Origin of the sequence: Streptomyces sp. NPDC056161 (assembly GCF_042268025.1) — a bacterium.
In the GTDB taxonomy this organism is placed as follows: Bacteria; Actinomycetota; Actinomycetes; order Streptomycetales; family Streptomycetaceae; genus Streptomyces.
The window spans coordinates 114814-171435 of record NZ_JBHJUV010000018.1 but is presented as its reverse complement, the minus strand read 5'-3'; the positions used below and the strand labels follow the sequence as shown (position 1 = coordinate 171435).

Annotated in this window: 50 protein-coding genes and 5 pseudogenes (1 of these 55 only partly in view); 24 read left to right on the top strand and 31 right to left on the bottom strand. The window is 69.6% G+C overall.

Annotated features, from left to right (window positions below; translation table 11 throughout):
* The first annotated feature begins 212 nt into the window (after window positions 1-212).
* Window positions 213-529: pseudogene (locus ACFC09_RS19105) on the top strand (transposase family protein).
* Window positions 530-623: 94 nt separating this feature from the next.
* Here the strand turns inward: ACFC09_RS19105 and ACFC09_RS19100 are convergent.
* Window positions 624-1466 carry an SAM-dependent methyltransferase gene (locus ACFC09_RS19100; RefSeq protein ID WP_376529551.1) on the bottom strand — a complete coding sequence of 281 codons (843 nt, stop codon included), beginning with the start codon at window positions 1464-1466 and terminating at the stop codon, window positions 624-626.
* 909 nt (window positions 1467-2375) lie between these two features.
* Window positions 2376-3056: a DUF2848 domain-containing protein gene (locus ACFC09_RS19095; protein WP_376529548.1), complete on the bottom strand. Its 681-nt coding sequence runs from the start codon at window positions 3054-3056 to the stop codon at window positions 2376-2378.
* On the opposite strand from ACFC09_RS19095, the pseudogene ACFC09_RS19090 reads away from it, so the two are divergent.
* Window positions 3040-3531: pseudogene (locus ACFC09_RS19090) on the top strand (nitrilase-related carbon-nitrogen hydrolase); the annotation flags it as partial. The gene ACFC09_RS19095 and the pseudogene ACFC09_RS19090 sit on opposite strands and share 17 nt — an antisense overlap.
* Window positions 3528-3875, top strand: coding sequence for a cupin domain-containing protein (locus tag ACFC09_RS19085; RefSeq protein WP_376529546.1), 348 nt, complete (start codon window positions 3528-3530; stop codon window positions 3873-3875). The pseudogene ACFC09_RS19090 and the gene ACFC09_RS19085, both read left to right, overlap by 4 nt.
* Here ACFC09_RS19085 and ACFC09_RS19080 read toward each other — a convergent pair.
* Window positions 3872-4498: a GntR family transcriptional regulator gene (locus ACFC09_RS19080; RefSeq protein ID WP_376529543.1), complete on the bottom strand. Its 627-nt coding sequence runs from the start codon at window positions 4496-4498 to the stop codon at window positions 3872-3874. The genes ACFC09_RS19085 and ACFC09_RS19080 overlap by 4 nt on opposite strands.
* A gap of 614 nt (window positions 4499-5112) precedes the next feature.
* On the opposite strand from ACFC09_RS19080, the gene ACFC09_RS19075 reads away from it, so the two are divergent.
* The 4 genes from ACFC09_RS19075 to ACFC09_RS19060 all read left to right on the top strand — a co-directional run bounded on the left by ACFC09_RS19075 (window position 5113) and on the right by ACFC09_RS19060 (window position 7349).
* A complete protein-coding gene (locus tag ACFC09_RS19075) occupies window positions 5113-5280 on the top strand; it encodes a hypothetical protein (protein ID WP_376529540.1) in 168 nt (55 codons plus the stop codon).
* Window positions 5281-5636: 356 nt separating this feature from the next.
* On the top strand, window positions 5637-5945 hold the full coding sequence (locus ACFC09_RS19070) for an integrase core domain-containing protein (protein WP_376529537.1): 309 nt from the start codon (window positions 5637-5639) through the stop codon (window positions 5943-5945).
* 417 nt (window positions 5946-6362) lie between these two features.
* Window positions 6363-6860 carry a DUF302 domain-containing protein gene (locus tag ACFC09_RS19065; protein ID WP_376529535.1) on the top strand — a complete coding sequence of 166 codons (498 nt, stop codon included), beginning with the start codon at window positions 6363-6365 and terminating at the stop codon, window positions 6858-6860.
* A gap of 318 nt (window positions 6861-7178) precedes the next feature.
* A complete protein-coding gene (locus ACFC09_RS19060) occupies window positions 7179-7349 on the top strand; it encodes a hypothetical protein (RefSeq protein ID WP_376529532.1) in 171 nt (56 codons plus the stop codon).
* A 99-nt stretch (window positions 7350-7448) separates the two neighbouring features.
* Here ACFC09_RS19060 and ACFC09_RS19055 read toward each other — a convergent pair whose 3' ends face one another.
* The 5 genes from ACFC09_RS19055 to ACFC09_RS19035 all read right to left on the bottom strand — a co-directional run bounded on the left by ACFC09_RS19055 (window position 7449) and on the right by ACFC09_RS19035 (window position 12311).
* Window positions 7449-9014 carry a hypothetical protein gene (locus ACFC09_RS19055; RefSeq protein ID WP_376529530.1) on the bottom strand — a complete coding sequence of 522 codons (1566 nt, stop codon included), beginning with the start codon at window positions 9012-9014 and terminating at the stop codon, window positions 7449-7451.
* Complete coding sequence (locus ACFC09_RS19050; protein WP_376529527.1) at window positions 9014-9631, bottom strand: hypothetical protein; 618 nt, start codon at window positions 9629-9631, stop codon at window positions 9014-9016. Before ACFC09_RS19050 ends, ACFC09_RS19055 begins: the two co-directional genes overlap by 1 nt.
* Window positions 9628-10506, bottom strand: a complete 879-nt coding sequence (locus tag ACFC09_RS19045) for an alpha/beta fold hydrolase (RefSeq protein WP_376529525.1) — start codon at window positions 10504-10506, stop codon at window positions 9628-9630. The genes ACFC09_RS19050 and ACFC09_RS19045 overlap by 4 nt, the downstream gene beginning before the upstream one ends.
* Window positions 10507-11328: 822 nt before the next feature.
* Entirely contained in the window at window positions 11329-12015 is a 687-nt protein-coding gene (locus ACFC09_RS19040; RefSeq protein WP_376529522.1) for an SDR family oxidoreductase, read from the bottom strand.
* 137 nt (window positions 12016-12152) lie between these two features.
* Window positions 12153-12311, bottom strand: a complete 159-nt coding sequence (locus ACFC09_RS19035) for a hypothetical protein (RefSeq protein ID WP_376529519.1) — start codon at window positions 12309-12311, stop codon at window positions 12153-12155.
* Between the two features lie 684 nt (window positions 12312-12995).
* Here ACFC09_RS19035 and ACFC09_RS19030 point away from each other — a divergent pair.
* Window positions 12996-14075, top strand: a complete 1080-nt coding sequence (locus ACFC09_RS19030; RefSeq protein WP_376529516.1) for a protein kinase family protein — start codon at window positions 12996-12998, stop codon at window positions 14073-14075.
* 129 nt (window positions 14076-14204) lie between these two features.
* Here ACFC09_RS19030 and ACFC09_RS19025 read toward each other — a convergent pair whose 3' ends face one another.
* The 7 genes and pseudogenes from ACFC09_RS19025 to ACFC09_RS18995 form a co-directional block, all read right to left on the bottom strand.
* A complete protein-coding gene (locus ACFC09_RS19025) occupies window positions 14205-14498 on the bottom strand; it encodes a hypothetical protein (protein ID WP_376529514.1) in 294 nt (97 codons plus the stop codon).
* A gap of 845 nt (window positions 14499-15343) precedes the next feature.
* Entirely contained in the window at window positions 15344-15790 is a 447-nt protein-coding gene (locus ACFC09_RS19020) for a DUF2690 domain-containing protein (RefSeq protein ID WP_376529512.1), read from the bottom strand.
* A 20-nt stretch (window positions 15791-15810) separates the two neighbouring features.
* On the bottom strand, window positions 15811-16311 hold the full coding sequence (locus ACFC09_RS19015; RefSeq protein ID WP_376529510.1) for a hypothetical protein: 501 nt from the start codon (window positions 16309-16311) through the stop codon (window positions 15811-15813).
* Between the two features lie 970 nt (window positions 16312-17281).
* The gene (locus tag ACFC09_RS19010) at window positions 17282-18262 is read right to left on the bottom strand and encodes a helix-turn-helix domain-containing protein (protein ID WP_376529507.1); all 981 of its coding nucleotides are present in this window, start codon (window positions 18260-18262) and stop codon (window positions 17282-17284) included.
* Window positions 18263-19137: 875 nt separating this feature from the next.
* A pseudogene (locus ACFC09_RS19005) lies at window positions 19138-19554 on the bottom strand (transposase); the annotation flags it as partial.
* A gap of 440 nt (window positions 19555-19994) precedes the next feature.
* Window positions 19995-20708 (bottom strand): MFS transporter, encoded by a 714-nt coding sequence (locus tag ACFC09_RS19000; RefSeq protein WP_376529505.1) that lies wholly within the window; start codon window positions 20706-20708, stop codon window positions 19995-19997.
* Between the two features lie 59 nt (window positions 20709-20767).
* Window positions 20768-21286 carry a FadR/GntR family transcriptional regulator gene (locus ACFC09_RS18995; RefSeq protein WP_376529503.1) on the bottom strand — a complete coding sequence of 173 codons (519 nt, stop codon included), beginning with the start codon at window positions 21284-21286 and terminating at the stop codon, window positions 20768-20770.
* Here ACFC09_RS18995 and ACFC09_RS18990 point away from each other — a divergent pair.
* Complete coding sequence (locus ACFC09_RS18990) at window positions 21268-21615, top strand: thiamine pyrophosphate-binding protein (RefSeq protein ID WP_376529500.1); 348 nt, start codon at window positions 21268-21270, stop codon at window positions 21613-21615. The genes ACFC09_RS18995 and ACFC09_RS18990 overlap by 19 nt on opposite strands.
* A complete protein-coding gene (locus ACFC09_RS18985; RefSeq protein ID WP_376529497.1) occupies window positions 21513-22073 on the top strand; it encodes a thiamine pyrophosphate-dependent enzyme in 561 nt (186 codons plus the stop codon). The genes ACFC09_RS18990 and ACFC09_RS18985 overlap by 103 nt, the downstream gene beginning before the upstream one ends.
* A gap of 216 nt (window positions 22074-22289) precedes the next feature.
* On the opposite strand, the gene ACFC09_RS18980 is transcribed toward ACFC09_RS18985, so the two are convergent.
* Both ACFC09_RS18980 and ACFC09_RS18975 read right to left on the bottom strand, forming a co-directional pair.
* The gene (locus ACFC09_RS18980; protein WP_376529494.1) at window positions 22290-22874 is read right to left on the bottom strand and encodes an amidohydrolase family protein; all 585 of its coding nucleotides are present in this window, start codon (window positions 22872-22874) and stop codon (window positions 22290-22292) included.
* A gap of 643 nt (window positions 22875-23517) precedes the next feature.
* A pseudogene (locus ACFC09_RS18975) lies at window positions 23518-23664 on the bottom strand (SDR family oxidoreductase); the annotation flags it as partial.
* A 132-nt stretch (window positions 23665-23796) separates the two neighbouring features.
* On the opposite strand from ACFC09_RS18975, the gene ACFC09_RS18970 reads away from it, so the two are divergent.
* The 5 genes from ACFC09_RS18970 (at window position 23797) to ACFC09_RS18950 (ending at window position 27805) form a co-directional block, all read left to right on the top strand.
* Window positions 23797-24384 carry a TetR/AcrR family transcriptional regulator gene (locus ACFC09_RS18970; RefSeq protein ID WP_376529491.1) on the top strand — a complete coding sequence of 196 codons (588 nt, stop codon included), beginning with the start codon at window positions 23797-23799 and terminating at the stop codon, window positions 24382-24384.
* Between the two features lie 285 nt (window positions 24385-24669).
* Window positions 24670-25323: an FMN-dependent NADH-azoreductase gene (locus ACFC09_RS18965; protein WP_376529489.1), complete on the top strand. Its 654-nt coding sequence runs from the start codon at window positions 24670-24672 to the stop codon at window positions 25321-25323.
* Between the two features lie 586 nt (window positions 25324-25909).
* Window positions 25910-26338 carry a hypothetical protein gene (locus ACFC09_RS18960; protein ID WP_376529486.1) on the top strand — a complete coding sequence of 143 codons (429 nt, stop codon included), beginning with the start codon at window positions 25910-25912 and terminating at the stop codon, window positions 26336-26338.
* Window positions 26339-26462: 124 nt separating this feature from the next.
* Window positions 26463-27119: a DUF3105 domain-containing protein gene (locus ACFC09_RS18955; protein WP_376529483.1), complete on the top strand. Its 657-nt coding sequence runs from the start codon at window positions 26463-26465 to the stop codon at window positions 27117-27119.
* Window positions 27116-27805: a DUF305 domain-containing protein gene (locus ACFC09_RS18950; protein WP_376529480.1), complete on the top strand. Its 690-nt coding sequence runs from the start codon at window positions 27116-27118 to the stop codon at window positions 27803-27805. The genes ACFC09_RS18955 and ACFC09_RS18950 overlap by 4 nt, the downstream gene beginning before the upstream one ends.
* A 316-nt stretch (window positions 27806-28121) precedes the next feature.
* Here ACFC09_RS18950 and ACFC09_RS18945 read toward each other — a convergent pair whose 3' ends face one another.
* On the bottom strand, window positions 28122-29132 hold the full coding sequence (locus ACFC09_RS18945) for a polyprenyl synthetase family protein (RefSeq protein ID WP_376529477.1): 1011 nt from the start codon (window positions 29130-29132) through the stop codon (window positions 28122-28124).
* A gap of 54 nt (window positions 29133-29186) precedes the next feature.
* Complete coding sequence (locus ACFC09_RS18940) at window positions 29187-29669, bottom strand: hypothetical protein (protein ID WP_376529474.1); 483 nt, start codon at window positions 29667-29669, stop codon at window positions 29187-29189.
* 674 nt (window positions 29670-30343) lie between these two features.
* On the opposite strand from ACFC09_RS18940, the gene ACFC09_RS18935 reads away from it, so the two are divergent.
* Both ACFC09_RS18935 and ACFC09_RS18930 read left to right on the top strand, forming a co-directional pair.
* Entirely contained in the window at window positions 30344-31786 is a 1443-nt protein-coding gene (locus ACFC09_RS18935) for a hypothetical protein (RefSeq protein ID WP_376529472.1), read from the top strand.
* A 196-nt stretch (window positions 31787-31982) separates the two neighbouring features.
* A complete protein-coding gene (locus ACFC09_RS18930; RefSeq protein ID WP_376529469.1) occupies window positions 31983-32573 on the top strand; it encodes an NADPH-dependent FMN reductase in 591 nt (196 codons plus the stop codon).
* 203 nt (window positions 32574-32776) lie between these two features.
* Here ACFC09_RS18930 and ACFC09_RS18925 read toward each other — a convergent pair whose 3' ends face one another.
* Window positions 32777-32977 (bottom strand): hypothetical protein, encoded by a 201-nt coding sequence (locus ACFC09_RS18925; RefSeq protein WP_376529466.1) that lies wholly within the window; start codon window positions 32975-32977, stop codon window positions 32777-32779.
* Between ACFC09_RS18925 and ACFC09_RS18920 the strand changes: the two genes are divergently transcribed.
* Window positions 32960-33262 (top strand): NAD(P)H-dependent oxidoreductase, encoded by a 303-nt coding sequence (locus ACFC09_RS18920; protein WP_376529464.1) that lies wholly within the window; start codon window positions 32960-32962, stop codon window positions 33260-33262. The genes ACFC09_RS18925 and ACFC09_RS18920 overlap by 18 nt on opposite strands.
* A complete protein-coding gene (locus tag ACFC09_RS18915; RefSeq protein ID WP_376529461.1) occupies window positions 33259-33414 on the top strand; it encodes a hypothetical protein in 156 nt (51 codons plus the stop codon). Before ACFC09_RS18920 ends, ACFC09_RS18915 begins: the two co-directional genes overlap by 4 nt.
* A gap of 277 nt (window positions 33415-33691) precedes the next feature.
* Here ACFC09_RS18915 and ACFC09_RS18910 read toward each other — a convergent pair whose 3' ends face one another.
* The gene (locus ACFC09_RS18910) at window positions 33692-33922 is read right to left on the bottom strand and encodes a MarR family winged helix-turn-helix transcriptional regulator (protein ID WP_376529458.1); all 231 of its coding nucleotides are present in this window, start codon (window positions 33920-33922) and stop codon (window positions 33692-33694) included.
* A gap of 217 nt (window positions 33923-34139) precedes the next feature.
* Between ACFC09_RS18910 and ACFC09_RS18905 the strand changes: the two genes are divergently transcribed.
* Both ACFC09_RS18905 and ACFC09_RS18900 read left to right on the top strand, forming a co-directional pair.
* Entirely contained in the window at window positions 34140-34343 is a 204-nt protein-coding gene (locus ACFC09_RS18905; RefSeq protein WP_376529456.1) for a hypothetical protein, read from the top strand.
* A pseudogene (locus ACFC09_RS18900) lies at window positions 34340-34447 on the top strand (nitroreductase); the annotation flags it as partial. The gene ACFC09_RS18905 and the pseudogene ACFC09_RS18900, both read left to right, overlap by 4 nt.
* Before the next feature lie 244 nt (window positions 34448-34691).
* On the opposite strand, the gene ACFC09_RS18895 reads toward ACFC09_RS18900, so the two are convergent.
* From ACFC09_RS18895 to ACFC09_RS18850, 10 genes are all read right to left on the bottom strand, one after another.
* Window positions 34692-35432: a class I SAM-dependent methyltransferase gene (locus ACFC09_RS18895; protein WP_376529453.1), complete on the bottom strand. Its 741-nt coding sequence runs from the start codon at window positions 35430-35432 to the stop codon at window positions 34692-34694.
* A 418-nt stretch (window positions 35433-35850) separates the two neighbouring features.
* Window positions 35851-36162 carry a hypothetical protein gene (locus ACFC09_RS18890; protein WP_376529450.1) on the bottom strand — a complete coding sequence of 104 codons (312 nt, stop codon included), beginning with the start codon at window positions 36160-36162 and terminating at the stop codon, window positions 35851-35853.
* Between the two features lie 406 nt (window positions 36163-36568).
* Window positions 36569-37501: an LLM class flavin-dependent oxidoreductase gene (locus ACFC09_RS18885; RefSeq protein ID WP_376529448.1), complete on the bottom strand. Its 933-nt coding sequence runs from the start codon at window positions 37499-37501 to the stop codon at window positions 36569-36571.
* 80 nt (window positions 37502-37581) lie between these two features.
* Entirely contained in the window at window positions 37582-38889 is a 1308-nt protein-coding gene (locus ACFC09_RS18880; protein ID WP_376529445.1) for an MFS transporter, read from the bottom strand.
* Window positions 38886-41924 (bottom strand): condensation domain-containing protein, encoded by a 3039-nt coding sequence (locus tag ACFC09_RS18875; RefSeq protein WP_376529443.1) that lies wholly within the window; start codon window positions 41922-41924, stop codon window positions 38886-38888. Before ACFC09_RS18875 ends, ACFC09_RS18880 begins: the two co-directional genes overlap by 4 nt.
* A gap of 2 nt (window positions 41925-41926) precedes the next feature.
* On the bottom strand, window positions 41927-43072 hold the full coding sequence (locus tag ACFC09_RS18870; RefSeq protein ID WP_376529441.1) for a MupA/Atu3671 family FMN-dependent luciferase-like monooxygenase: 1146 nt from the start codon (window positions 43070-43072) through the stop codon (window positions 41927-41929).
* Window positions 43069-46047, bottom strand: coding sequence for a type I polyketide synthase (locus ACFC09_RS18865; protein ID WP_376529438.1), 2979 nt, complete (start codon window positions 46045-46047; stop codon window positions 43069-43071). Before ACFC09_RS18865 ends, ACFC09_RS18870 begins: the two co-directional genes overlap by 4 nt.
* Before the next feature lie 25 nt (window positions 46048-46072).
* A complete protein-coding gene (locus ACFC09_RS18860) occupies window positions 46073-49285 on the bottom strand; it encodes an amino acid adenylation domain-containing protein (RefSeq protein WP_376529435.1) in 3213 nt (1070 codons plus the stop codon).
* Window positions 49282-52464 (bottom strand): amino acid adenylation domain-containing protein, encoded by a 3183-nt coding sequence (locus ACFC09_RS18855; protein ID WP_376529432.1) that lies wholly within the window; start codon window positions 52462-52464, stop codon window positions 49282-49284. The genes ACFC09_RS18860 and ACFC09_RS18855 overlap by 4 nt, the downstream gene beginning before the upstream one ends.
* Before the next feature lie 271 nt (window positions 52465-52735).
* On the bottom strand, window positions 52736-53980 hold the full coding sequence (locus tag ACFC09_RS18850; protein WP_376529429.1) for an acetyl-CoA carboxylase biotin carboxylase subunit family protein: 1245 nt from the start codon (window positions 53978-53980) through the stop codon (window positions 52736-52738).
* 353 nt (window positions 53981-54333) lie between these two features.
* Here ACFC09_RS18850 and ACFC09_RS18845 point away from each other — a divergent pair, with 353 nt between their 5' ends.
* The 3 genes in view from ACFC09_RS18845 to ACFC09_RS18835 are tightly spaced (at most 51 nt apart) and all read left to right on the top strand, a layout consistent with a single transcriptional unit that may run on beyond the window.
* Complete coding sequence (locus ACFC09_RS18845) at window positions 54334-54582, top strand: acyl carrier protein (RefSeq protein ID WP_376529426.1); 249 nt, start codon at window positions 54334-54336, stop codon at window positions 54580-54582.
* 51 nt (window positions 54583-54633) lie between these two features.
* The gene (locus tag ACFC09_RS18840; RefSeq protein ID WP_376529423.1) at window positions 54634-55371 is read left to right on the top strand and encodes a thioesterase II family protein; all 738 of its coding nucleotides are present in this window, start codon (window positions 54634-54636) and stop codon (window positions 55369-55371) included.
* A 32-nt stretch (window positions 55372-55403) separates the two neighbouring features.
* Window positions 55404-56622: the 5' portion of an amino acid adenylation domain-containing protein gene (locus ACFC09_RS18835; protein WP_376529421.1), read on the top strand. 452 nt of this gene lie beyond the right edge of the window; the window shows 1219 of its 1671 coding nt (coding positions 1-1219); the start codon lies at window positions 55404-55406; its stop codon lies beyond the right edge, outside the window.

The following is a 56622-nucleotide window of genomic DNA, read 5'->3' as shown; positions in this document are numbered from 1 at the left end:
TGTTGGCCGGATTTGCCACTCGCCGAGGTCCGGTGGCACAGAGCTCTTTCAGAGTGACCACCGATCGGGCGACGGGTCGGCGGGCCGCAACGCACAAGGCTCCCGTGCCGTTGAGGGAGGTGTTCGAGTCTCAACCCACCGGCACAGGAGTCCTGTTGGTCCCCCGTCCTGCCGTACTCGACCTCACACATGGCGTGGTCGAGTAGTTGTCCATGCTCATCGTCACCCGTGGGGGTGACCGTCGCTGCAAGCTTCCGCCGCACCGGCGTGCCCTGGTCGCGCTGGTGTATCTGGCCGACTGCGCCTACATCGGGGCGGGTTCGTGGGGGGACTCCACGCCGGCACCCGCCCAACGGGACCTGGCGCCGACGCAGCGAACCGTCAACCGGCGCTGTCCCGGGCCCGGGCCGCAGTGGCGCGTGGCCCCGCCCTCCTCAAGTGGTGGCGGATCTCCCGCAAGGCGCGATGCAGCCCGAATCGAATGACGTCAATCGTGAAGACCGTACTCACCCTGGAGCGGCAACGCTGAAAGAGTTCACTGCCTGTCGGTCACGAACTCTGGCCCGCCTGCCGGCGGGGGCCCGTGGTGTGACCACCGGCCCCCGGGCGGGCGGGTGCTTCGTTCACAGGCGGCGGGCGACCAGGAAGACGTAGCCGATCTGTGGGAGCGCACCGAACCGGGGAAGGGAGCGCGTGGAGTTGAAGAACTCGTAGTGGGGGTCGTCGGCGGAGGGTGCGACATCGGCGAAGGCATCGGCGAACGCCTGGTAGGTGCGGCGGACGTGCTCTCCGATGTCGTTGAACTCCACCACCTCCAGACCGGCGCGGTCCACGGCGGTGCGGAGCTCCGCAGGTTCGGGAAACCCGGGCGACCCGAATGCCCGGCACGTCTGGCGGACTGTCTCCGCGGCGTCCCCGCTCACCGGCGAGCGGAGCAGAACATCGGTGATGACAAGCGGGCTGCCGGGTCGCAGGGTCCGGGCGATCTCAGTGAGGGCGGTGGTCCGGTCGGGGATGTGCATCATGGACTCGATCGCCCAGGCACCGTCGAAGGACGCGGCCTCGAAGGGCAGTGCGCAGGCGTCCGCGTATCGGAAGTCCACCCGGTCGGCGAGGGCGGCGGCGTCCGCCCGGCTCCGGGCGAGGTCGATGTCCTCGTTGCTGACCGAGATTCCCGACACACGGGCGCCGGTAGCACGAGCAATGCGCAGGGCGGGCCGTCCGGTTCCGCAGCCGACGTCCAGCAGGCGCCGGCCGGGTGTGACGGCCAGCCGTGCCGCCACGTGGTCGGTGAGCAGGTCAGTGGCTTGGTTGAGGGAGCGGTCGTCCGTGGCGCTGTCCCAGTAGCCGACGTGGATGTTCCCGTCGACGGCTGTGCCGTCCGCGGTCTCGGTCTGCTCGTCATGGAGTCGGTCGGCGTCCGGTGACGACGGGACGGCGTGGTATCCGGACGGGTCGTTGGTCATCGATGTCTCCCGAGCATGAGGGTGTGTCAGCTGGTGAGAAGGCCGATCTGCCGCATGACTGCCGAAGCCGAGGACTCGGCGCGCTGTTCTTCGCCGTGGCCCTGTGCGGCATCGCGACACGAGTCGACGGCCGCTTCGTCATCGCCTGCCTGGTGGTGGTCCTCGCGCTGTCGAGCCTGGGCCACGACGGAAATCCCCTGGGAGTGCGGCGTTCGATGTCGGATTCGCCGTCATTCTGCAGAATCTACTTGTGGTTCCACCACCCCGGAAGACGGCCTCACAGCCATCACCGAAACGTTCTGGCGGACCTTCGGCCCCAGTGGCGGTCCCACGGCCCCGGCGAGGGGCAACATCCCGGTGTGTTCTTCGGCACGCGCGATGATCGCTTCCGGTCCCAGCATGCGGTTGGCCAGGACGATCGCGTCGACCAGCGGCTTGCATGGTGTCGTAGCGGTGGAGCGCGGTCACCGGGTCGTGTTGCCGGGCCAGGCACCAGGCCGGCACGCGGGCGTCGACGATGGACTGGTGCCAGGCAGTGGCGGTGGGCCGGCGGTTGCACAAGCGTCTGATTGCCGTTCAGATCAGGCGAGGCGGAGTTCCCCTGGGCGCGAGGCTTGTTGGGTGGCCAGGGTGGACTGGCGCCTGTCTGCTCGCCGTGGCCAGCGGCTCCGGCCACCTCTTGGCCCAGGTCGGCAGCCGCCGGTAGTCCGTCAGGCTCGCCCGGTCCGCATCCTCCCGACTCTCTGGTTCGGTTCCGGCTCGACGGCAGTGGCGGTGCGGGGGGCCTGTGGGGATCGACACCGAGCAAAATCACGGGGACTGTGTTCCTCACCGTCGGACGACAGGGCGGCCACGGCCGACCCGCCGACTTCCGGAACCAACGGGCCGGGACACACCTTTGCCGGCGGTTCAGCCGATGGGCTCCAGCATCGGTTGCACGTCGTAGGCGACGCGGATGGTGCCACCGGTGGCGGGGTCGCCCAGTTCCACGCGCCATGCCTCGGCGAACTGGTCTACATCCGGGGCCATGGGGATCGTCCCGGAGATGAGGACGGTGCCGGGCGTGAGGGCGTTGCGGGAGCGCAGGACGTCGACCCAGTAGGCCGGGGTGAGGAGATCGGCGAGAGTGCCGTGCTGGATCTCGGTCTCCTTGCCGTCGTGGGTGACCCAGGCGCGCAGGGTGAGTGTGTCGATGCGCGACTCGACGTCGGCCAGGAGCCAGGCGCGCCGGGCGAGGACGTCCGGGCCGGCGTTCTTGCTCCAGGCCACGCCCTGCACTTCGAGGTCGCGGTCGGTGTGGTCGCAGGCGGCCGTGAGCAGCAGTTCCCCGCCGTCCGCCACGATCAACGCCCACTCCGCCTCGCCCGAGGTGCGCGCGTGCTGGACCGCTACGTGCTCGGTCTGCTGGGCAAGGTAGGGGGAGACGGGGTAGAGGGCCGGCGTCACGGACCGGGCGGGTACGCCGAGTTCGGCGAGTTCGGCGACGTGCGCGGCGACGTCGTCCTGGCTGCGCCCGGCGTACCCGGCGTTGAGGATCTGTACGACGTCGACCTCATGCGTTGATCCGTCGGGCAGGGCGTCGTACGACAAGATCCACCTCTACGACGCCTTCGGCTACCGCGAGTCCGAAACCGTCGCCGCGGGATCGCGGATCGTCACCGTCGACGTGGACGGCGTACGGCTGGGCCTCGCGACCTGCTATGACGTCCGCTTCCCGGAACTGTTCCGAGCCCACGCCGACGCCGGAGCGGCGGCGACGCTGCTGGCGGCGTCCTGTGGCGCCGGGCCCGGCAAGCTCGACCAGTGGGAGTTGCTGGTGCGCGCCCGGGCCCTGGACGCAACCGTCTGGGTCACTGCCGTCGGCCAGCCCGACTCCGGCGCCCCGGCGGGCCCGGTGCCGACCGGCATCGGGCACAGCCGGATCGTCGGCCCCGACGGGACTGTGCGTCACCGTCTGGGGGCCGGGCCGGATCTGCTGGTCGCCGAACTGGACACCGACGAGGTCGCCGCGGTCCGCGAGAACGTGTCCGTACTGGCCAACCGGCGGTCGGAGCTGTGGCGATGAGCAAGGGCGAGCGGGAGTTCCACATCCCCAGCGCGCTGTGGACTGCACCCCCGGGGGCTGTCCCGGGTGTCGAGGAACGCGTCCTGGCCGAGGATGCCGAAAGCGGATGCCGCACCGCACTCGTCCGTTGGGCGCCGGGCACCGACACCTCGGCGCAGGGGGTCGCACGCCACGGCAGCCGGGAAGAGGTCTACCTCCTTGAGGGCACGCTCCACGACCTGACGCTGGGGAAGACCTTCACCGCAGGCATGTACACCTGCCGCCCACCCGACATGCCGCATGGCCCGTGGACCTCGGACGAAGGTGTCGCCATGCTCCTGTTCACCTACCCCGAGACCGGCTAACCCGCGAGCAGCACCTTGAGCGTCGACTCCAGATGGTTGTCGATCGCGACGCAGGCGGCCTCGACGTCGCCGGAAACGACAGCGTCGAGGATGGCCCGGTGCTCCTCCAGTACCGCCTCCTGCCGTCCCTGGCGGTTGAACAGCGCCGTCACACCGGCCCTGACCTGGCGGCTGCGCAGCCCGTCGTAATGCCGGTCCAGGAGCGCGTTGCCGACGGTCGATACCAGCATCGAGTGGAAGAGGTGATCCACGGCGATGAACTCCCTGGCCTGGCCGGGGCCGGTGAGCTTACTCTGCCGCTCCAGCAGGGACCGCAGCTCCTGTACCGGGGTGCGATCGGCCGCGATCAGCTGTGACGCGGCGTACCGCTCCACGATCCCGCGCAGCTCCATCAATTCACTGATCTGCCGCCCCGTCAGCGGCGCCACCCGGGCACCCCGCTTGGGCACGAGCTCGACCAGGTCCTCGGCGGCGAGCAGCAACAGGGCCTCCCGGATCGGCGTGCGGGAGACGCCGATCCGGTCGGCGATCTCCTGCTCGTTCAGAAACGCCCCTTGCATCTCGGGGTCCGTCAAAACCGTGTCCTTGAGATACGCGTATGCCTTCTCCCGACCGGACACCACCGCAACCCCCTAAGATCGCATACACTTTGTATACAGAAGGTAGCGCGCAGATCCATGGAATTGCCCCTCGCGCTGCTCGGCTTCACTGGCCCGTACCCGGGGAGGGTTCAGGGACCTATCCCCGGACGCCGCCCTGCCCCAGGGTCCGCGGCGGACCGCCACCGCGGGCCTGAGATGATCAGTAAGGGAAGCTTTGCACATCACCGCCCGGCTCGCCGGGGCCGCCATCCGGGTCCGGGGCCACGGCCCCGAACCCCTTCGCCGACCACGTTCATGAGGCCGGTGAGGGGTTCGACTGGCCCGACTTCCGTGATCTGATCACCCGCGCCCGCATTCAACTGGCTCTGAACGCATGGGCCCGCCGGGTCATGCCTCAAGTCATGAAACACAGGTCATAAGATACGCAGCATGAGACACGCGACGGGTCCGGTGCCGTAGTCGACGACGGACCCTCGTCTGCAAGGGGCGCCCCTCGGCCCCGGATAACGCCTCAGGGCCCCGGCGCCGCCCGCCCGGGACGGCGATCACCAGCTTCCCGCAAGCAACTCCCGTAGCGTTCCAAAACTGCTTCACCGCTGCCGACCTCGGGTGATGCACCGGGTCAGCGGTCGGGCATGATCAGTCCCCGTGCTCTACGGATGATCTACCTGCTCGCCACACGGATCTTCGCCTGGCTCGCTCTGCTGTCTCGCTCCTCCTCGGCGAAGAACGCCGAGATTCTCATCCCGCGGCACGAGGTCGTGGTGCTGCGCCGGCAGGTCTCCGCGCCCAAGCCCGGCTGACCGGACCGGGCACTGCTCGCCACGCTCGCCCGACTGCTGCCCCAAGCCCTGCGCGGGCACCGGATCGTCTCCCCGAGCACCCTGCTGTTCTGACACCAGCGCCTGGTGAAGAAGAAGTGGACGCAGCCGTCCTCCCCGGGACGCCCGGCTCTGCCGGAAGAGGCCCTCGACCTGATCGTCCGGCTCGGCGCCGAGAACTCCCGATGGGGCTTCCGGCGCGTGCACGGTGAACTGCGGCGCCTGGGACACAAGGTCAGCCCCGCCACCGTCCGACAGGTGTCACGTGCTGCCGGGCAGCCGACTTCGCCCACCTCGTCCCCGACCGCGACGCAAAGTCCGCCGCCGCCTTCGACACCGTGCTCGCCAGCGAGAGCATCACCGGGGTCAAGATCCCTCCCCGCAGCCCCAACTGCAACCCGCACGCCGAGCGCTTCACACGCTCGGTACGCGAGGAGCGCACCGACCGGCTCCTGATCTTCGGCCGCGGCCACACCGTGAAGGTCCTCCACGACTACACGCGCCACTTCCACAGTCACCGACCCCACCAGGGCCGGAACCAGCCCGCACCCTACGACAACCCGAACGTCGCCCCCTACCCGCAGCCCGGGATTGAACGCCGGCAAACCACTACTGGACTCATCAACGAGTACCACCGAGCCGGCTGACCATCAGCCAAAGGCCCAGCCCACCAGCCGGTGAAGCCTTTTTGAAGCACCACGGGCTATTTGGATCTGGCTCTGGCCGCAGTTCGAACCCGAAGGGCAAGCTCGGCAACCCCCCGATCTGCCTGACCTTGTACCGCGCGCCACGCCAGCTTCGATGAGTCAGGCCCAGTAGCTTTGGTCTCGCGGACGCGGGCGCGCCAGAGACGGTGGGGCGGCGTGTCCGACTCGACGCCCCGTACCCGAAGGGTGCAGGTCGGCCAGACTGTCAGCACTGCAAAATACCGGCTCACAAAGCTGCAGTCAGGTGGCTGATACCGCAGTTCCCCGATACGCATTCACAAAAAACGGACAAGCCGTGACGATGGAAACACGTAATGTCTCACGTGACCGTCGGCGCAGAGAAACAGGTGGATAACCATGTCACCGCAGACGACACGGACTCATTTCGACGGGGTGCTCGTCACAATCCGCTCCGATAAATCGTACTTCGAGGTCACTGAGGCCATCGAGTCGAAGTTGCAGCGCTTCTCGATCACCAGACAGATGGAATACATGACACACAAAAACCGCGAGGGGTTCGAGGCCTACGTCACAAGGATTACGGAGCCAAGCAACTACACCATCTTTTTCGATTTTGAGCAGGGGTCAGCGATGAGACTGGCCGGAATCCCGATCGAGTCCAAGTTCTACCTCGTCGGCAATCCCGTCATTGCCCGAGGCTTGTTCCAGTACACCGGTGCGGCCGGCCTAGGGGCGCCGGTGCGTATCTCCGTTTCCCAGCGCGACGGTGAGCAAACACGTATCGACGTGGACCAGCCCTCCGCCTTCTTCAGTCAATTCCATGAAATGCAGGGATCAGATGTTCCCGGGCGGCTGGACCACGAGCTGGTCGGGATCTTCGAAGCCGTCGCCTAACCTGATCACCTCGAATCGCAGGAAACGGCCCGTGGCGGCCTCGCCCGCCCGACCTGCGGGCGCCCCGCACCCAAAAGGTACGCGTACGCGGAGGCGATCCGCACGGCCGCGCCGGAACGTCGCGAATCGCGCATCATGCGACTACGCCGAAGCCCTGCCCGCTTACCGGGTAGTGCCAGTTCGGCGAGGCACGACGAACCCAGGCCGGCCTCGCGCTTTCACGAGGCTAAACACCCGCGGTTCGAGCTGCACTTCACCCCCACTGGCTCGTCCTGGATCAACCCGGTCGAGCGGCGGTTCGGCTACCTCGCCCACCAGATGATCCGTCGCGGAGCGCACAAGAACATCCAGACCCTGGAAGCCGATATCCACGCATGGGTCAAGAACTGGAACGAAGACTCCAAGCCGTTCATCTGGACCAAGACAGCCCAGGAGATTCTCGACTCCCTCGCCCGCTTCTGCCGACGGATCTCCGGCGCAGGACACTAGCCTCGATGCGGTTATGAATGCACCACTCGCCGGTTCAGCTTCGAGCCCCCTTCGGAATCCGCGACGTCATAGAGGCACCTTACGAAGGCGGGAACTGTTTCACCGGGAGCCGTCGCCGGGGAAAGCGACCTTGATCGTATGGTCGTCGATGTCGAGGTCGAGCTGGATGGAATCGCCACCAGTGACGTGCCAGGCAGCCGAGTCCCGGCCGTCGACGGTGACCGAGACCTCGACGGGGGCGGGGAGCCGGTCAACGGTGAGAGTGGTAGGTGTGCCCCGCCGGGACGGGGCGGCGGCCGTGGTCTCGATGTCGAGGACGCCGTGGACCATGTCGTTGCGGGCTCGCCGGATACCGAGGGCAGGGTAGTCGACACCCCTGAGCCGCGGCTCCGACGCCGAAGCGGACAGGGGTTCGTTGAAGATCCGCCACCACGCCCCCGGAGTGCCGCTCTCGGCCAGCATCAGGATGGCGTTGATCTGCCCGCGCGGCCACGTGGAGTCGTAGCCGAACCAGAATCCGAAACGGTCGTTCTCCTCACCGAAGAACCGGGGCTGGTATTCCCTTTCGACGTAGTCCCGGATGCGGTCCTCGGTGGCGGTGTCCCCCGTCTCGTGTGCCATCCACAGGGCCGTGCTGAGGTGGTTGGGGTCGGCCCGGAGCCTGCTCAGCGGGAGACCGGGGTCAGACCAGCCGAGCCGCCGCATCGCCAACTCGTAGATCCACAAGGAGAACTCGCGGTCCTGCGGATACATGTACAGCAGGCAGGGGAACACCCCGTGGGCCACGGAGGGACCGGGCAGCGAGTGGAGGCGTTGCTCGATCGGGTCGTAGTAGAGGGCGAAGGTGTGCAGCTCTCCGGAGCGGGTCAGGCTCATGTAGTGCTGTCGGAGGTAATCGAACCAACGCGGGACCGGCTCGCTCAGGGTGGTTCCGAGCAGCGCATCGTAGAGTTTGAGCCCGAGTCCGGTGGCGCTGACACAGAACGGCCAGATCTTGGTGTTCTCGCAGTGTGGGCCCTGGGGGCGGCTGCGGAACTGGGCGGAGATGAATTCTGCGATCCGCGCGTGGGTCCAGGTGAACTGGCGGCTCTGGTATCCGGTGATCTCGAACGGCCGGTGCTCGGTGGCCTCCCCGGAGACGTAGCGGCGTATGCCGAGGACCAGGTTCAGCCAGCCCCGGTAGAAGACGTTGCCGTCGGCGCCGCACGGGTCGGGCTGCAGTCCCCACGGTTCGATCCCGTTTCCGGTCCAGCCCGGTATCGGGTAGCGGCCGCGCAGTGGTTCGGGGATGAATGCCTGCCACGCGGGGGGATAGCGATCTGCACCGGGGTCGGGACCAATCAGCGTGCACCAGTCCACTGCGCCCCAGAACGAGGTGTAGCGGCGCACGAGTTCGTCGGCGATGCGGGTGTAGACCTCCCGCCAGGCCGGGGTCGATTCGAGCAGGACCGGGAGGACGTAGGCCATGTTGTGAACGTCGAACCGGGGAAAGGAGCACATGGGCGGCGCCGTGTAGCGGTCCCACCACGGAAGGGGTTCACCCTGGTCGCTCCAGTCATCCGGGGTGGTCGCCTTGTCCCAGATGTAGCGCAGCCAGCCCAGCGCGCGGTCGTTCAGCGCGGGTGTGGGTGTTGCCGCCTCGGGGGTCACGGCGTGGGCGCTCATCACGGCTCCCGCAGGGGTTCCCCGTTGGTCCCCTGTACGACCCACAGCTTGGCCCGTGCCTGCCAGCCGCCGGTCCACTGCGGATCCAGTCGTTGCACGGCCGGCTCGATGATGATCTTCTCGACGCCGTTGGCGGCCGGGTCGTGCGCCACATAGGCGCCCGGGAGGGCCTGCCGGGGAGGATCGGCCCCACCGATGGGCACCACCTTCCGAGCCAGGCCGCGGAACCACATCAAGAGCAGATGATTGCCCTCAACGCGGACGGTTCCGTCGATGCGGTCGCGCATGATGGCGTCGACGGCATCCGGTGAGATCAGGTCATGAAGTGCGTGAGCGCTGCTGCTGAAGCGGACCGCGAAGTCAGGCGCCGCGGCCCGGCCGGCCGAGGTGGCGACGAGACGCCGCTGTCCGTCGAAGTCCCAGTGCCGTGCGGGACCGTCGTCGGCGGAGATCTCCACCGTGAGACTGCGCGTGATCTGGGACCGGAGCGCAGCGCTGCACCGTACCGCCAGCACCAGGCCGTGCCCAAGCCACCAGAGCAGCACACGCAGCCCGGCGACGGCCGGCGCCTCTGATGCTCGCTCCAGTCCGCGCACCCGGCTGGTCGTGCCCATCATGGAGCCTTTTCTTCGCCGGCACCGGACAGGAAACTGTGGATCAGCGCGGCGAACTCCTCGGGCCACTGCCACAGGAAGCCGTGCCCGGAGTCGGGATAGATCCTGACGCGTGCGTGGGGCAGGTGGTCGGCCAGCAGCCAGGTGTTCGGAGTGGGGATCATGATGTCGTTGTCACCGTTGGCGAGCAGCACTGGCTGGATGATGCCGGCCAGCCGGTCCAGCTGGGCCGGGTCGGGGATGCCCCATTCGGTGATGGCGTCCATCTGGGCGTCACGGGCCTGCAGCCCGGCGGGCTTGTCCCGGTCCTCGGTCCGGGAGGCACGCCGCTCCAGGAACTCCCGGCCCTTCTGCTGGCTGGTCGGGGTGACCTCGAAGAACAGGGAGAGCAGATCCTCGGGATGGTTGTCGGCGACGTTGGCGAGGGCCTGGACGTCGTTGATCCAGCCATGCATCAGCACGCCGCTGCGCGGCCCGGTGCCGGCCAGCACGAGCCGACGGACGAGCTGGGGACGGATCAGGGTGAGCTCCTGCGCGACCATCCCGCCGATGGAGAACCCGAACAGGTCGATCCTGGACAGCCCGAGCGCCTCGACGAAGGTGATGGCGTCGCGGGCCATCCCGGTGATGGTGTTCGGCACCGTCCCGGTCGACAGACCGACACCGGCGTTGTCGACCGGGATGACCTCGCGGTGGGCGGCGAGGGAACCGAGCAGCAGCGGATCCCAGTTGTCCAGGTTGCCGCGGAAGTGCTGGAGCATGACCAGCGGCAGCACGTCGTCGGGGGCGGTTCCGAACCGCCGGTAGGCGTACGTGACCCCGTTGGCGCCCTCGGCGAACTGATTCGGGGCGGTCAGCGCGATGTCGCTGTTCGACATGACGATCAACTCTTCGGTTTCGGTCGCTTCTGGGGCTCGGCTCGCGCCGCACGGGCAAGCACGCGGACCAGCCGGGAGGGGCGACCACATACGGGAGCAGGGTGCCTCGCCGCCGCTTCGCCGGCTGACCGGAAGGAGGTGATCGGGTGAGAACCGTCGCGGCCGCGTCGGGCCCGACTGGTGTGCCGAACGGGAGGGGGCTCAGAAGCCTCGCCTCGCACGGGCCGACCACTGCCTCAGGGAGCGGTGATCACCGACATCGCCTCGGACCGGCGCACGGATCTAGCCTACGGCGCCGCACGTCACGTCGCATCTCGTGCCCGAGGGATACCACTCGCATACGCTGACGCGGGACGCGGACCACTGCCAAGCAGGTCACCTGCCTGCCCGACGAGGGCACGCGGGTGGCGAAGGAACCGCCATGGACATCAATTCGTCCACGCACTGATCGGCACGAAGCGGCCAAGATCTACACTGGCGCCCCGGCAACCGTGATCGGCGAGGTTCTCGTCCCTCTGCGCTGGTTCGCGCTGTTCTCCAAGACCGAACGAGTGCGCCCTGAGCAACGTCGAGAGAGCGGGCCGCAGACCGGCCCATTGGAACCACCGAGGGCGGCAGAGCCGGTCCAGGGCCCCGTTGCCGCAGTCCGACCGGCCGGCAGGAGACCCGTGTCCCGTCCACCAGACACCGTGCCCGACCGCGACTCTGCAGCAACTCCCTCGCAATAAGCACGACAGGCAGGACTGGCCCCCAAACCCGCCCAGCCGCCGAGCATCTTCGGTGGCTGTCCCGTCTCCCCATCGAGCGGTCAGGCGGGCGAGCTCAAACCTGGGGGGATTGAGAGAGAGCGGCTTTGAGTTGCCTGGTGGGCTCGTCGGCGAGGACTTCGGTCCGGCCGGCAACGATGGCCTGCATGGTCTGCTCCGCGACCTCGGCCGCGGTGATCTTGGGCTCGTCGACCCAGGCACTGAGGTCGGTGTCGACGAAGCCCGCGTGGACCCCCACCACCAGGGTTCCCTGCTCCCGCAGGCCCTGGCGCAGGGAGTCGGTGAGCGACCACTGGGCTGCCTTGGAGGCCGCGTATCCGGGAAAGTCCGGCCGCCCGGTCCAGGAGGTCATGGAGAGCATGTTGACCAGTGCACCGCCGCCGTGGCGCCGCAGGACCGGGGCGAAGGCCCGGCAGACGGCCCAGGTACCGAAGAAGTTGACTTCCATCGCCTGACGTGCACCGTCGAAGGAACCCTCCAGGAGGCCGGTCTCGCCGCTTGAGGTACCCGCGTTGTTGATCACAATGGTGACATCATCCGCGGCCGCTGCGGCTGCGGCGACGTCCTCGGGATGGGTGATGTCCAGGCGCAACGGCATGAGACCTTCTCCAGCCGCTGCTGCCGGGTCCCGGGCGCCGGCGTAGACCTTGGCCGCTCCGTGCCCGATCAGTGCGTGGACGAATGCGCGCCCGATTCCGCGGTTGGCTCCCGTCACCAGGGCAACCGAACCCTTGATCTCCATGGTGCTCCTTTGCCACCAGCGTGCTCTCTTGGGGCAAACGGACCGACAAGGGGTGGTGCGCGTACGGGCCGACGGACCTGCAGGTCCTCGGCAGTCACGCACGACCGCGCAAGGGTAAACCTCACCGCTTGCGGCTCTCATCGCGAGGGCTGACGCCCGATTGCGGCTGTGCATAACGCCTGGCCGGACAGTCCTCGGGTTTCCTTGCCAGCGTATGCGATCGCCGTGGCGACCGCGTCCTGGTTGCCGCTCGCGGCGAGCGCGGTGGCCACCGCCTCCAGCACGTCGGCGGGCATCTCCCCGCCCCCGCCCGGTACGCGGGACACTCCGGGCCCACCGCGCCGCCCGACGCAGCGTCGCCCCCACCGCCGGGCCCTCGCCGGCACGCACCGCCGCGGTGTCGGCGAGGACCGCGCGTACCAGGGCGGCTCCGACGACGTCGGGGTAGTGTCGGCGTACGGCCTGAGCTGGCCCTGGCAAGATTTCCGTGAAGCTGGGGTGTGCCACCGTGCGCCGGTGACGCTCCGTCACGGGTAGCGGCGTCGGAGCAGGGCCCTGAGGATGACGCGGTGGCGGTGCAGTGGGCCCCCCGCGCGTCCGGCCGTGATCCGCTTCTGGAACTTCAGATCGGTGATGCGGCCTTCGTTGTCGGCGGAGTTGACGGGTGGTGATGCCCTGTACGACTGCGGGCTGGTCCTCGCGGATGGCTTTGGCCAGGCTGGCCAGGGCCGGGAGGCGGGCGGTCGTGAGTTGCTCGAACCGGTCCGGCAGCGGGGCGGTGTCGCGGGCGTCGGGCATGGCGGCGAACTGACGCACCAGATCGTGGGTGCGGTCCAGTTCCGGGCAGTGCTCGAACAGCGGCCTGAGATCGGTCTCAGGGGGTCTCGGAGCGGACGGTGCGGCGGGGGCCGAGGCGGATAGGCTCGACCACGTTCGCGAGATCACCGAAGCCCTGGTTCCGGGCATCCGAGGAGTCGTCGATGCACCATTCGGACCCGCGGTATGCGGCGCGGCTCGCCACGTATGGGACCGTGGCCACGCGGCTGTCCCTGCTGAGCGACCGTCGGCTCGGCGAGGTCGTGGCCGCCGCCGAGCCGCTCGGGTCCGGCCTCGGTGGCAGGTCGGCGGAACTGGACATCGGCGGCACGCGGGTGTTCGTCAAGCGGGTTCCCCTGACGGACACCGAACTGCGGCCGGAGAACACGCGGTCGACGAAAAACCTCTTCGGACTGCCGATGTTCTACCAGTACGGGGCGGGCTCAACCGGGTTCGGGGCCTGGCGAGAGCTGGCCGTGCACGTCATGACCACCAACTGGGTCCTCGGGAACGAGTACGAGGGCTTTCCGCTGATGTACCACTGGCGCATCCTGCCCGACTCCCCTCCCGAAGAGTTCGCCGACCAGTTCGGAGGCATCGACGGGGCGGTCGCGCACTGGGAGGATTCAACGGCCGTGCGTAAGCGTCTGGAGGCCATCGGCCGGTCCTCGTCCAGTCTCGTCCTCTTCCTGGAACACGTCCCGCAGACTCTCGCCGACTGGCTGCGCGACTACCGGTCCGCCACGCCGGAGGGTGGGACGGGCTCACGGTACGTGTGGGTGGAGGAGGCCCTGGCACGCGGCACTGCCTTCATGAGCGCGCACGGACTCGTCCACTTCGACGCCCACTTCGCCAATGTCCTGACCGACGGCCGGCTGCTGTACTTCGCGGACTTCGGACTCGCCCTGAGCTCCAGGTTCGAACTGTCAGCGGTCGAGGCGGAGTTCCTCTCCGGCCATCTCGTGCATGACCACTGCCACACCGTGAGCCATCTGCTCCGCCATCACCTGCCTGATGGCGTGCGCGGCGGTATGGAGCACGATGTGTTCCTGCGCGAGTGGATCGCTGGCCACCGGCCCGATGGGGTCCCGCGCGAGATCGCCGCGATCATCGACCGGCATGCCCGCGCTGCCGTGGTCTTGGGCGACTTCCACCGGCGGTGGCTCACCGAGAGCAAGCGGACGCCATTTCCGGCCACCGAGATCGAGCGGGCCTGGGGCACTGCGGTCGCGGTGCCCCGCTGAGACCAGACTTCGGCAGAAGGTCGCGGTCAGGAGGTCTCGGGGCGGGCGGTGTGCCGGGGGCCGAGGCTGCGTCGCAGCTCGACACGTCAGCTCACCGGAGTGATCGAGGGTCGGCCATGGCCCCGCGGGTCACATCCCGTCGGCGGCGGCCAGCGACTCGCGGGCGCCGGCCAGGACGTCCGGGTGGGCTTGGAAGGGCTGCGCGGTGTTCAGCAGGGTCCGCCACAGCAGTCGGGCGGCGTTTATGTCGACCGGCTGGCCGCGAAGTTCGTCCTCCAGCTCGAATGCGGCGACCTCGGAGGCGTGGCTCAGGGTGCGCTGGATGCGCAGGAGTTCGACGAAGTCGGCGGTGCCGTGCCGCTCGGCGGGGAAGCGCCAGTCGCCGCCCGGAGGGTCCTCCTCGAAGAGGTCAACGGCCCGCATCCGTACCTCTTCCCGGCGCCCGCGCTGTTCGGCGGTCAGCCCGCCCCCGTCCGGATACTGCGCCCCTCCGGCGTACCAGCTCGGACGGACCGCGCCACCGGTCCCGACACGGACCCAGACCCCGAAACGCCGAAGTCAGTAATCACATCGGAATGACTCGTCTAGGAACCGGTGGACACTCCACTGGGATCTCGCCCTTGAAATTCTGATCTACGCCTCAGTAGTACAGCTCTATCAATTCGCTGCAATCTTGCATGAAAAGACTCCTGCGACTCGCCGGATCGCAGTCTCAGGACTCGTGCATGGGCGTACACGGGAGGGGAATCCGGTGGGACCAGAAATCACGTTGCTCCGGCCGGGATCACCCCCGGCCGGAGCAACGGATGAGAAGGATCCCCACGAGCTCCCATGCCGCTTCCCTGGTCGACGCAAGCCCAAGGGATCATCGCAGCCGACTTCTTCCACGCGGACACCATGCTCAGAAAGCGCCTGTACGCCTAGAACACGGCACCCGCACAGTGCACATCACTGGCGTCACCGCCCACCCCACACGGGCCCGGGAGACGCAACAGGCACGTAATCCCGCCGACCAACTCGACACACGCATGGAGTCCCTGCGCTTCATGCTGCGCGACCGCGCACCCGCTCGGAGATGTCCTTGACCTCATCGGATGCCGAGTCCCTGGGCCTCCGTCCACCTGGCAATGTCGCGGAGATGCGCCCGCATGAGCGGCAACATGGTGACTATACCTTCGCTGTCCGCAAGGAGCGGCGAAGAAGACCACCGCTACCACGGGCGACCCACCGCCGAAGCGCGTAGGCACTTCGGCGGTGGGTCGCGGGCGTCAGTACGACTCGGTGCATACGATGTTGCCGTTGCGGCGTTCGAGGCACGCCCATGCCTTGATGCCCTTGTCGTTGACCATGGCGGTGTAGGCGGTGGAATGGCCCGAGGCCACCGTCTTGGCGTAGCACGACGGGTGTCGGCAGGAGCCGCCCTTGTTCCGTGCCTCGATCCGGTCACCGCCTCGTGCGTGTGTCACGCGTACCCAGGCTGCACGGCACGTGGAGCTGTAGCGCAGTTCGAGCAGGGGGCCGATCTCGGCGGTGCGGCGGACCGTGCGGGCGGTGCGCTCACATGTGGTGGTCACGGGGCTTTTGCCCGCGCAGTTGCTCCCTGAACAGGACGAGGCACTGGTGGTGGGTGCTGCGAAAGCCGGAGCCGTTGCTGCGGAAGAGGCCAGAAGCAAGGACGCAATTGCGCTGGCTACGAGGCGGGCGCCTGTGCTCATAGTGATCTCCGACCTTCCCCTCACAGGTAGGTGATGTCCCAGTGGCTGCTCTCGCGGGCGTAGACGTTGCCCGCGGAGGACTTGTACATGGCGGCACCGTCACCACGCCGTCCGACGTACCGGAAGTTGCTCTTGATGTAGCTGGTGACACACGTAGTCGGCGCGATGTCGACTTTGTAGCCCTTCCAGTGGCTGTAGCGCCCGGAGGCATGGCCGGTCTCGGTGCCGCCGGTGATGGTGACCGCGCAGTGACTCGACTTCTTGAAGGTGATGATCCCCTTGATGGTGCCGGAGTTGATGTTGGTGAAGGAGGTGCAGCGCCGGTTGTTGCGGTTGGAGCAGTGACCGCTGGAGGTCCAGCTGATCCCGGCGGCCCGCAGGCGGGCGGCCGCTTGAGCGTGCGTCAGCTTGGTACCGCTGGCGGCGGCCGGGCCGGCGAGGGCCACTGGCGTCAGCACTGCGAGCGTGGTCAGCGTGAGAGCGGCGACCCCGCTACGGTTCTGCAGACGTGCGAACTTCATGAGATTCCCCTCGTGTAGCTGTTGATGGCTGCCACCGACTCACACGGGGGCGACGGCCGCGGCCGTGTGCCTGCGTATGGAGCCGATGAGCTTACTCATTCGCTCCTTCCCTCGATTCCTTGTCCCGGCGACGACCGGATCGGTACCCGTGAGGCGACCGGAACCGCCAGGTTCAGACCGTCATGCGAGCGAAGTCGGGCGCTAAGCACCAAGATCAGTCTCAGCGCCAACAACGGTTCCAGTACCGCGGCCGAAAGTGGGCGCGCGCCGGCCGGCGACGTTGATCGCAGAGTGCGGCGCTCCCCCGTGGCGCCGCACTCTTCATGTCCGGCGGGCCCCTACTCGGCCTCCGGGTACGGGGCGGCGCCACCGGATACGAGCAAGGTGAGCCGTTCACCAGCCGTGAGGACCGCTGCGATCGGAAGCGTCAGATCCTGGGTGAACCCACGGCCGTCGTGCCGGTAAGAACTCAGTTACCTGCCGCAAACGGCAGGATGCACGTAACCACGATGAGGCCACCGGAAACCGAACGGCGGAGCGAGGCGCCAGCCCGCTTCGCGGGCGCCTTCGCCGAACGATCGGGGTGACCGTTCGGCGAATGGAAGCACTGGAGGCCCCGGGTCAACAGCGATCGGACAGTCGCCCGGCGCCGCCATGATATGGGCGCCTGAACCCTGCTGCCCGGCAGCCGAGGTGGTGGCCTCGGCGGTGCCAACGGCCGAGGCCATGGCGATCAGCCCCCGCCACAAGGGCGGTGCGACGGATCCGGGTGCGGCTCCTTGTGCGCCTGGTTGTGTGCCTCATCGGTCTCTCTGCCTTCCAGAGGTTCTCCGGAGCGCTCCTGATACGTCACCGGGCTCACCCAGTCTCAGGGCACGCAACCCGCAGCACGTTAGCGAGAAGCGCCACATCGTTAGCGTGGCGCGCCAGAAACGGAAGATCATTCAGAGAAGGGCGAGAAAAAGAAAGATCATTCACGTGAAGTCTTCCACGCACTTGAGTACTGCATGGCCTGGTTTCGATAGTCGACAGGCGCAACACCGTAGACGGAGCGGAAGGCACGAGTGAAATCAGCGGGGCGGAGATAGCCCCAGCGGGCGGCAATGGCCCTGATGGGCACGTGACGCTGCACCGGATCGCCCAGATCGCGGCGGCAGCGTTCCAGACGCTGCTCGCGTATCGAAGCACGGACGCTCGCGCCGTATGCCTGAAAGAGCCGATGCAGTGAGCGGACGGAGATGTGGTGGGCCGCCGCTATGCCGTCGACGCTGAGCATGGGGTCGCCGAGATGATCTTGGATGAACGAGGTGACACGGATGTACAGGGCTCGTTGCCGGCTGTCGGCCGGAACCTCGTCTTCACGCTCCAAATGATGGGCGAGAACGGCAGCGGCCAGATCGAGACCGATCGCACCGAGCCGAAGCATGTCTGCGGGCGTGTAGCACGCGTGGTTGTCCGTCACACGGGCCAAGTAGTCGACCAACAACTGACCGATCCCTTGGTCGCCAGGCAACTGACAGGCGACCAACTGGTCAACATGGCGAGCTTTCACCGGTAGCAGGGCGATCGGGAACTGCATGAGCATTGCTTCGCCGACGGCGTACGACTGAAACGGCCGGGAACTTCCCAATAGCACCAGCTCCCCGGGCCGGACGAGAGCGCTGCGCCGATTCTGCTCAATGACATGAGGGCCGGAACGGGGCACAACAATCTGCAGGCACTCCGGGTCGGAGACGCGAATAGCCTTCAGGGTCCGGGACGTGGTTATCGATGAGTAAGCCATCGAAGAAACCTGCACCGGCCCCAGTGAAATTTCATCGAACCAGCCGCGGAACACGTCACTTTCCACAGCACGGAACGTTTTCGGCATGACTTCCCGCTGAGCCATCTCTGTCCAGGCAGCCAGAGCCTCTTGCCCAGGGAAGTCCTTGCTGTCGAAAACCCGTTCCATTATCCTCCTCCGGGTTTGACGAATAACGCGCAACGACGACTTACCAGTCGACGCCCCTTATCGAAAGGGCCAAATCAGGCAACGTCATGGATAACCACTTTTTCTGTTCACAGGAAAGGCTGCCGACAGCACCCAGTTCAGCTACAGGTATCTGCCGGGGCGGTCCTCCTCCTGGGAGTTGGGCGAGCACTGGTGGAATCCCCCTTCCCGTGCACCCCAGGAACCGAAGCATCTCGTAGTCCTGGGCAGCCCGTATTGCCGCTGTTCTCAATCCCAGCGGCCTTCGATCCAATAGGTGCAGACGTCGCGTGCACCCCAGCCGGGATTCACCGCGGCGGTCACGAAGGTGTTCGATGAACTGTCACGGAGGCCGGTGCAGGTTTCTTGCCTTCTTGCGGCGCAGCGCAGCGGGGAGATCTGCTCGTGGTGAGCGTCTTCGAACGCACCGTGCCGGGTGCGGGCGCACCGCACCCGGTGTCCGGATCAGCGGAGCAGCAGACCGCTCGTACACCCCAGGTCTCCTGATCATCCCCGATCACCCGACGCCGTCCCCTTCCCGGTGCAGTCCGCCGCACTCGCCTGGGCAGGCGCAGTCCTGAAACGGTATGGCAAACACGCGGGGCACGGGACATCGTCGTGTGACGGCAATCCCTTCGGGTGAAGGGGGTCTTGCCAAACCCGCGCCCCGCATCTCGGCTCAGCCGGTGGCCGAGCACCCAGGCATGGCGGCCAACGATGCCTCGCCCGTCAGCGCGCCGGGGCGCCGCCGGATCCCCGCGAACATGTCGGCGCGGACTTCTGGGATCGGGTAGTCGATCCGGTCGTAGCGCGGGAGGGCCCTGTCTCACATTCGGTGATGACGTAGCGCGCTGGTATCCGAGGAGGATGCGGTGGCGAAGCAGCGTGAAGCTTGCTCGTCCGTGCATCTGGCGGGCGATCCGCTTGGTCTTCGTGTTGATCCCCTCGGTGGGACTGTTGCCGTACGGAAGCGTGAGGGCGGCATTTACAGTGTCGCGGTCTCGTTCCGGACCTCGGGCGAAGGCGTGCAGGTGGGGCAGATCGGCGCCGCGGACCTGGGCGGCCCAGCGAGTGAGCGCGTCGGCATTGTCGACATGAGGCACGAGGAGCGGGGCAACGTCCCTTATATCGGCAGCCAGTTGAGTCGTCTCGTGGCATGCGGCGGTGAGCTTGGCCAGGAGCTCGTGTCGCTCGGCCTTGAGGTTGTCGGGCCTAGTCAGCAGCATCCGGGCGAGCCTGCGTGGGGAGATGTGGCTGCAGTCGGCGTCCGCACGAACCGGGCCGGACCCGGTCGGCCGCGGCAAGAGAGGCAACGAACGGGACGTGCTGTCCGAGGCCCAGGGCGTCCCTCTGGCCGTCGCACCTGCGGAACTGGGTCCGGGCAGCCGGCGCGGGCCGGCCGCGGGGACGCCGGGCAGAGGCATCCGCCGAGCCGCCCACACCGCTGGAGGCGGAGAACGCCGCTCTGCGCAGGAAGGTCCGCGACCTGGAGGAGGAACGCGATGTCGGACGCCTGGAGACTGGCACCTGAGGTTCCAGAGGAGGCAGCACCAAGTGGGAAGCTGGTGTGGTGAGTCCAGGTTCAGCTGTAGAAGTGGGCTGTGCTCGTGGCGCGTATGGGTCGACCGACGGTCGAGGTGGTCCTGACGGATGAGGAGCGGGAGACGTTGCTGCGCTGGTCGCGGCGGCAGCAGTCCGGCGCGGCACGGCGCGATCAGCTATCCGGGGCGGATGACCTCGCGGACGTGCCGGTTGCGGGCCGCCGCGACACCGAAACCGGCTTGGGAACCCGGGTGCGTGCGCGGACCCTCGGAAGCCACACGATCACGGCGAGCACCGCCAAGGCGCCCCAGCAGGCGAGTACGGCGCGCCAGCCGAGCCCGGTCAGATGCTGTAGAGGGACGGTGACACCGGCCGCGACCGCAGGCCCGGTGAACAACGTCATCGCGTACACGCCCATCATGAGGCCGACCCGGGTGGGGAAGTCCCGCTTGATCAGGCCCGGCAGCAGGACGTTGCCGATCGCGATGCCGGCCCCGATGACGACGGTGCCGCCGAACAGCGCAGCGATGTCGGGTACCACGCGCACCGACGTGCCCACGAGGACGAGAACCATAGCAATCAGCAGCGCACGCTCCATGCCCACCCGCCTCCCGAGCCGAGGAGACAGCGGCGACAGCAATCCGAAGCACAGCAACGGAAGCGACGTCAGGAGGCTGATCGCGGAGGAGGACAGACCGGTGTCCCTCCCGATGGCGGGAACCAGTGGTGACACCGCGACCAGGGCCGGGCGCAGGTTGAGGGCCAGCACCACCACACCCGCGCCGACGGCCCATGCCGCGCGGCGCCGGCCTCTCGCGTCCTGCTTGGGCGTGTCGCGCCGCGTCCCGGGCCGCACTGACTGGTTCTTCGCGGTTTCCGTGTCCATTCTTCCTCTACCTCCTGCGCCTCGAAGGCGTCGACCCTGCTGCGGCGCAGCCGGACCGTTCAGTCGGGCAGCTCGCGCAACGCGTCCATGGCGGCGGACAGATGAGCCAGCGCCGCTTCCTCTGCGGCCTGCGCATCACCGTTCTCGATCGCCCGGACGATGGCCGTATGCTCGGCCGTCTGACGCCGCACCGCCTCAGGCAACGGCGCCCCGACCACCGAGCGCAGCGTCATCCGCAGGGACGCGCTGAACTGGTCGTACAGCTCGGCGAGCACGGAGTTTCCTGCGGCCAGCGCGACTGCCTGATGGAACTTGATGTCGGCCTCGACGAACGCCGAGACATCGTCGCCCCCGCTCACGTCCCAGGCCATCTCGCGCATAGCCAGCGCGTCCCGAATCTGTTCGAGGTCTGCGTCGGTGCGGCGCGTCGCCGCGTAGCGTGCGGCATCCCGCTCCAGGCTGGCCCGGACCTCGTACGCCTCCAGCGCGTTACTGTGCTGAAGGCGGCGCTTGACCGCCGCGCCCAGACCGCTGCTGGCCGGAGCAGGTGCGGTGGGTGATGGCGCTGCAGGAGGCATCGGCGGTCGCCATGGCGGACGGCTGCGCGCAGGCCACGGGCCGACCGCCGCTGGTCACCTTGCACTCGGCGGCGGGGCTGGGCTACGGGCTGTGCAGCGTGTACACGGCGTTCCGCAACCGTAGTCCGGTGGTGGTGCTCGCCGGGCAGCAGGTGCGTTCGATGCACCCGACGGATCGGTACCTATATGCGGAGCAGTCCACCCTGTTCCCGCGCCCGTATGTGAAATGGGCCATCGAGCCGGCCCGCGCCCAGGAGGTGCCGCCGGCGTTCGCGCGGTCCTTGCACACGGCCGCCCAGCGGCCGGCGGTGGTCTGGGCCGGGGGCTGACCGCCGTCGTCGGCACTGCCCTGGCCGACCCCTCCCGCGCTGTGGTCTGTCTCCTCGGCGACGGCTCCGCCCAGTACTCGATCCAGGCACTCTGGACGGCCGCCCGGCTGGGCCTGCGACTGATCGTCATCGTGCTCAACAACGGTGAATACGCCGCGGCGAAATCCCTCTCCCGCACATTCGGCGCCCATCACCGGCCCTCCTACGACCTCCCCGGCATCGACATCGCCCACCACCCCCAGGGATACGGCTGCACCGGCCGCGTGCCGAAGGACCCGACAGCGTGGTCGAGGCGGCCCGCACAGTTCCCACGACGCAAACCACCACCGTCATCGACATCCCCATCGACCCCTGCGCAGCAGCCCTGTACGCCTGACGCCCCGCGAGGATCAAGGGCCTCAACTGTCCGTCCGCTCCCTGTCGTGGCATCTCCGCGGGTCCGAGCTCGGGTCCCGTAACCTGACCGACTGCATCACCAGATCACTTCTGGAGACCTGCGGGTTCGAGCCGCGACTACTACATCCTGTATCTCGGATTACCCGAAAAGCTGGATCGCAAAGCAATCGATTGCCCGCGGGTTCGTGGATCTACCGGGCCTGGTCGTCCGTCATGGAGGCGGCGGGATCTTTCAGAGCCCGAGCAGGCGCTCGGCGTTGAGATGAGCAATCTTCTCCTTATCGCCAAGATTGATGGGCATTTGGTCCAGAAATTGGCGAGCGGCCTTCATGTTGGCGTACGGCCAGTCGGCAGTGGAGAGAATCCGGGGAACCGGTCGAACACCCGCCCAGGATCAAACGGATGCAGTGGATCCCGGTGTCGATGTGCCAGCCGAGCCCCGCAGCAGACATGTTGGTCGAAACATACGGATCAAATCCGCTGCAATAGGCGTCGATGACCGGCTGTGGCGGCAGGGTGGGGTGCAGGTAGATCGGCACATTGAGGGCTTCGGCGCATTCGAACACCGGCCAGAAGAACTTGTCGTCAAGGAAACGCCCGTTGACATGGCCATTGATCAGGGCGCCCACGAAACGATGGTCACGGACAACGCGGTCGGGCTCGCTCGCGGCAGCCGCTGGGTCGCGCATCGGCAAGGTGGCGAAGCCGAGGAACCGCTCGGGATACTTCGAGATCGCAGCCGCGACAGCGTCGTTCGCCTGCCTGGTCAGGTCGACCGCGATCGAGGACTCAAGGGTCTCCGGGCCGGGGCAGGTGTGCGAGAGGATCTGCACGTCGACGCCCCGGATCGCAGCAACGTCCACGCATCCGCCATCCATTCGACATGCTGGGCCAACACGGGCAGGCAGCATCAGACTGAACTCTGTTCATGTGATCTATCACGACTCGGATGCATTCATCCATCAACTCAGAGGACACCCCAGGCATTGCCGGTCGGTGACCATAGTTCGACTTTCGACGTTCTGGCAGGTTTGGGTGATCTGGCTGTGCTGACTGCGGCCCATGCTGTCGGCGTACGAGTTGAAGTGGCCCTGGCAAGATTTCCGTGAAGCTAGGGTGTGCCACCGTGTGCCGGTGATGCTTCGTCGCGGGTTGCGGCACTGTCAGCGAGTGTGATGACCTCGTACGGATCGCGTCTCCGCACCTTTATGCGGTGCGGGTGGAACGAGTACGGGTGGCAGGCGGCGTGGTCCGAGAGGACGGCGCAGCTCCTGGGCGCGTGGATCGTCTTCGGGGACGAAGCCGGACAGGACCTGAAGCCCTTCTTCTCGCCGGTACGACCCCGGTACGTCTGGGTCCGGTAGGTCAGACGGGTCTCGTGGCCTGGCCGGACGCAGATCATCCCGGCCATCAGGACCCGGCCCGATCCCTGCCCACCACTTTGCCCAGCGGCGTCACGCCCCGCCTCGACCAGGTGCGGCCCTTGCCGTGCTTCAGGCCCTGCCCGACCTTGACGCCCTGCTCGGCGAGGTCGGCGGCCTTGTCGGGGGTGCGGACCACAGCGGTGATCCCGAAGGCGGGCACGGTGTGCAGGAGTTCGGCGATGGTCAAGCGGCCGAGCCGGCCGCTCGCGCCGGTGATGACGACGCTCATGGGCTGCTTCTCCCTTGTGCGGGCGCGCGACCGCAAGCACGGCCACTAACTTGACGGTAATATCAAGTTCTCCGTCGACAACATACCCACAAGTTGAGGCATTCCTCAAGTTATCGAGAGGTCGGGTCTCCCGTGTCAGAGACGCAGCCGCGCCGGCGGGCCGACGCCCGGCGCAACATCGAGAAGGTCCGCCAGGCCGCGGCCGACGCGTTCTCCGCCCATGGCCTGGATACCCCCCTGGACAAGATCGCCAAGTCGGCCGGAGTCAGCGTCGGCACCCTCTACAACCACTTCGGCGGCCGGGACGGACTGCTCGACGCGGTGGTCACCGAACTCGCCGACCGCAAGGTCACGGAGGCCGTCGCCGCCACACAGGACGCCTCCGCCCCGTGGCAGCGCCTGGTCGCGTTCGTCCACGCCATCTGCGAGGGCCAGGCCGCCGACCCCGCCTTCAACGACACCTTCTCCAGCCGCCACCAGAGCGCCCCCGCGCTCAAGGCCGTCTGCGACCAGTCGCTCGCCTTCGCCGCCGACCTTCTCGCCGCGGGCCAGGCCGACGGAACGGTGCGTGCCGACGTGACAGCAGCGGACATCGGCCTGATCTTCCAGGTCAACGGCGACCTGGTCCGCGCCGGGAGCGGCACCGGTCGCACCCGCATCCTGGCCCTGCTGTTCGATGCGCTGCGGCCCGGGGCCGCCCGCGCGCCCCTGCCCGAGTAGCGACCCGCCTTCGCGCGACCCGCCCCCGACCGCCCCGGCGGCCGGGGGCGCCTTCGTTCCCGGCCACCCCGGGGACAGAGTCCTCGCGCCTCCACCCCGGCCGGGGAAGGCCGACCGCGTGATCCCGGCGACATAACTTGAGATTGCCCTCAACTTGCGCGTACGCTGCACGAGCAAGTTGAGGACCGCCTCAACTTGCGGGTCCGGTCCGTGCCGCCCGCCCCCGTCGGGCCCGGCTCCCGTCGGCCGCACCTCACCCACTCGTTCATCCCCGGAGAAACAGCCATGGCCACCCTGCTGCACATCGACTCGTCCGCCTTCGCCGGCGAGGCGTCCACCTCCCGCGCCGTCACCGCCGCCTACCGCGGCGCGTGGCTGGAACAGAACCCCAGCGGCACCGTCGTCCACCGCGACCTCGCGGCCGACCCGGTCGCCCACATCGGCGCCGACGGCTACCTGGCCGGCGCGATCGACCCGGCCGCCCACACCCCGGAGCAGGCCGCGGCGTTCGCGGCCCGGCTGGACCTGATCGAGGAGCTGGAGAACGCCGACGCCGTCGTCATCGGCGCCCCGATGTACAACTTCACCGTTCCCTCCAGCCTCAAGGCATGGCTGGACCAGGTCATCCTCTTCGGCCGCACCGCAGGCTCCCCGGACTCCAAGGTCGCCGGCACCCCGGTGACGATCGTCTCCAGCCGCGGCGGCTCCTACGCCAAGGGCACCCCCCGCGCCCCTCACGAGTACGTCCTCAACTACCTGGAGTCCGTCTTCACCGTCATCCTCGGCACCAAGCCCCGCTTCATCGTCCCCGAGCTGACCCTCGCCGCCAGCATCCCCGGCATGGAACACCTCGTCCCGGTCGGCGAAGCCGCCCGCACCCGCGCACTGGAAGAAGCCGCCGAAGCCGCCCGCGAAGCCTCCACACCACTGGCCGCCTGACCGCGAACGCCCCTGGCCGGCGGGCGAGGGCACAGCTTCCCCGCCCGCCGGCCCGCCGGCCGTGGCACCCCGACCGCACAATGAGCGACCGTACCGACGTCGTCGGCCCGCTGGGCGAGTACCCGTTGTCGACACGGCCCCGTGCCGACCGTGTAGGGCACGCCACCCAGTCCTCCGAAGATCGACAACGTCGGCCCGCGAAGGCTGCACCGTGCCATCAGCCCAGGTCAAAACACCAATCGTGGCCGTGAGGGCGTACTCGTCCACTCGGCAGGCGTCCACGGCGGTACGGGAGTGGTGGCCGATGCCCCGCAGCTCCAGCACTCGAAATCGTCGGGCAGCCGGAACTTGTCGCTCCACCACGAAGCGACCGGTTCGCCCCACATCACACAGCCGGCTCCGCATCATCCGTACACGAACACGAGATTCACCCTGCGCACCTCCCCCAGCACGTACGGTCAACACAGCGGCACCGCCCCCGTCGCCACCCCTTCATCCACCCGGGGGCGGACGAGAAGGGCCATGCACACTGACCGCCGAAGCCCCGCCAACCCGGAGCGCACGGGGGCCGCTTAACATCACTGTGATGAGCAGCCGGACGCAGCACGGGCGCCGCGCCGCGTGGCGGACCACGCGGGTCGCGGCGCTGTGCTCTGCCCTGACCGTGCTGCTCACAGCGCTGCTGATGTGCCTGGGCTCTGCCGCACATGCCGCCGGCCCCCGGGCCGCCGCGCCCATGACCGCCGTGTCGGCCGTCCAGACGCCCTCGTACCATCCGACCGGGCACCGCCCGGTGACGGTGGCGCATCCCGGCGACTGCCCGGCCGACGACGTCTGCTGTGCCCAGGACACACACGGCATACGGGCAGTACTCCGCGCCACAGCACAGCCCGTGCCGACGGTCCTACCACGCATCCCGAGCCTCCCGAGCCCCGCCACCCGCGGCTGCCACCTCGGCCTCACGCCCACGCGCGGCGCTCCCGATCTCCACGTCCTCCAGGTGCAGCGGACGTAGACGAACGCCACCGTGCCGTGAGCTGACGCGCACGGCCCACAAACGTCCGTCCCCTTATCCCTGCACCCACCGCCGCTCGACGACTCCGTGCGATCCGCGCGGCGGGGACGAGGAACACACCGCCATGTCCAAGACCAGCAAGAAGCAGGCCGCCGCCGACCGCAAGGCCCGCGTCGAGGAGATGCGGCGCGCCGAGAAGGCCCGCGAACGCCGCAACCGGATCATCACCGTCACCCTCAGCACGGTCATCGTCGCCGGCCTGGTCGGCTGGGGCGTCTACGCCATTACCAACACCAACCAGCAGAAGGAGCAGAAGGCAGCCGAGGCGGCGAAGCCGATATCCGGTGAGAAGGTCTGGGACGCCAAGAAGCTGTCCCGCAACCACGTCCAGAGCAAGGTCGATTACCCCGAGAACCCGCCCGTCGGCGGCGACCACGCACCGGTCTGGATGACCTGCAACGGCAACGTCTACGCCAAGGCCGTTCCGAACGAGAACGCTGTCCACTCCCTCGAACACGGCGCGGTCTGGGTGACGTACAACGACAAGGCCGCACAGGCGGACATCGAGACTCTCGCCGGCAAGGTCGCCAAGACCCCGTACACGCTGATGAGTCCGGACAAGACGGAATCCGGCACGATCACGCTGACTGCCTGGGGCCATCAGCTCCGCGTCGGCACGGCCTCCGACCCCAGAGTCGACCAGTTCCTCACCAAGTACGTCCAGGGTGCCCAGACTCCCGAGCCGGGCGCCGCCTGCACGAACGGACTCACCGCGTCATGACCGATACGGCCGTGACGTCCCCGGAGAAGTCGGATCCCGCCGTCGGCAGACGCAGCCACACCCTCGTCATGTTGCCGACCGTCGGCGCGACAGTCCTCGTCACCATCGTGCTGGGCCTCTGGATCGTCGCCGCGACCAGCGACGACAGAACCGAGGCGGCTGCCGTCCCCACGGCCGGCTCCGCCGACGCCGGCTTCGCCCGCGACATGGCCGTCCACCACCAACAGGCCGTCGAGATGGCGTATGTCGTCCGCGACCGCACCGCGAACGAGGACGTCCGCCGCCTCGCGTACGACATCGCCCAGACGCAGGCCAACCAGCGCGGCATGCTCCTCGGCTGGCTCGACCTGTGGAAGCTGCCCGTGACGTCCCCCGACGGCTACATGATCTGGATGCCCATGGACCACATGGACCACCAGCTCCAGGACGGCTCCCTGATGCCTGGCATGGCGACCAACACCGAAATCGCCCAACTCGGCCGGCTGAAGGGCGAACAGGCCGAGATTCTCTACCTCCAGCTCATGTACGAGCATCACAAGGGCGGCATCGACATGGCCCGCGCCTGCGCCCAGCAGTGCGCGGTCCCCCAGGAGAAGCAGCTGGCCCAGGGCATGGTGGACGCCCAGCAGTCCGAGATGCAGGTCATGACCGACCTGCTCCGGGAGCGAGGAGCGGCACCGCGGTAACGGGGCACACCGCCACGAAGGCCCGGATCACACAGTGATCCGGGCCTTCGTCCAAGGAGACCAGTTCCCAGATCCCGGGGCCGGTGTTGTAGCGCCCCGCCCGTGTCACGCTCGACGGCGCCGATCGCCTCCAAGTGTCCGGGCAGCCGAGAGGCGGTGGCCACCGGGAGGTCCCTGCGGCACGACAGCCGAGACAGCGAAGAAGCGGCCTGACCACCACGGACGGAGACAGGAGCCGGACTCCCCTTCACAAACGGCGGAAACGTCGTACGGAAACGCTCGTCAGCACATATTCACAAGATCGTGTCCTGAGTTCTCAGCTGTCCCGCTCCACCATGTAGAACGGCAAGTCGAGAAGGAACTGTTTGTCGTCGGAGTCAGGGTAGTCGTTGAACACCTTGAGTGCCTCCGCGTGGGCCTCATCGGCCAGGGCGCGCGCCCGCGCCCGTACGGTGTCGACGCAGACGGACGCGAGCAGTTCGTCGCGTACCCATTGCACCTCGGCCTCCGTACGCTCCGCGCGAGCCTTGCCCAGGAAGCGCTCCATCTGCTTCCGCTGCGCGGTGGTACAGCGGCGCAGGTATTCGATGAGGACGAGTGTGCGCTTGCCTTCCCACAGATCCCCGGAGATCTCCTTGCCGTACCGCGAGTAGTGACCGGTCAGGTTGAGCAGGTCATCCTGGATCTGGAACGCCGCACCGAGGTAGCAGCCGTAGCGGTCGAAACGGGCCGTCGCCTCACGCTTTCCCTCGGCCACGATGACACCCACGCGACAGGGGTAGATGCACGTGTACCAGGAAGACTTCTTCATGCACATCCGGTAGTAATCGTCGTCGATCAGGTCGCACGTGTTGTTGCGGATCCAGGCGACCTCAATCGCCTGTCCCTCAAGCGAGTGGCGCATCATCAGCGCCGACTCCTGGAGCACCGTCCATGCCAGATTCGGGCCGAGCGTCCACCGGTTGGCCATAAGGTGTTGCAGCGCAAGCAGGTTGGTCGCGTTGCCCACGTTCACCGCGACGCCGAGGCCGTGCTCGGCGGACAGCGTCGGCAACCCGCGACGCATCTGACTGCCGTCCTGCACATCGTCGAGAATGAGGAACGCGTTGTGGGTGAGCTCAAGGGCGACCGCCGAGCCGATCGCTTTTTCGACGTCGCCACCGAGGGCCTGACACACCGCCAGGCACAGCGCAGGGCGCAGTCCCTTGCCGGATCGGCTGGGATAGGCGCGCACGAGATCGTACAGGTCGTCCTCACCGGACTTCGGGATGTCCGACAACAGCCGCGCGACCGTGAGGTCGCGATATCGTGCAAGAACTGACTCCACGGCTGAGGGCCCAAGGCGTACACCTGGTTCAGCGGCGGTCATCGGTCGACCCGCTCAGGTACTGGACAGCGGCGGTTCGCCACCGGTATCCGGTCCGGGATTCGACTTCGGCGGGTCAGCGGACGCCGACGCAGGGCCTGGCGGTGTTGGCGTGGTAAAGCCCAGACGCGCGAACGTCCCAGCAGCCGCGGGTGTGTTCTCGATGAGGTTCATCGTGGTGTCGACCACGTCGTGAGCGTCGGTGGCCATCCGCGACACCAGCGACTGGACCTCGTCGGTGCGCAGTTCGCCGAACATTTCACCAGCCATCGCGATGAGGTCGTGTACATCCTGGCGCACCCGGTCGCTCAACGCCTTGAACTCGTTGGGGTCGACCCGCTTCGTCGATGCGTAGTTCTGCTGCATCGTCGAAGCGCGATCCGAATGATCTGCCAGTTCCTGCTGGAGAATCGAGGCCGCCTGCTTGACCACCTGGGAAACTCCGCGAGAAACCTGAAGACGCTCCGGATCGACTTGGTTAATGTGGTCGTCAGGCATGGGAACTCCTCACCAGTGAAGGCGCCACCATTTTGATGATGTGAACAACCGTACCCAAAGCCGTCAGCGATTCCACGCAGCGAACCGCCGTGAGACGGGTGACATCAAGCGCCCCGCTCGAAAGGTGACCAGGGGGCTGCAACCCGGCCACTCCCGGTCGGGTACGAGGCTTCACGGGCACGCCCGATCCGCACTTGCCCGATTATCCCGGCGCAGGAATCGTCTGGGCTCCTCTCCAGCAAGCCGTCCGGCCCTCTGTCAATGCCTGCCGCATCTCGGGAGAACCTCAGGAAGCTGCTGACTGCCACACCAAACTGGTGTTTACTCAAATAATCCAGGCCGCGTGTCGGCTTCAATGACCCAGGCATACGTGTGGTTATATCGTGACAGCGAAGGTGACGGCGACGGCGAACCGGTCAGCGCACCCACCGCCACCGGCCATCTGGCGGCACGATCGCCCAGCCCTCCTCCCTCCTCCCCCATTTCAACCCCTACCCCTCCGATTCCCGGGTTATGGCAGAAATCTACTCCACAGCGGGGGAATACGTTTCATGACAGAAAGCAACGAAAATGCGCGTGCAAGGCGGCCTCGCAGGAACCTGAGCAGGCGACACCTCCTCCAAGGGACAGCGGGCACCTTCGGTGCCGCTCTGGCATCCGCCGGCATCTACAAGATGATCGACACCATGGCAAAACCACCGGACCGGCCCGCTGTCGCCGACAGCCCGCCCATCCAGGAACAATATATCCTGCAGAACGAGCAGGTGGTCATGGTCGATGGCTCAGGCGTGAAAAGCAGCAATGGCACGATTGCGGTCCGGGTACCGACCCTGCACAATCATGTCATTACCGCCAGGCTGAATGTGCCGACGAATGCCAAGGCGTTGCAGGAGGCACAGGACCATCTAGAGTCCGCCCTCCTGGATCTGGAACGCCATTTTCCGCCTACTCCCACAGGAGTGGCCACCACGGTAGCCTGGGGACTTCCCTATTTCCACCACTACATCCCGACCCTGGGCAGGGCGTCGGACTTTTTCAAGGCAGGAACACGTTATCCAGCATACCTGCCGGTCGATTTGGCGACCTCCAAACTGGAGGGCCGTACCGTATATTCGCTGCAGGAGGCCAGGACGTTCCCCAGCGACCAGCCTCCGCCTGGCTTCGGGTCGATCCGCTTGGAACAGAACGACGTGGCTGTGCTGCTTCGCAGTGACTCGCTCGCCAATATCACGGCAGCCAGCAACGCTCTCTTCGGGCATGGAAGCAACCAGGCGGGCAGTTTGTTCAAGGTGACGAGCATCCGCCAAGGCTTCTCCGGGGGCGGTTTCTACGGGCAACAGGGCCTACCGAGCAAGCTGGCGCTGGCAGCTGATATCCCGGGTGCACAATCGATTCCTCGGCAGGCGCAGGGCTTTCTCGGCTTCGCCACCACCCTGGAGTCGAATATGGGACCCGACAACATCGCGAATTTGGAGACCCTGCCCGGTCTCACCGATCAGTGGCCCAACGGTTACTTCAAACAGGGGACCACCATGCATCTCTCGCACCTGTTTCAAGATCTGGTGACCTGGTACGAAAAGAACTATCCTCGGTACGCGGATCGCGTCCAGGCGATGCTCCAACCCGGCCTCTCGCCCGCGCCGGCGCCCGGTACGTTCGCCCTCCAGCCACCGGGACAAAGTGAGGCCGAAGTGGCGAAAGGTGTCCAGCGGTACCACGCATACGGCCACACTGGGAGCATGTCGCAGGTGGACAGCACCACATCGCCGATCACCAGCAAATACGGGAAATCCTATCCCACGGGGACGACCATCCCCGTGCGCGGCGATTTCGACACGCTGGACAATCCATTCCACTACACATCCGATCCGACGGCAGACCACTACAGCAAGAAGCCGGCGGCCGGGTTGCACTTCATTCAGTTCCAGCCGACGACCGCAATCTTCAATGTCGTTCGGCTCTCCATGGACGGCCACTATCCCGACATGACACTCCCTATCGCACCGCGCAGCCCCCACGCCGGCATCAACTCGGTCCTGAACACGACCCACCGGCAGAACTACCTGGTTCCACCACGTCGTCATCGTTCTTTCCCGCTCGCCGAGTTCCTTGTCTGACACGAGCCGCGCGCTGCGCCCTCAGGGCTGTCGCAAGGTACCGCACCTCTGTGGAGACACCTCGCGACCCGACTGTCCTCCGACCCCGCCCGCCACCCCGCACCTTGGGCCGCCCACCGGCCTCGTCAGCAACCGCATTGCCTTCGGGTGAGCTGCTTCGGTCGCGTCAGCCGATCGCGCGAAGCGTGCCGCCGGGTTGGCGGCGAAGCCGCTCCACGGCCTGCGCCGTCGTCTCGTCGGCGGCCGATTCGGGCCCGTCGTCGCCTCCTGGGTCGCCGAGCAGGGGCGCGCACACGGCTGGTGCGATGTCGAGGTCGTCGACCTCGCCGACGTCGAGATCCCGCTGTCGTTGCCGGCGGTGTCACCGAAGGTCGCCGGCGACTCCTACCCGCGCCCCGAAGCAATGGCGCCCCTGACGTCCCGCCTGGCGCACGCGGACGCCTTCATCCTGGTCACACCCGAGTACAACCACAGCTACCCCGCCTCGTTGAAGGCCGCCATCGACTGGCACTTCACCCAGCGGACGGCCAAGCCCGTGGCCTTCGTCAGCTACGGCGGCGCGGCCGGAGGCCGTCATGCCGTCCTGCACCTGGAGAACGTCCTCACCGAACTGCACGCGGTGACCATCCGCGACGGTCTGGCGTTCCCGAACTACTCCACCGCATGGCAGGACGGGCAGCCACCGGGCCCCGAGGCGCCCGGTCATGCCAAGACCCTGCTGGACCAGCTCGCCTGGTGGGCCGCCGCCCTGAGCACCGCACGCGACGCCAGTCCGTACCCGGTCTGAGCCTGGCCCCGTCGGCGTGCCGGGAACGCAGCAGCACCAGGTGTGAAAACCGCCGAGGTGCGTCCTGATCTCACCAAGGGTGGCTGCGAACTCCCGCCACTGGGCGCAGATTGAGCGCGTCCCGTTCACCCTGGCACGCGACCGGGGCATCGCCCCCGAGACCCCCCTCCTGAAATCCCGGCCGGTCGGGCAGGGTGCCGGCTTCAGGGGCGGTCAGGTTCGTCGCAGGCAGTCCAGATGAGGCGGCGGGCGAGTTCGCCGGTGCGCCGGGCGGGGCCCTGGGGGCCGAGGACGGTGGCGGTGACATAGACACCGTTGAGGACGAGGATCAGTTCGTCGGCGAGTTGCTCGGGGTCGGCGGCGCAGGCGTCGGCCGCGCCGAGGCCATGAGCGACCTCGCGCACGTCACCGTCCATGAGATCGGACCCGCCAACCTCGACGGCCGCTTCGACATCACCCTTGAGCAGCAACTGCTGCGCGACCACGAGCGGATCGTGTGGCAGTTCCCCTGGTACTGGTATTCCGTCCCCGCGGTACTCAAGGCACGGATCGACCAGGTCCTCACCCACGGCTTCGCCTACGGCAGCAGCGGCACCGCACTGCGCGGCAAGACCCTCCACCTGGTCACCTCCACAGCAGGCCGGAAGCCTCGTGCGCTTCTGTCGATCCCACCTCCCGTTTCACGATGACCCAGTTGCCGGCGCCCCTCGACGCCACCGCCCGGCTGGTCGGCATGCGTCTCGCCGAGCCGCTCGTTCTGCACGGCGCCCGCACCGTCTCCGACGAGAACCTCGCCGCGCACGCCGAGCGCCACCGCGAGCTTCTGTGCACCCTCCCGTGAGTTGCCCTGGGCTCCGCTGAGCGGACCTGAGTGCATGGCCAGCGGGTCTTCCCTCGTTCGCGCGCTCGCCGACTGGTGACGGAACTTCGTGACTCTTGAAGCGTGCTCACCCCTCTGACCGTTCTGCGACCTGATGGAAGGCGCTGCATCAGATGCTGTCCCGCCGGTGGCGTGCCAGTCCCCCGCGTCCTGACCCTCCCCTGCTCCAAACCCGGAGCAGGGGAGTCGGTCTCAAGCGCAGAGCGTCAGGGCTCTCCGGAGCCTCGGGCGGATCCTGTCACGGGCGGGGTTGCAGCAATTTGCCGAGGATGCTGGAGAGTTGTCGGCGCTCCGTGGGGCTGAGGGCATGGAAGGTCCCGCCGAGGAACTCCGGCACGGCATCTTCAGCCTGGGCGAGGAGTTGCCGGCCGGAATCGGTGATGGTGACGGCGTACGCGCGGCGATCTGCGACGTCCCGTTCACGACGTGCGTGCCCTGCCTGTTCAAGGCCGTCACAGATGCCGACCATCGTCTGGCGTGGACAAGCCCGTCGGCCGCAAGCGGGCGCCGGTCGTCACTCGCGTTGTCGAGCGGCTGGCCACGGCACTCATGGCGCAGGCGGGCCTGTCACTCATCACCACGACGTTCACCGAAGGCGCCCGGAGCAACCGAGCGCTCGGCGTCCGCGCCCTGGCCGGCGCCACCGGATACAGCGGCGGACACATCGGATCGGAGCCGGGATCGGCGTGGCCCCGCCGGTCTCGCTCATGGCCGCCGGCGGGTCCGGGCTCCACGGCTGCCGACTCGCTTTCCTGGCGGCCGGCCGTTTCTCGCTGCTCGGCGCCGTCCCCGCGTCCATCGGCCTGCACGCCCGCGTCGGCCACGAGGCCAGGCCCGTGCCCGAGTCCTGCCCGCACCGACACCACCCGACACCGAGGAGGCTCCTGTGACCCTCGATCTGACTCCCGACCAACTGCTGTCCACCACCCGCGCGGTGCGCAAGCGCCTCGACCTGGACCGCCCGGTACCACGGTCCCTGATCGAAGAGTGCGTGACCGCGTTTCCATCGCGCTCACGTCTCCGTAGCGGGCAAGCACGTATGCCTGCATGGAGTTACCTGCTTCGCCGTGTTGCGTGGTTCGGCGCCGTCGCGCGGTCACGCCGAGCATTGCGTGGACGGCGGCACGGACCCGGTCGGCGACGTCCTCCGGGACCGAGGTGTCGAATTCTTCCAGCAACTCGCGCGCCGCACGCAGACAGGCGGCCCGCAGGTCGCCGTGGTGGTACGAGCCGCGCGCCTACAGGTCGGTTACGAGGAGCCGGTAGCCGGCATCGAGTGTCTCGCGGTCGAGCAGGTCGGCATGGCGTTGGTGCCACCTGCCGGTGGACAGGTCGTCGGACAGCCGGGCCAAGCCCGGCCAGATGACTTCGTCGCTGATCTGGGCGAACAGCGAGATACCTGCCCGCACGTGGGGATCGAGGTATGCCTCGGGCCGGCGCCAGAAGGCGGCGAGGAATCCGTCGGTGCAGTCGTGCGGGACGGGAACGGTCTCCGTGCGGGCGCCTCCCAGCAGTGTGGCGAGGCGGTCGACGCCGATGGCTGGTGTGTCGGTGCACGCGGCTGCCTCGGGCAGGTACTCCTCCAGCAGCCAGAACCTGTGGTTGATGTCGGGGTCGAAGGTGAGGACGACGATCCGCTGCCGGGCGATGCGGCGCAGTTCGCCGATGCCGGCTTCCAGGTCGCTCCAGTGGTGCACGGTCAGGAGGGCCATCACCGCATCGGCTGAGTCGTCGGCGAGGGGGATCAACTCTGCGGATGCTTCCAGGGCCGGCGCGGATCCGGCCGGGCGCTGGGCGATCATCACTGAGCTGGGCTCAACAGCCTGGATCGTTTGCGGCGGTTCGTAGGAGCCGGTGCCGGCTCCTACGTTGATCACGGTGGTGGCATCGCCGAGGGCGTGATGGATCCTTGCGGCGATTCGGGGATCGGGTCGCCGGGTGTCAGCGTAGGTCGCACCGATACTGTCGTAGGTTGCCACGTGACACAGTATGCGCTTCCCGCGCGTGGATCGCCGGGCTGGAGAAGGAACTTGCCGCCGCGGTGATCCGCGGTACGCGCCTTCTCCCCCGCATACGTGTCGGAGCCCATGGCGCCGACCACGTTCGGTAGGTGTCGCCGCGGAGAGCATCTGAGCCCTGCTCAAGGAAGAGACCGGCACCCGCACCTGGCCCGGACCAGCCACCGCCCGCGCCGAGGTCTTCAACTTCGTCGGGACCTTCTACAACCGCCGCCGGCCGCGCAGGTACAAGACCTTCGGCTATCTCACCCCGGCCGAGACCAGGCAGCGGAGCGTCGCCCGGTCACCACCGGGACGGCGCCCCTCGTCAGGGCAGTGGTGCGCCGTCTGCCACGGCAACGTCACGTCGGCGGTCGCCGTCGCGGTGAACTGGGCCGGTTCACCACCGGCTGTGCCAGTACAGCGCGTTCATCGCCACTCGTAGGGGCGCGGCACCATCCCGCCGGCTTCCCCAGGCGCCACCGTTGTTGGTGTAGCGGAGTGGGAACGCGCCGGCTCGGCGGACCGTACGCAGCCGGCTGTGGTGGAGGTCCGCTCGCTCCGAGTACCGCACAAGGTGCTGTGCCCCGACGTCGGTGGGGGCGCCGTTCCCCATGTCACCCGTCGCGTATCCGGTCGGCGCGGCACGGATGATGAGCCCTCCCATGGAATGCCCGACGAGGTCGACGGTCTGCTCCTTGGCGGAGTACATGTCGTGGATCTTCCACGCCAGCCCGCGCCCCAGATCCTTCAGGGACGTGTCGACGGCACCCTTCCTTCCCGGGTCGACAGCACTCGGCTGCCCCGGACAGTCCGGACGTTGTCCGGCCTGGTCAGCCTCTTGTCCGAAGCCGGAGCCACCGGTGGACTGCTAGACCAGAAGGGCGTCCGACATCGCCGTGGATCGTGCCGCCAGCCGGCCCCGCGGAGGGCCGCCGACTGACGTTCTCATGGCAGACGACAGGGGGGCTGGGCATCGCTTCCGTCGAGGGCCGGCCCCTGGACGGAAGGCCAGGGCGGCGGCCGGTCCTCGGCCGCCGCTGCCCCTCTCGAAGCCTGTGGCGGGCACGACCCGTAGGGGAGCCAGAACCACAACGCGCGTGCATGGCCAGGCAGGCTCACCGGGTGACATGCGTGAGGTGGGCGCGTACCTGGTCCGCAGCATCCAGGTGCGCCTCGCGGACGACGTAGCGGGTGATTCCCCAGCGGCGCCGGTGCTCGGCCATCGCGGCTGCGATCTCCTTCACCGTGCCGATCCAGGCGTAGGGCGAGGCGAGCACGTCGGCCGGGTCGCACTGGAGGCGCCCGGCGATCCCGTGCGCCGCGGCCTCGGCGTCGTCGGTGATCTCCACCAGCTGGACCAGCGCTTCGCGGGCCGGGGCGGCGGCTCGGGCCGAGGCGCCCTCCTCGATCAGGGCGACCTGGCGATCGATGTCCCCGCCGTTCCAGCGCACCTCGTGGGTGCGGCCGTCGGGCAGGGTGCGCCCGAGTCCGCTCAGCCCCACCACGTCCGCATGCGCCCCGGCCCAGCGCAGCAGGGCGCTGTTGCCGCCTCCGAAGGTGAACGGCACCCGGTGCTGGACCGGGCGTGGGCTGCTGAGCCGGGCCTCGCGGGCTCGTGCCTCGGGGCCGTCGAGGGTGACCGTCTCACCCGCGAGGAGCGCACGGCATGCCTCGGCCACGACCCGGAAACGCCGCACGCGCCCCTCGTTGTCGGGCCGCTTCCCGCCCAGCATGTCCCATTCGGCCGGGGTGTGGCCGGCGCCCAGGGCCAGACGCGCGCGTCCGCCGGAGACCAGATCCAGGGTGGCGACGTCCGACGCGAGCAGCAGCGGCTCGCGGACGCCCGCGTGGGAGACGTAGGAGCCCACGCCCAGGCGTTCGGTGACCGCCGCCGCGGCGGCCAGCGCGACGAACGGGGAGGCCGCGGTTCCCGGGTGGTCGGCCACGAGCAGCGCGTCGTACCCCCCTGCCTCGGCGCGTCGGGCCAGAGCGGTCCAGGAGGCGGCGTCCCGCGGCTGGGCCTGCACGGAAACGGTCGGTGACTGCATGTCAGAAGGCTAAGCCGCGGGACCGGACGGGCGGAGACGATTGCGCGTACGGCGAAACCGTCCACGCCCACGGTGGTGGGTCAGCGTGCTGTGGCCGCATCCTCCGGGACCGGTGTCTCCGTGCCGACGGGCCGGGCCAAGCCGCGCAGTGGGCGGTTCATGAGGACGTAGCAGATGAGGACCACGTACAGGCCGCCGAAGATCCCCAGCGTGGCGCGGAGGCCGATGTTCTGCGCGAGCCAGCCCGTGGCGAAGATGCCGACCGGCGCGGCGGCGAAAGCCATGGCCATCACGGCGCCCCAGACCCTGCCGAGCATGTCCGGCGGGGTGGACCGCTCGACGACGCCCGTGACGAGTGGGTTGACCGGGCCGCTGGCCAGCCCGATGGCGAACGAGACCACCAGCATGATCCACAACCCGGGTTCGGCGACCATGACCAGTCGGGCGGCGCAGATCAGCGCGAAGCAGCCGACGAAGGTCCCCCAGCGGTTGGCCAACAGCCTTCGGCTCGCCGGGGCGTAGGCGAACGATCCGACGACCGCTCCGATGCCGTTGGCCGCCAGCAGCAGTCCCACCGCCCGTTCCCCGCCCAGCAGTTCGCTGCTGTATACGGGCAGCACCACCGGAGTCAGCGCGTCGTCCAGGAAATTGGTGCACACCACCACGCTGATGATGGCGGCGAGTACGGGGGTGCGCAGGATGTAGCGCGCTCCCTCGGTGGCCTCCCGCACCAGGCCCGGACGAGCCACGGCCGCGCCGGCCTTCGTCTCACCGGCCTCCGCCGCTTCGTCCTGCCGCGCCGACCCGCCGTCCGGCACCGCCATGATGAGCAACGCCGAGGCGAGGAACGTGCCCGCGTCGACATAGAGCACGGCGGTCGGGCCGGTCAGGCCCGCCATCAACGCCGCCGCCGGCGGGCCGACCACGAACGCCACGCGCTGCGCGGAGGAGAACAGCGCGTTGGCGGTCTCCGGCCGCACCTGACCGCGGGCGGTCACCCGTGGCAGCAGGGCCAGCCGGGCCGCGGCGCCCGGCGCGTCGGCGAGGGTGCGCAGGAACAGCAGCGCCATCAGCGCCGGCAGGGCGAGACCGACCGTGCCGTGCAGCAACGGCACGGCGGCCATGCACGCCCCGGCGGCCAGGTCGGCGACCACGCTGGTGCGCTTCGGACCGACCCGGTCGGCGATCACTCCCCCGGCGAGCCCAGCCACGATCATGGGCAGCGCGTTCGCGAACCCCGCCGCTCCCGCCTGTGTGGCGCTGGAGGAGATCTGCAGCACGTAGAGCGGCACCGCGACCAAGGTCATGGTGTTGCCGATCCAGGACAGATAGTTCGCCGTCACCAGTGCGGTCAGGGGCCGCCTGTCACGGGCGGTCGTCGATGTCATGCGCTTTGGCTCTTCTTCTCTCGGGTCAGTTCCGCAAGCATGCGGTTCACTTCGTGCAGGGACATGCCTGCCGTCGAGGGCGGCTGGGAGCCGCGCTGCCGGACCAGCCGGGTGAACTCCTCCGCGGCCGTGGCCGCCACGGCCCGCACGGCCGTCCCGTCGACCGCGTCGGGGTTGAACTTCCAGGTGAACACGGCCTCTTCGCCGTCGTACTCGAAGAGGACGGCGACGGCGTGGTACCGCGTGGCGTCGTCGTTGCCCGACGGGCCGATCTGCCCGGCAACGGTGAACAGCGGGCCGTCATCCGTGTCCGGCCGGCCGGTCAGCAGCGCGCCCAGGTAGTTGAAGGACAGCTCGGCCCGTCCCCACCCCGCGACCGTGCGGCGTACGGCCGGGTCGGCGGACCAGCGCAGCGCCAGGTAGCCGTTGCCCCCGTCCGGTACGGCGTCCAGGGCTCGGCCGACCTGCCGGAGGTGGTGGCCGGGGTCCTCGGCGAGAGCGAGGCGGACCGGGTGGGCCGTGGCGTAGAAGCCCACGGCGTGTGCCGGGTCCCAGTCGTCCACGAGCGGCAGTTCGCGTCCCGGGCCGATGAGGTCGAGTACGACGTCCCCGCCGCCGAACCAGGGCCGGGCGGCGCGGGAGACCGCTGTCAGCGCCTCGGTCTGCCGGTCCGCGGCGCCGGCGCCCGGCGGGATCGCCGCCCTGACCCGATGCGTGGTCTCGCCGCCGATCCGGTCCGGCCGGCCAGTACGGCAGCCGAGCGGCCCGACGCCCTCCACCTGGCTTCGCCAGTAATCGCGTTGCCCCAGCACGTCGTGGTCGCGCCACGCGGCCACGTGCACCGAGGGGTGCGAGGTCTCGGCGATCGGCCGGGTGCCCCGGTAGGTCCGGTCGAGGTCGTCCACCAGGATCTGCCAGGACAGGCCGTCCACGACCAGGTGGTGCGCGGTCAGTACGATCCGGTCCGGCGGGCCGGGGATCAGGGACGCCGCGAACAGCGGCCCGTCGCGCAGGTCGAAGGCGGCCCGGTGGGCGGCTGCCACCCGGGCCGGATCCGTGCCCGGTACTTCGACGCTCCACAGCCGGCTGCCGGTGGCGTCCGAGCGCCAGCCCGTGTCGGTGCGCCGGAACGTCGAGCCCAGGCCCGGGTGGGCGGTCGCCACCCGTTTGACGACCACGCGCAGCCACTCGGGATCCATGGGCCGGCGCGCGGTGAGGACGAGGCTGTGCGCCCACAGCTCCGGGTGCGGCAGGCCGCCCTCCAGCAGGTCCTCCTGCTCGGGGCTGACCGCGCCCTCCGCCTTCGGCGTGCCGTCGGGGACGTCGGCCTGCTTCGGCCGGACCAGGGCCAGTTGACCGCGCATGGTGGGGGCACGGAACACCTGGCGGGCGTTGATGGCGAACCCGGCCCGGCGCAGCGCGTGGGACAGCCTGATCGCCGTCAGGGACGTGCCGCCGCACTCGAAGAAGTTGTCGTCCGGTCCCGGCTCGGTCGCCAGCACCTCCCGCCAGACCTCCCTGATCCGGTGCAGTTCCGCGGGCGGCGGGTCGGCCGGACCGGCTGCCGAAGGCGCCGCGGTGACCGCCGGGGCGGGGGCGGGTGCCGCCACGCGGGTGCGCAGCGGTTCGCCGGGCCGCTGCACGAAGACCCGCACCAGCTCCAGCAGGCGGTTGACGAGCCGGTCGACGGTGGCGGCGGTGAACAGCTCGGTGCGGTACTCGAACCGCCCGTACAGCCGCTCCCCCGCCCGCCACCAGCCGACCGTGATGTCCATGGGCGAGACGCCGTCCTCCACCTCGATGCCGTGGACCTCGGCGTCGGGTACCTGGACCACGGTGTCGTCGAAGTCCAGGACGAGGTGCATGGTCTGCAGCAGTGGATAGCGGTCGAGGCTGCGCTCAGGCGACGCCGCGTCGACGATCTCGCTGAAGGGCACTTCGCGGTGGTCGGCGACGGCGGCGGACGCCTGCCGTACCACTCGAAGGATCTGCGCCGGAGTCGGGTCGGCGGGAAGCTTGGCGCGGAGCGGGACGTTGGTCAGCAGGAAGCCGATCAGGTCGTGGGTCTCGGGCCGGCCGCGGGTCGCGCTCGGCAGGCCGACGACGATGTCACGCGATCCGGTCTCCTCGTGCAGCAGGCTCACGTAGACGGCGAGCAGCGCGTCGGACAGGGTCAGCCGCCGGGTGCGGCACATCGCGAGGAAGGCGGCGCTCAGCTCGTCGTCGAGCCGGAAGTAGTGGTGCTTGCCGTCGTGCCCGCTGTCTTGCAGGGGCGCGTCGTAGGGCAGCGGGAGGTGCGGGGGCACGCCGTCGAGGTACGTGCGCCAGAAGTCGCGCTGCGCCTCTTGGCGGACGCCGGTGAAAAGCCGGCGCTGCCAGACGGCGAAGTCCCCGTACTGGACGGCGAGTTCGGGAGCCCGCGACCGGCGGCCCTCCCGGGCCGCCGTGTAGTGTTCGAGGAGTTCGCGGTTGAGGCGCACGAACGACCACTGGTCGGTGACCGAGTGGTGCATCGTCTCGATCACCTGGTAGTCGTCGTCGGCGGCCCGTACGACGACGACCCGTAGCAGTCCCCCGGTGGCGAGGTCGAACGGCCGCCGCACCAGCGTGCGTACGGTCTCCGCGACGCCGTCCGGTTCGGCTCGCAGGTCGACGAATTCCACGGGCGTTTCGAACTCGTCGCTCACCCGCAGCACCGGCAGGTCGTCGCGGACCTCGATTCGGGAGCGGAGCAGTTCGTGGCGGCCGACCAGTGTCGCGACGGCCTCGCGGAACGCCTCTTCGTCGAAGGCGCCCTTGAATCGCAGGCCGGTGCTGATGTTGTACGTGTGCCGGCCGGGATCGAGCTGGTCGAGGATCCAGATGCGCTCCTGGTCCAGGCCCAGGGGGGAGACGGAGCGGTCGCCGGTGCGCCGGGTGAGCACCGGCTCGGTGGCGGGGCCCTCCTCCCCCGCCCGCAGCCTGCGCTGCAGGGCGGCCCGCTGCTGGGGTGTCAGCCGGGCCAGCCGGTCTGCGACGGTGCGCGGTCGGGTCACGGTCACTGGCTCCTGTCCCTGTCGGCGGATGCGGGTCGGGCGGCGGGCAGCAGCGCGGCCAGCCCGGGGAGGCCGTCCAGCACATCCTGGGCCGGCAGCCCGAAGTCGATGAGGCAGCCCACCTCGTCCGCGCCCGCCTCGGCGAGCCTCGCCAGCACCGCGGCGGCCTTGGCCGGTGTGCCCAGGAGCGAGGGGCCCGCCAGATAGTCCTGGAAGGCGGCCTCCAGCAGGACGCGTTCGTCGCCGCCGCCGGTCTGCGCCCGGTAGGAGGACAGGTAGTCGTGGAGCGCGGGCCGCAGCTTCGCCTCCAGACCTCGCTCATCGCTGACGTGCGCGTGGGTCATCACCACGACGTCGCCCCGGCCGGGATGTCCGGCGTCCTGCCAGGCGGCCCGGTACCTGGCCACGTTGTCGCGCAGCTGCCGCAGAGTCTGCCCCAGCAGCGCGGTCATCACGCCGTACCCGGCCGTGCCCGCCGCCTGGAAGGTCTCCGGGTTCCCGGCCGCCGTGATCCACACCGGCAGCTCGGGCTGCACCGGGCGCGGCTGGGTGACCACTGGCGAGGGGGTGCCGGTGGTGCTCGGGAAGGTCAGCCGCTCGCCCGTCCAGAGCCGCCGTACCTGCTCGACGGTGCGCATCAGCGTTTTCTTGCGCTCGTCGTAGGGCTCCTGGGCCAGCACGAAGTCGTCCGGGTGCCAGCCGCTGGCGAAGGAGACGCCGACCCGGCCGCCGGAGAGGTTGTCCACCACCGCCCACTCCTCGGCGATGCGAACCGGATGGTGCAGAGGGGCGGCGACGCTGCCGGCCCGCAGCCGCAGCCGCCGGGTCCTGACCGCCACCGCGGAGGCGAGGACGGAGGGGTTCGGATGCGAGCCGCCGAAGTCCACGAAGTGCCGCTCCGGGAACCACGCTGCGTGGAAGCCCCGCTCGTCGGCGAACTCGCAGGCTCTCAGCATCATGGCGTAGTAGTCGGGGCCCGCGAGGGCGCGGGCCTGGGGGAAGAAGTACAGGCTGAGGCGGACCGGTGGCATCTCGCCCGGCGGTCCGGGAACGTGCGGGGCGTGCCGGGCGCGTTCCCGCAGCCGGAGCCGGAGAGCTTCGCGCTGCTCGGGGGTCAGCTGTCCGAGTCGTTCGTCGATGCCGCTCATGCCTGTCCTTCCCCTTCGCCCTGTGTCTCGATCTCGGCCAGCAGTTCCAGCAGCTGGGCGTCGTCGCGCCCGTCGAGGAGCTCGTCCACGCGCGCTGCGAAGTCGCCGAACGTGGAGTGCTCGTACAGGTCCTGTAGGCGCACCTCGACCAGCAACTGGTCGTTGACGACGGAGATGAGCTGCGCCGCCTGGAGCGAGGTGCCGCCCAGTTCGAAGAAGTTGCCGTCCAGGCGGATCGCCGGACCGCCGAACGACTCCTGCCACAGGGCGGCCAGCAGGTCCGGCGTCCCTCCCGCCTCGGAACCATCCGGCGCGGGCCCGGCGGCGGACGCTCCTGCGGCAGCGCGCCCCGCCTGCTCCGGCCGGGCGGTGGCGGGCTGGGGCGCAGCCGGCTGGGCTGCGTGGCCGTCCGGTCCGGTGGCCGTCCAGTGGCGGGTGTCGGCGAACGCGTAGCCCGGGATCCGGGCCGTGCCTGCGGGCGGGGCGACGAGGACGTCGGTCGCGCAGCCGGCCGCCCAGGCGGAGCCGAGTGCGGCCAGGTGTGCCGTCGCCTCGTCGCGGGTGCCGTCGCCGAGCAGTTCGGCTATGACGGGACGGTGCCGCGCTCCCCGGGTGGCGCGTCGCAGTTGAGAGGCGAAGGTACGTCCCGGACCGGCCTCCAGTACGACACTCGGTGCCGAGCGCAGGAGGGCCTGCACCCCGTCGGCGAAGCGGACGGTGCCACGTAGCTGGCGGCCCCAGTAGGCGGGGTCGGTGGCCTGCGCCGCTTCGAGCGGTGCTCCGGTGACGTTGGACAGCACCTGCTCCCGTGGCGCGTGCAGCGTGAGGGTGCTCACCACGTCGGTGAACGCCTCGGCCGCCTCGGTCATGGAGCGGGAGTGGAAGGCGTGCGCGGTGTGCAGGCGGCGGACCTTCACACCCTTGGCACGGCAGCGGCGCTCCACCTCCGTGATGTGCTCCGCCTCCCCGCCGAGGACCACGGTGTCGGCGGCATTCACCGCGCACACGTCGACCGGCAGCCCCTCTGCCAGCTCCCTCGCCGTGTCCTCACCGGCCAGGACCGCGGTCATCGCACCGGCCGGCGCGCGGCTCATCAGCCGGCCGCGTTCGACCGCCGCGGCCGCCCCGTCCGCCTCGGAGAAGACACCCGCCCAGGTGGCGGCGACCAGTTCGCCGACGCTGTGGCCGAGGAGGAGGGACGGCGTGACACCGCGCCGCCGCAGCCCGTGGAGCAGGGCCAGTTCCACGCTGAACAGCAGCGGCTGGACGGTGTCGGTGCGCAGCCAGCGCGGGTCGTCGGCCGGCCAGGTCCAACAGCCCTCCAGGTCCGGGCCGCCGCAGGCGCGCACCAGGGCCCGCGTGTATCCCCAGTCGCGGGCGAAGTCGGCATCGGCGGCGAGCAGCCCCCGTCCGGTACCGGCCAGGCTCGCTCCCTGGCCGGGCAGCAGTACGGCGACGGACGGGTCCGGCACCGCCTTCGCCACGGCCGACGCCGACTCCAGCGCGTCCGCCAGCGCGCCGCGCGCCGCCGCCTCGTCGACTGCCTCGACCGGGCAGACCCAGCGGTGGGGCAGTCGGCGGCGGCTGTGCCAGAGCGTGCCGAGGACCTCGCTCACCGGCACCGTCCCCTCGCGCACCGCGGCGGAGAGCCTGGCCGCGGTGCGCTCCAGCGCATCCGGGCCTGCGGCGGAGAGCACCGCCAGACCGCGCCCGGACCAGGCCGCGGCCGGCTCGGGAGCCCGGGGAGGTTCGGCAAGGATCACGTGGGCGTTGGTGCCGCCCAGTCCGAAGGAGCTGACCGCCGCGTACCGGGTGCGCTCGCCGGGCCAGGGCTCGGCCTGTCGCGGGAGGCGGAACCGATCCGACCCCAGGGGTACGTCGGGACCGTCCCCGGGCTGCGCGGGGACCGGCGGGATCACCGCGTGCTGGACGGCGAGCACCGTCTTGATCAGGCCGACCACGCCCGAGGCGGTGTCGGTGTGCCCGATGCCGGCCTTGACCGCTCCCAGCGCGCACGGTTGCGCCGCGTCGCCGTAGACCTGGGCCAGCGCCGCCAGTTCGACCTGGTCGCCGAGTTCCGTGCCGGTGCCGTGCGTCTCGATGAGACCGATGTCCTCCGGTTTGCGGCCGGCGACCTCCAGTGCCTCTTCCAGGACCGCCGCCTGGCCCCGGGGGCTGGGCGCGACCAGGCTCATGCGGTCCGCGCCGTCGTTGTTGACCGCGCTGCCGAGCAGCACAGCCCGGGTGCTGCGCCCGGCTTCCTCGGCCCGGCGCAGCACCACCACTCCGGCGCCGCTGGCGGGCACCGTGCCGCGGCTGCCCTGGGTGAAGGGCCGACAGCGGCCGTCCGGGGAGACCACGTCGCCCTCCTGGTAGGTGTAACCCGCGCCCGGCGGCAACTGGACGGTGACACCGCCCGCGATCGCGAGGTCGCACTCGTAGGTGAGCAGGCTGCGGATGGCGACGTGGACGGCGACCAGCGAGGTGGAACAGGCGGTCTGGACCGTCAGTGCCGGGCCGGTGAGGCCCAGCCGGAAGGCGAGGGAGGTGGCGAGGTAGTCCTTGTCATTGCCGAGGGAGATCTGCTGGCGGCCCGCGGCACGGCTCAGCGTGGGATCGGTCTCGACGTAGCGGTGCTGATAGCCGCTGTCGCCGCAGCCGAGGAAGACTCCGACCCTGCCTGGATCGCGCTCGGTGTCGACGCCCGCGTCCTCCAGCGCCTGCCAGGCGACTTCGGTGATGACGCGCTGCTGGGGGTCGGTCACTGCCGCCTGGGTGGGGCTCATGCCGAACAGCTCCGCGTCGAAACGGTCGACGCGGTCGATCCCCCCGACGCCCAGGGTGCCGTCGTCCAGGACTCCCGGCAGCGCCACGTGTCCGCGGATCACGTTGTCCCAGAAGATGTCGGCGTCCACGGCTCCGGGCACTCGGAGGGCCACTCCGACCACCGCCACCGCGTTCTCGGGTGTGCGCATCTGCGTCCGCCTCGATTCCTGGTACCTAGAGGGTCGATGAGGGCCGTCGGCCGGCGCGCCAGCCGCTCAGGGCGCGGGAGCGGTCACGGCCCCGGGACGCGCCCCGAGCCGCGGGTCCGCCGGCCTCGGCGGCACCGTCGAGGTGTGCCGCGAGGGTGCGCACGGTGGTGTGGCGGAACAGTTCGCCCGCCGTGAGACCGGGATGGCCGGCCCGCAGCGCCGCCAGGACCCGCAGCACCCCGTGCGATGTGCCGCCGAGTTCGAAGAAGGTCGCGTCGTGGTCCCCGACGGGCCGGCCCAAGATCGTCTCCCACACCTGGCAGAGGCGTGCCGCGGTGGATCCGGCCGCCGGGGGCGGCGGCCCGGCATGCGGTTGCGGCCGGTGGCCGGCCGCCCATCGCGCAAGGGCGTGGCGGTCGAGTTTGCCGTTCGGCAACTGCGGCAGCGCGGGGACGCGCAGCCATACGGCGGGGACCACGGCCGGAGGAAGCCACGCCTCGGCGTGCGCACGCAACTCCCTGAGCGGGCCGGGTGCCAGCGGGCCGGGGGGCTCGTCGGCATCCGGCGGTCCTGCGTCCGCGTGCGCACCGTCCGCTACGAACGCCACCAGATGGGTGGAGTCGGCGTTCGGGGCCACGGCGGCCCCCTGAGCGCCCCCCGCGCGCAGGGCCGCCTCCACCTCTGCCACCTCGATCCGCTGGCCGAGGATCTTGCACTGTCCGTCCCGCCTGCCGAGGAACCGCAGTCCGTCCGGGCTGTCGAGCACGACCAGATCCCCGGTGTCGTAGCCCCGTCCGCGGCCCGCGCCGAGCGACACGAAGCGCTCGGCGGTCAGCTCCCGGCGGTGCCAGTACCCCTCGGCGACGCCCAGGCCGCCGATGACCAGCCGGCCGGGGCACCCGGGCGGGAGTCGGCGGCCCAGTGTGTCCAGCACATGGCACGACTCCCCCGGCAGGGGCAGCCCGATCCGGACGGCCGTGCCCCGGGTGACCCGCCAGGTGGTGGACCACACGGTGGTCTCCGTGGGGCCGTAGCAGTTGACCACGGGCCCCGGGACGGTGGCGGCCAACTCGTCCGCCAGGTCGGGCGCGAGGGGTTCGCCGCCGATCAGCAGGGCGCCCAGCCGGCCGAGCAGGGCGCGGCCCGCCGGGTCGGCGAGCAGCAGCCGGGCGACGGTGGGCGTGCACTGGTACAGCGCGCCGACCGGTACGTCCTGTTCGGCCGCCTGCCGGTGTCCGGTCACCAGGACGGTGCGCCCCCGGGTGAGCGGCCACAGTAGTTCCAGGACGCTGATGTCGAAGGACAGACTGGTGCCCGCGACGGTCACCGGTGCCTCGGGCAGGGCCCGGTCGCAGGCGTCGAAGAGGCCGGTCAGCTGGGCGTGGCCCACGACGACGCCCTTGGGCCGACCGGTCGAGCCGGAGGTGTGGACGACGTACGCGCGCCCGGCGGGGTCCGACGGGGCGGTGCCCTCGGCAGCGCCCTCGGCCCCTGTTTGCGGGCCGACGGCACCGGATTCCGGTTGTGCGTCGCCGGTCCCGGGCGCGATGGCGAGCAGGGCGTCCATGTCCAGGGGCAGGACGCCGGGCGTCTCCCGTAGCGTCTGCGGCAGGTGTCGGTCGCTCAGGACGACGGCGGGAGCGGTGTCCTCGACGATGAAGCGCAGCCGGTCGGCCGGGTACTCCGGGTCCAGTGGCACGTACATCGCGCCTGCCTGCCACGTGGCGAGTACGGCCACCACCAGGTCCGTGCCCCGCGGCAGGCAGATGCCCACCCGGTCCCCGGGCCGCACACCGTGCTCCTCAAGTGAGCGGGCGACTGTGCGGGATCGCTGCGCCAGGGCCGCGTAGTCGAGCGTGCGGCCACCAGCGGTCACGGCGATGGCGTGGGGGGTGCCGCGGGCATGGCGGAAGACGAGTTCGTGCACCGGCCGCGGGTCGGGGACGAGGACGCCGCCGTCGAGCACGGCCAGTTCGGCCGACTCCGCCTCACCGAGGAGCTCGACGTCGGCGAGCGGGCGTACCGGGTCCTCGGTGAGCTGCCCGAGGAGACGGGCGACATGGTCCAGGGTGTTGAGGGCACGTTCCGGGGGCAGGGCGCCATCGCGGTGGACGAGTTCCAGCCGCATCCCGCCGTCGGGCAGATGGCACAGGGCCAGACAGCAGTCGTACTCCGCTTCCCCGGTGCTCGTCTCGCCGATCGTCCAGCGCAGGCCGGCCGCCTCGGCCGGCGGCACCGGTACGGTCTCGGTGCACAGGATCTGGGCGAGCGGCTTGCGGCCGTGCTCCCGGGCGGCGTTCACGCCGGTCAGGATCTCCTCGAAGGGCAGTTCCGCGTGGTCCAGCGCGTCCAGCAGTGCGTCCGTCGCCCGGTCCACCACGGTCGAGGTGTCCGTCCCGGCCAGGCCGACGCGCACCGGGACGGTGTTCTGCAGACAGCCGATGCGCTGGGCGCCGCCGTCCTTCCGGCCGCTCACCGGGACCGCGAGGACGACGTCGTCCCGGTCCAGGTACCAGGCCGTCACGGCGCAGACGGCGCCGAGGAACTGGGCGAAGGGACTGGCGCCGGTGGTCCGCGTGCGTCGCCGGAGGCGGTCGCAGATCTCCGGTGGCAGGTCCAGGGTGGTGGTCCGTTTGCGCCGACTGGTCGCCGGTCGGGTCCAGGGCAGTTCGGTCCGCTGCGGGCTGCCGTCCAGGTACCGCCGCCAGAAGGCGCGCAGCCGTTCCCGGTCCGTGTGCGGTGCCTGGTCGTCGTCGCCCGGTCCGGCGGCGGACGGCTCGGAGGCGTCGGGATCGGCGTAGGCATGGGTGAGGGCCGACAGCAGGAGGGCCGTGGAATCGTCGTCGAAGACGGCGTGGTGCACGGCGATCAGGCAGTGGGTGCGCTGCGGGCCGACCAGCGCCCGGATCCGGCACAGCGGCCCGCGGCCGTGTTCGAAGGGCACCGCCAGCGCGGTGGATTCCGCCTCCACCAGGGCGTCCGGATCGGCGGTCTGCCGGATCACCGTGTCCACCGCGTCCGGCTCGTGAACCTGCTGGAGGAGTCCGGTGGCGTCGAGGTGGAGCGAGGTGCGCAGCGCCGGGTGGGCGGTGACGACCGCGCGCAGGGCGTTGCGCAGCCGTTCGGGGTCGGCCGTCCCGTCCGCGGTGATTCGTTTGACGAGGGTGCGGGCGGCGCCGCCGTCCTGCTGGTCCAGCAGGAAGAAGCGCAGCTGACCGGGGGTGGCGGGGCGGCTCATCCGGCGTTCTCCCGCTGGATGGCGGTCCTGGAGCGCAGCAGTGCGGTCATGGCCGCCGGGGTGGGGTGGCGGATGACCTCCTTGAGAGCCAGTTCGGGCAGGCCGGCGCTGCGCAGCGCCGTTTTGAGACGCAGGGCGAGCAGGGAAGTGCCGCCGAGTTCGAAGAAGTTGTCGTCCGGGGCGACGGGCGTCTCCAGCATGTCGCGCCAGACGCCGATGACCCGGTCGAGGACGTCGCCGGCGGCGCCGGGAGCGTCGCCCGGGGCGGTGCGGACGTCGGCGTCCAGGTCTGGGGCCGGCAGGAGCGTGGGGTCGAGCTTGCCGTTGGCCGTGAGGGGAAGGGCCGTGAGTGCGGTGACCGTCTGCGGGACCATGTATTCGGGCAGGCGGGCCGCCGCGCGCTGGAGCAGCCCGCTGGTGGAGTGTCCCGGTGCGAGCACCACGTAGGCGTCGAGGCGGGCTTCGGCGGTACCGGTGCCGTGGACGACGACCGCCGCGGCGGTGACGGCGGGATCCCGCAGCAGGGTGTCGCGGACTTCGCCGAGTTCGATGCGGTAACCGCGCACCTTCACCTGCGCGTCCAGTCGCCCCAGGTGTTCCAGCTCCCCGTTCGGCAGATAGCGGGCCTTGTCACCGCTGCGGTACAGCAGGCCGCCGGGCACGTCCGGGTGACGGTCGCGGGTGAAGCGCTCGGCGGTCAACTCGGGCCGGTTGACATAGCCTTGCGCCACGCCCGCGCCGCCGACGTAGATCTCTCCCGCGACGCCGGGAGCCACCGGGCGGCCGTACGCGTCCAGGACGTACACGTCCCAGCCGGGCAGCGGACGGCCGACCACGCGGCTGCCGGTACGGGCGTCGTCGGGTGTGACCGTGTGGGTGGTGCTGTGCACGGTCGTCTCGGTGATGCCGTACATGTTCTCCACGCGCACCGCGGGATACCACTGGAACCAGGGCAGCAGGGTGCGGGTGTCCAGCGGCTCGCCGCCGAAGATCACCAGGCGGACCGAGAGGAGTCCGTGGGCCAGGCGGTCGGTGCCGAGCAGCAGCCCGAACGCGGTCGGGGTCTGGCTCAGGACGGTCACTTCCTCGTCCTGAAGCAGCCGGTGGAACTCCTCGGCGTTGCGGGAGACCGCTCGGGGCACGATCACCAGCCGCCCGCCGGTGAGCAGGCAGCCCCAGATCTCCCAGGCGGAGAAGTCGAAGGCGAACGAGTGGAAGAGCGACCACACGTCACCGGGGCCGAGGCCGAAGTCGTCCCGCGTCGCGGTGAGCAGCGCCGTGACGTTCCTGTGCGTCACGAGCACACCTTTGGGCCGGCCGGTGGACCCGGACGTGTAGATGACGTAGCACGGGACGTCCGGGGCGACGGCGGGCAGCGGTCGTGCCGGATCCCGTGGCCGTTCGGTCACCGACAGCCAGCGGATGTGATCCGGCGTGTCCGCCGGGCGGGACTCCGCGTCGCCGACGACGACCCGCACGTCCGCGTCGCCGACGATGAAGGCCAGCCGCGCCTCGGGGTAGGAGGGGTCCAGCGGTACGTACGATGCTCCCGTCTTCAGCACGCCCAGCAGGGCGACGACAAGGTCGCAGGAGCGTTCCATGCGCACGCCCACCCGGTCCCCGGCCCGTACCCCTGCCTCGGCCAGCGCACGGGCCACCGCGTCGGAACGCTCGTCGACCTCGGCGTAGCGCAGGGCCGTCTTCCCGTCGTTCACGGCGATGCGGTCGGGCGAGCGCGCGGCGCGCCGGGCGAACAGCGCGGGCAGGGACAGTTCCTCGGGGTCGGTGGCGGCGCCGCGGGCAACGTCCATGACGCGCCGCCGGTCCGCGTCCCCGAGGGCGGTCACGGTCGACAGGGGCGCGTCGGGGTGTTCGGCGAAGTCGCGCAGGACGGCCACGAGCTGGCGGGTGAACTGTGCGGCCCCGCCGGGTGAGAACCATCGGTGACGGAACTGGAGCAGTCCCTGCGCGGCGCCCTCGGCCGCCATGTCGACGTAGCAGAGGAGCGGGAACTTCGCGGCGCCCGGGAAGGGGTGCGGGAGCGGTAGGGCGGTCAGTCCCGGCAGGTGGAGGGGCGGCGGGTTCCACATTGGGGCGACTGCGGCGGTCAGCGTGCCGGCGCCGGAGCTCTGGTGGCCGACGGGCAGGATGTCGAAGAGCGGCAGGTCGGCGTCGCGGTAGGCGGCGAGGCTCTGGCGGTGGCAGGCGCGCAGGAAGTCGGCCACGGTGGCGTCCTCCGTGACACGCACCGGGATGGGGACGGTGTTGCTGAAGTAGCCGATGGTGTGCCGTTGCGCGGCCGGCCGACGGCTGACGAAGCTGCCGACGAGCGAGGCGTGAGTGCCGCCGTTGCGCGCGAGGACCAGCCCCACCGCGGCGGTCAGCGCCGAGTAGCGGGTGATGCCCAGCGCACGGGCGGTGTCGGCCAGTTTCCGCCACACGTCGTCCGGGACGGTGAACCGCGTCTCTCCGCCGTCGGCCTCCGCCACGTCGCCGTCGCCGCATCCCCATTCCGGTTCCGTGCCGAGCGGGAGGGCGGATAGTACCGCGCGGCGGTCGGCCGCCCGGTCGGCGCCGCGCAGCGCGGCGTCGGCCGCTGCCGCCGCCCAGGCCGGATAGTCGCCCGGGGTCCTCGTCGTGTCACCGCTGAGCACCTCGGTCACGGCCGTCTCCATGGCGAGGTCGTCGACCACGAGGTGACTGGCGGTCAGGAGGAGGTCGGCGCCGCCGTCCGGGTGGTGCAACAGCGCGCCTCTCATCAGCGGCCCGTGCCGGGTGTCGATCGGGCGCAGGCACTCCTCCAGCCGCCGACGCGCGCCGGCGTCGCCCCCGGCCGAGGGAGGGAGGGTCTCCTCACGCCATTCCGGGGCGGTGTCCGACCGGGTCATTCCGAGTGCCGGGCCGTCGTCGACCAGGCGCGAGGACAGGGCCGGATGCCTGCGCACCAGGGCACGGAAGCGCTCTGCGATCAGCTCGCTGTCGAACGTGCCGGTGAGGCGGTAGGCGGCGACCACGGTATGCAGTCCGTGCCGCTCGGCCAGGGCGTCGGCGAGGTGAACGCCGACCTGGTTGGGCGCCAGCGGCCAGAGGGCCGCGGACGGCCGGTCCGCGGTCACCGGGCCACCGCCTCGGCCGTCGTCCGCGCCCGGCTCACGGCGCGCGACCCGGCGCTCCCCCACGGCGCCGGTCCCTGAGACCCCGTTCGCCCCGAGGCGCCCGCGCCCCGGACCCCGAGCCCGTCTGTGCGGTCAATCACGGCTTGCCTCCAGTCGATGCGTGTCCGGGCAGTGACGGAGTGGGCCCCGTGGCGGGCGGCAGTGCGGTGCGCCCGGCGGGGAAGGCAGGCAGGACACTCGCGGGCGGCGGGCACGGGCGCGACCACCGTCGTGGGCGCAGGCACCCCGCGCGACCGGCCCCGTGGGGACCGCGAGCGGCCCGGCGGGGACCGGATCACTCATAGTCGATCCAGTCCGTGGCCTCGATCGCGGCCACCGTCTCCGCGAGCGCCGCGGGATCGGGCGCGGCTCCGCTCACCGCGGCCACGTTGCCGGCCGCACCGATGCGCCAGTCGACGTTCGCGCCCGGCTCGGCCAGCGGCACCACCCGGTCCACGTGGGGTAGTTGGCGCAACTCGCTCAGGCCGCGCACGGACTTGACCCGGCAGGCGCCCATCGGCGGCACGATCAGATAGTGGAAGACGGCGGGGCCGCGCCCCACCGGATCGGCGGTGGTGTACGGGCGTCCCAGAGCCGCCTTGACCGCGATGTCGGCCGGGACGGTGGCGCCGGCGCGCACGCCCAGGTCGTCGACCCAGGCTCCCAGGCGGCCGTTGACCTCGATCACGCGCGGGCCGTCGGGAGTCAGCTTGATCTCGACGTCCGCGACCCCGTGGACGCCGAGGGCGCCCACCGCCCGGCACGCCAGGTCGGACACCTCCCGGACCAGGTCGTCCGGCACCACCGACTGCCCGCCGTAGGCGCCGCGTTCCCGGAACGGTTCGGCGAGCGCGAACTTGCTGCTGACGAAGACCGGACGGACGTCGTCGCCGCGGGCGACGCAGTCCACCGCCATGTAGTCGCCCCAGGGGGCGTCGACCGGCCGGCCGACCAGCAACTCCTCCAGTACGACCGAGGTTTCGGCCGGCCCGCCGATGCCGCTGAGCGCCGCCGCAACCACCGCACGGCACTCGTCCGCCGTGGCGACGGCGGTCGTGTTGCGGCTCGACGCGCCGACGACCGGTTTGACGATCGCCGGCAGACCCACCCGCGCGATGGCCTCGTCCACCTGGTCGACAGCGGTCACGGTGCAGAACCGGAGGGTGTCCAGGCCCACTTCGGCGAAACGTTCCCGCTGACGGTCCTTGTTGGTGACGGCCTCCTGTAGGGACGGCGCGTGATAGGGCAGGCCGAGGGCGGCGGCCAGCCGGACGGTGTCGGCGATGCGGAATTCGCTGAACGTGATGATTCCGGCGGGTCCGAATCCGCGCAATTCGTCGATGACCGATGCTTCGGTCCGCCCCGCCGTGTTCACCACGCGGCCCAGCCTTTTCAGGACCGGAATCATCTGCTGCGCATGTTCCGTGTCGGCGGCCACGAAAACGACATTACAGCCATTGGTCCGGGCGACCTGGGACAATCGAAGCGGCGCGAGGCTTCCGACATCGTAGACGGCGAGGAGTACCGGTGAATCGCTCAAGTGGTCAATCCTTCCCAAGTGATCGACGGTTCCCCTCCCCGGTCCATAAGGACGAGAAAGGCACCCAGACGCATGAGAGGCGAATTGATCCTAGCCACTGACATCAACCTCGGCAATCGTCGGTTTTCGGCCAGCACTCTCGGCTGATTTCATCGCACTGCCCGGCAATCCTTCGCGTGCGCGAACAATCCGCACAGGCAGCGAGATTGGCGAGTGAGGTGCGTCACATTTGCTGTCGTCGAGTTTCGCCACCTGCGGTGCCGACCACATTCATAAAGGTCGACAGCCCAGTTCCATCCATTGACCGCGCCGGTCCCGGAATCGTCGTGTGCGAGATGAGATGAGGAGCCCAGATGAGCCAGACTCCGGATCCGGAAAACGGAGCGGACCGCCTTCAGGCGTTGTGGACCAAAGTCCTCGGAGCCGAATCCGACCTGAACCTGGGTTTCCTGGAGAACGGTGGGGATTCTTTCCAGGCCCTTACCCTCTCCACCATGATCCATAAGGAAACGGGCATCGAGATAGACTTCCTCGACATCCTGGAAAGCAAGAACGTCCACGCAATAAGCGACCTTCTGCGGTCCATGCCCGACACCCACTGAATGTCTCGCCACCGGGCCCAGGAAAAGAAGATCCGCGATCGGAGGAACCCCGTGTCCGCTCCGCACGTCGCGGAAGCCATGCCCCTCCCTGAACCGGCCGCTCCACGCCCGGTACGGATGATGTGCGTCCCCTATGCGGGGGCGGGTGCCGGCGTGTACCGGGGATGGCGGCAGGCACCCGGCGCGGTCCTCGACGTGATACCGGTCCAATTACCGGGACGCGAGGAGGAGTTCACCGTCCCGTTCCACCGCACCGTCCGGGAGGCCGCCGAGGACGTCGCCGGACGGGTCGTCAGGGACGCCGGCGGAACTCCCTTCGTGATCTTCGGTCACAGCCTCGGCGCCGTCCTCGCCTACGAGGCGACCCGGTACCTGTGGGAAACCGGCGGCCCGCTGCCCCGGCACCTGGTGGTCAGCGGCTCGGTGAGCCCACGACGGCGCCGCCCCCAGCGGCTGTCCGCCGATCCGGAGCAGGCCGTCGCCCAATTAGGCGAGCTGACCGGGCAGGTGGAAGCCTTCGCCGACCCGGAACTCCGCGACCTCCTGCTGCCCGCCCTGCGCGCGGACATCGCCATGCTCGACGGATACCACCCGCAGCCGCGACGACCACTGCCGATCGCCCTCACGGCGATCCGCGGCGCCGACGACGCCACCGTACCGGTCGCCGACTGGCAGGACTGGACGGCCTACACCTCGGCGGCCTTCCGGACCGTCGAACTGCCCGGCGGCCACATGTACCTCACCGAGTCCTGGCCGACCGTCCTGCGGACCGTCGAGGAGCTGGCGTGACGGCCACCGGGACGCAACAGAAGGAGTCGCCCGTGGCCGAAGCCGCCCCCTCGACACTCCACGAGATGTTCGCCTCCTCCGCCGTACGCCACCCGAACCGCATCGCGCTGGAAGTGGGCGGCCGGGAACTCACCTACGCGGAGCTGGACCGGCTGTCGGACCGACTGGCCGAAAGGATTCTGCGCCACGTCGGCCACCGCCCGGAGCGAGTGGGACTGCTGGCCGCCCGCAGCCTCACGGCCTACGCGGGCTATCTGGCCGCGCTGCGTCTCGGCGCGGCCGCGGTTCCGCTGAACCCCGCACACCCGCCCGCCCGGCACTTGGCCGTCGTCAAGGACGGGGCGCTCGACGTGGTCATCGGCGACTCCTTGCGAGGGCAGGCCAGGACGGAGGCGTCGCCGGACCTCGGCGTACGGTTCCTGCTCGTCGACGAGGCGTCGCTCGCACGCGTGACCGACAGCGCGGCCGGTGCGCCGGGCGAGGACGGCATGGGTGGTGAGGGCGGCCCGGGGCCCGACGCCGGCAGGAGCGGCACGGCCGGCGTCGGCGCCGGCGAGGATCGCCAGCGCGCGGGGACCACCGCGCCCGGACCGGACGACACCGCCTACATCCTGTACACCTCCGGCTCCACCGGCACGCCGCGTGGTGTGCCCATCCGGCACGCCAACATCGTGCCCTTCATCCACTGGGCCGTTGACGCCTGCGGTCTCGGCCCCGAGGACCGCACCTCCCAGAACGTCGAGTTCTCCTTCGACGTGGCCGTCTACGAGATGTTCGTGACCTGGGCCGCCGGAGCCGCCCTGGTCGTGCCCCGCGCCAACGACGTACTGCGGCCCTCCCGGTTCGTCAACGACCGGCGGATCACGCACTGGTTCTGCGTCCCGTCCCTCGGCAGCATCGCCGAACGCACCGGCTCGCTCGCCCCGGGCTCCATGCCGAGCCTCACCAAGGTCATGCTGGGCGGGGAGCGGCTCACCGCGGAACAGGCGCGGCAGTGGGCCGAGGCCGCGCCCAACGCCGAACTGCACAACATGTACGGACCCACCGAGATGAGCGTCGTGTGCGTGCACAAGAACCTGGGCGGCAACGGCCGGCTCGTCGCCGCCGGCTCCAACGGCACGATGCCCATCGGCGAGGTGCTGCCGCACCTGGACAGCATCATCCTCGGGGAGGACGGGCGGCCCGCGCCGACCGGCGAGTTGTGTCTGCGCGGCTCGCAGCGGTTCGCCGGTTATCTCGACCCGGCCGACA

Bases quoted from the DNA above. Each gene is read 5' to 3' on its own strand.
- ACFC09_RS18955 (WP_376529483.1), top strand. From the start codon at position 26,463: ATGTCCAAGACCAGCAAGAAGCAGGCCGCCGCCGACCGCAAGGCCCGC.
- ACFC09_RS18990 (WP_376529500.1), top strand. From the start codon at position 21,268: ATGGCGCTGCAGGAGGCATCGGCGGTCGCCATGGCGGACGGCTGCGCG.
- ACFC09_RS19000 (WP_376529505.1), bottom strand. From the start codon at position 20,708: ATGGACACGGAAACCGCGAAGAACCAGTCAGTGCGGCCCGGGACGCGG.
- ACFC09_RS19030 (WP_376529516.1), top strand. From the start codon at position 12,996: ATGCACCATTCGGACCCGCGGTATGCGGCGCGGCTCGCCACGTATGGG.
- ACFC09_RS18860 (WP_376529435.1), bottom strand. From the start codon at position 49,285: ATGAGCCGCCCCGCCACCCCCGGTCAGCTGCGCTTCTTCCTGCTGGAC.
- ACFC09_RS18865 (WP_376529438.1), bottom strand. From the start codon at position 46,047: ATGCGCACACCCGAGAACGCGGTGGCGGTGGTCGGAGTGGCCCTCCGA.
- ACFC09_RS18880 (WP_376529445.1), bottom strand. From the start codon at position 38,889: ATGACATCGACGACCGCCCGTGACAGGCGGCCCCTGACCGCACTGGTG.
- ACFC09_RS19010 (WP_376529507.1), bottom strand. From the start codon at position 18,262: ATGGAACGGGTTTTCGACAGCAAGGACTTCCCTGGGCAAGAGGCTCTG.
- ACFC09_RS19065 (WP_376529535.1), top strand. From the start codon at position 6,363: ATGTCACCGCAGACGACACGGACTCATTTCGACGGGGTGCTCGTCACA.
- ACFC09_RS18890 (WP_376529450.1), bottom strand. From the start codon at position 36,162: ATGTACTCCGCCAAGGAGCAGACCGTCGACCTCGTCGGGCATTCCATG.
- ACFC09_RS19015 (WP_376529510.1), bottom strand. From the start codon at position 16,311: ATGAAGTTCGCACGTCTGCAGAACCGTAGCGGGGTCGCCGCTCTCACG.
- ACFC09_RS19025 (WP_376529514.1), bottom strand. From the start codon at position 14,498: ATGCGGGCCGTTGACCTCTTCGAGGAGGACCCTCCGGGCGGCGACTGG.
- ACFC09_RS18960 (WP_376529486.1), top strand. From the start codon at position 25,910: ATGAGCAGCCGGACGCAGCACGGGCGCCGCGCCGCGTGGCGGACCACG.
- ACFC09_RS18940 (WP_376529474.1), bottom strand. From the start codon at position 29,669: ATGCCTGACGACCACATTAACCAAGTCGATCCGGAGCGTCTTCAGGTT.
- ACFC09_RS19085 (WP_376529546.1), top strand. From the start codon at position 3,528: ATGAGCAAGGGCGAGCGGGAGTTCCACATCCCCAGCGCGCTGTGGACT.
- ACFC09_RS18920 (WP_376529464.1), top strand. From the start codon at position 32,960: ATGAGCGACCTCGCGCACGTCACCGTCCATGAGATCGGACCCGCCAAC.
- ACFC09_RS18845 (WP_376529426.1), top strand. From the start codon at position 54,334: ATGAGCCAGACTCCGGATCCGGAAAACGGAGCGGACCGCCTTCAGGCG.
- ACFC09_RS19020 (WP_376529512.1), bottom strand. From the start codon at position 15,790: ATGAGCACAGGCGCCCGCCTCGTAGCCAGCGCAATTGCGTCCTTGCTT.
- ACFC09_RS18995 (WP_376529503.1), bottom strand. From the start codon at position 21,286: ATGCCTCCTGCAGCGCCATCACCCACCGCACCTGCTCCGGCCAGCAGC.
- ACFC09_RS19075 (WP_376529540.1), top strand. From the start codon at position 5,113: ATGATCAGTCCCCGTGCTCTACGGATGATCTACCTGCTCGCCACACGG.
- ACFC09_RS18965 (WP_376529489.1), top strand. From the start codon at position 24,670: ATGGCCACCCTGCTGCACATCGACTCGTCCGCCTTCGCCGGCGAGGCG.
- ACFC09_RS19035 (WP_376529519.1), bottom strand. From the start codon at position 12,311: ATGCCCGCCGACGTGCTGGAGGCGGTGGCCACCGCGCTCGCCGCGAGC.
- ACFC09_RS18870 (WP_376529441.1), bottom strand. From the start codon at position 43,072: ATGAGCGGCATCGACGAACGACTCGGACAGCTGACCCCCGAGCAGCGC.
- ACFC09_RS19060 (WP_376529532.1), top strand. From the start codon at position 7,179: ATGATCCGTCGCGGAGCGCACAAGAACATCCAGACCCTGGAAGCCGAT.
- ACFC09_RS18985 (WP_376529497.1), top strand. From the start codon at position 21,513: ATGGGCCATCGAGCCGGCCCGCGCCCAGGAGGTGCCGCCGGCGTTCGC.
- ACFC09_RS18885 (WP_376529448.1), bottom strand. From the start codon at position 37,501: ATGCAGTCACCGACCGTTTCCGTGCAGGCCCAGCCGCGGGACGCCGCC.
- ACFC09_RS18910 (WP_376529458.1), bottom strand. From the start codon at position 33,922: ATGGTCGGCATCTGTGACGGCCTTGAACAGGCAGGGCACGCACGTCGT.
- ACFC09_RS19055 (WP_376529530.1), bottom strand. From the start codon at position 9,014: ATGAGCGCCCACGCCGTGACCCCCGAGGCGGCAACACCCACACCCGCG.
- ACFC09_RS18950 (WP_376529480.1), top strand. From the start codon at position 27,116: ATGACCGATACGGCCGTGACGTCCCCGGAGAAGTCGGATCCCGCCGTC.
- ACFC09_RS19045 (WP_376529525.1), bottom strand. From the start codon at position 10,506: ATGTCGAACAGCGACATCGCGCTGACCGCCCCGAATCAGTTCGCCGAG.
- ACFC09_RS19050 (WP_376529527.1), bottom strand. From the start codon at position 9,631: ATGATGGGCACGACCAGCCGGGTGCGCGGACTGGAGCGAGCATCAGAG.
- ACFC09_RS19100 (WP_376529551.1), bottom strand. From the start codon at position 1,466: ATGACCAACGACCCGTCCGGATACCACGCCGTCCCGTCGTCACCGGAC.
- ACFC09_RS19040 (WP_376529522.1), bottom strand. From the start codon at position 12,015: ATGGAGATCAAGGGTTCGGTTGCCCTGGTGACGGGAGCCAACCGCGGA.
- ACFC09_RS18935 (WP_376529472.1), top strand. From the start codon at position 30,344: ATGATCGACACCATGGCAAAACCACCGGACCGGCCCGCTGTCGCCGAC.
- ACFC09_RS18915 (WP_376529461.1), top strand. From the start codon at position 33,259: ATGACCCAGTTGCCGGCGCCCCTCGACGCCACCGCCCGGCTGGTCGGC.